Source organism: Ignavibacteria bacterium (assembly GCA_016873845.1).
GTDB lineage: Bacteria > Bacteroidota > Ignavibacteria > Ch128b > Ch128b > JAHJVF01.
In genome coordinates this window covers 1-47753 of record VGVX01000011.1, presented here as the reverse complement: position 1 = coordinate 47753, position 47753 = coordinate 1, and the positions used below count along the sequence as shown (strand labels likewise).

General features: G+C 36.0%; 43 protein-coding genes. 9 read left to right on the top strand and 34 right to left on the bottom strand.

What is annotated here, in order from left to right; all coding sequences use genetic code 11:
* On the top strand, nt 1-929 hold a 929-nt coding region (locus tag FJ213_04375), incomplete at its 5' end, for an RHS repeat-associated core domain-containing protein (protein ID MBM4175394.1).
* A 338-nt stretch (nt 930-1267) separates the two neighbouring features.
* On the top strand, nt 1268-1558 hold the full coding sequence (locus tag FJ213_04370) for a hypothetical protein (protein ID MBM4175393.1): 291 nt from the start codon (nt 1268-1270) through the stop codon (nt 1556-1558).
* A 21-nt stretch (nt 1559-1579) separates the two neighbouring features.
* Here FJ213_04370 and FJ213_04365 read toward each other — a convergent pair whose 3' ends face one another.
* From FJ213_04365 to FJ213_04355, 3 genes are all read right to left on the bottom strand, one after another.
* Nucleotides 1580-2923: a response regulator SirA gene (locus FJ213_04365; GenBank protein MBM4175392.1), complete on the bottom strand. Its 1344-nt coding sequence runs from the start codon at nt 2921-2923 to the stop codon at nt 1580-1582.
* A 149-nt stretch (nt 2924-3072) separates the two neighbouring features.
* Entirely contained in the window at nt 3073-4188 is a 1116-nt protein-coding gene (locus FJ213_04360) for a hypothetical protein (GenBank protein ID MBM4175391.1), read from the bottom strand.
* Nucleotides 4181-5587 carry a hypothetical protein gene (locus FJ213_04355; protein ID MBM4175390.1) on the bottom strand — a complete coding sequence of 469 codons (1407 nt, stop codon included), beginning with the start codon at nt 5585-5587 and terminating at the stop codon, nt 4181-4183. Before FJ213_04355 ends, FJ213_04360 begins: the two co-directional genes overlap by 8 nt.
* Before the next feature lie 181 nt (nt 5588-5768).
* Here FJ213_04355 and FJ213_04350 point away from each other — a divergent pair, with 181 nt between their 5' ends.
* The 3 genes from FJ213_04350 to FJ213_04340 are packed head-to-tail and all read left to right on the top strand — an operon-like array spanning nt 5769 to nt 8609.
* The gene (locus FJ213_04350; protein ID MBM4175389.1) at nt 5769-6794 is read left to right on the top strand and encodes a class 1 fructose-bisphosphatase; all 1026 of its coding nucleotides are present in this window, start codon (nt 5769-5771) and stop codon (nt 6792-6794) included.
* A gap of 9 nt (nt 6795-6803) precedes the next feature.
* Entirely contained in the window at nt 6804-7694 is an 891-nt protein-coding gene (locus FJ213_04345) for a class I SAM-dependent methyltransferase (GenBank protein MBM4175388.1), read from the top strand.
* Between the two features lie 12 nt (nt 7695-7706).
* Entirely contained in the window at nt 7707-8609 is a 903-nt protein-coding gene (locus FJ213_04340; protein ID MBM4175387.1) for a hypothetical protein, read from the top strand.
* A 131-nt stretch (nt 8610-8740) separates the two neighbouring features.
* On the opposite strand, the gene FJ213_04335 is transcribed toward FJ213_04340, so the two are convergent.
* Nucleotides 8741-11392 carry a carbohydrate binding family 9 domain-containing protein gene (locus FJ213_04335; GenBank protein ID MBM4175386.1) on the bottom strand — a complete coding sequence of 884 codons (2652 nt, stop codon included), beginning with the start codon at nt 11390-11392 and terminating at the stop codon, nt 8741-8743.
* A 77-nt stretch (nt 11393-11469) separates the two neighbouring features.
* Nucleotides 11470-11730 (bottom strand): hypothetical protein, encoded by a 261-nt coding sequence (locus FJ213_04330; protein ID MBM4175385.1) that lies wholly within the window; start codon nt 11728-11730, stop codon nt 11470-11472.
* A gap of 170 nt (nt 11731-11900) precedes the next feature.
* Here FJ213_04330 and waaF point away from each other — a divergent pair, with 170 nt between their 5' ends.
* The 4 genes from waaF to FJ213_04310 are packed head-to-tail and all read left to right on the top strand — an operon-like array spanning nt 11901 to nt 16041.
* Nucleotides 11901-12914 (top strand): lipopolysaccharide heptosyltransferase II, encoded by a 1014-nt coding sequence (waaF, locus tag FJ213_04325; protein ID MBM4175384.1) that lies wholly within the window; start codon nt 11901-11903, stop codon nt 12912-12914.
* Nucleotides 12907-14184 (top strand): 3-deoxy-D-manno-octulosonic acid transferase, encoded by a 1278-nt coding sequence (locus FJ213_04320; protein MBM4175383.1) that lies wholly within the window; start codon nt 12907-12909, stop codon nt 14182-14184. The genes waaF and FJ213_04320 overlap by 8 nt, the downstream gene beginning before the upstream one ends.
* Before the next feature lie 15 nt (nt 14185-14199).
* Entirely contained in the window at nt 14200-14901 is a 702-nt protein-coding gene (locus FJ213_04315) for a pirin family protein (protein ID MBM4175382.1), read from the top strand.
* Nucleotides 14902-14925: 24 nt separating this feature from the next.
* Nucleotides 14926-16041 carry a hypothetical protein gene (locus FJ213_04310; protein MBM4175381.1) on the top strand — a complete coding sequence of 372 codons (1116 nt, stop codon included), beginning with the start codon at nt 14926-14928 and terminating at the stop codon, nt 16039-16041.
* A gap of 31 nt (nt 16042-16072) precedes the next feature.
* Here FJ213_04310 and FJ213_04305 read toward each other — a convergent pair whose 3' ends face one another.
* From FJ213_04305 to FJ213_04165, 29 genes are all read right to left on the bottom strand, one after another.
* On the bottom strand, nt 16073-17818 hold the full coding sequence (locus FJ213_04305; GenBank protein MBM4175380.1) for an amidohydrolase: 1746 nt from the start codon (nt 17816-17818) through the stop codon (nt 16073-16075).
* Nucleotides 17819-17872: 54 nt separating this feature from the next.
* Nucleotides 17873-20641: an excinuclease ABC subunit UvrA gene (gene uvrA / locus FJ213_04300; protein MBM4175379.1), complete on the bottom strand. Its 2769-nt coding sequence runs from the start codon at nt 20639-20641 to the stop codon at nt 17873-17875.
* Nucleotides 20642-20762: 121 nt separating this feature from the next.
* Complete coding sequence (locus FJ213_04295; GenBank protein MBM4175378.1) at nt 20763-21803, bottom strand: MCE family protein; 1041 nt, start codon at nt 21801-21803, stop codon at nt 20763-20765.
* A gap of 3 nt (nt 21804-21806) precedes the next feature.
* Complete coding sequence (locus FJ213_04290) at nt 21807-22565, bottom strand: ABC transporter ATP-binding protein (GenBank protein MBM4175377.1); 759 nt, start codon at nt 22563-22565, stop codon at nt 21807-21809.
* On the bottom strand, nt 22562-23326 hold the full coding sequence (locus tag FJ213_04285) for an ABC transporter permease (GenBank protein MBM4175376.1): 765 nt from the start codon (nt 23324-23326) through the stop codon (nt 22562-22564). Before FJ213_04285 ends, FJ213_04290 begins: the two co-directional genes overlap by 4 nt.
* A gap of 82 nt (nt 23327-23408) precedes the next feature.
* Nucleotides 23409-23642 carry a hypothetical protein gene (locus FJ213_04280; GenBank protein ID MBM4175375.1) on the bottom strand — a complete coding sequence of 78 codons (234 nt, stop codon included), beginning with the start codon at nt 23640-23642 and terminating at the stop codon, nt 23409-23411.
* 82 nt (nt 23643-23724) lie between these two features.
* Nucleotides 23725-25485, bottom strand: a complete 1761-nt coding sequence (locus FJ213_04275) for a carbon starvation protein A (protein ID MBM4175374.1) — start codon at nt 25483-25485, stop codon at nt 23725-23727.
* A gap of 18 nt (nt 25486-25503) precedes the next feature.
* The gene (locus FJ213_04270; GenBank protein MBM4175373.1) at nt 25504-25887 is read right to left on the bottom strand and encodes a YraN family protein; all 384 of its coding nucleotides are present in this window, start codon (nt 25885-25887) and stop codon (nt 25504-25506) included.
* Nucleotides 25850-26482, bottom strand: coding sequence for a ribonuclease HII (locus tag FJ213_04265; protein ID MBM4175372.1), 633 nt, complete (start codon nt 26480-26482; stop codon nt 25850-25852). The genes FJ213_04270 and FJ213_04265 overlap by 38 nt, the downstream gene beginning before the upstream one ends.
* Complete coding sequence (locus tag FJ213_04260; GenBank protein ID MBM4175371.1) at nt 26479-27333, bottom strand: hypothetical protein; 855 nt, start codon at nt 27331-27333, stop codon at nt 26479-26481. Before FJ213_04260 ends, FJ213_04265 begins: the two co-directional genes overlap by 4 nt.
* Nucleotides 27323-29059, bottom strand: coding sequence for a hypothetical protein (locus tag FJ213_04255; GenBank protein ID MBM4175370.1), 1737 nt, complete (start codon nt 29057-29059; stop codon nt 27323-27325). Before FJ213_04255 ends, FJ213_04260 begins: the two co-directional genes overlap by 11 nt.
* 30 nt (nt 29060-29089) lie before the next feature.
* Nucleotides 29090-30031 carry a 1-phosphofructokinase family hexose kinase gene (locus tag FJ213_04250; GenBank protein MBM4175369.1) on the bottom strand — a complete coding sequence of 314 codons (942 nt, stop codon included), beginning with the start codon at nt 30029-30031 and terminating at the stop codon, nt 29090-29092.
* Nucleotides 30009-30971, bottom strand: coding sequence for a carbohydrate kinase family protein (locus FJ213_04245; protein ID MBM4175368.1), 963 nt, complete (start codon nt 30969-30971; stop codon nt 30009-30011). Before FJ213_04245 ends, FJ213_04250 begins: the two co-directional genes overlap by 23 nt.
* A gap of 20 nt (nt 30972-30991) precedes the next feature.
* A complete protein-coding gene (locus FJ213_04240) occupies nt 30992-32275 on the bottom strand; it encodes a GWxTD domain-containing protein (protein ID MBM4175367.1) in 1284 nt (427 codons plus the stop codon).
* Nucleotides 32272-33588 (bottom strand): 30S ribosomal protein S12 methylthiotransferase RimO, encoded by a 1317-nt coding sequence (gene rimO / locus FJ213_04235; protein ID MBM4175366.1) that lies wholly within the window; start codon nt 33586-33588, stop codon nt 32272-32274. Before rimO ends, FJ213_04240 begins: the two co-directional genes overlap by 4 nt.
* Nucleotides 33575-34405 carry a phosphatidate cytidylyltransferase gene (locus tag FJ213_04230; protein ID MBM4175365.1) on the bottom strand — a complete coding sequence of 277 codons (831 nt, stop codon included), beginning with the start codon at nt 34403-34405 and terminating at the stop codon, nt 33575-33577. The genes rimO and FJ213_04230 overlap by 14 nt, the downstream gene beginning before the upstream one ends.
* Nucleotides 34406-34410: 5 nt before the next feature.
* Complete coding sequence (locus FJ213_04225) at nt 34411-34773, bottom strand: hypothetical protein (GenBank protein ID MBM4175364.1); 363 nt, start codon at nt 34771-34773, stop codon at nt 34411-34413.
* Nucleotides 34757-35695 (bottom strand): CPBP family intramembrane metalloprotease, encoded by a 939-nt coding sequence (locus FJ213_04220; GenBank protein ID MBM4175363.1) that lies wholly within the window; start codon nt 35693-35695, stop codon nt 34757-34759. Before FJ213_04220 ends, FJ213_04225 begins: the two co-directional genes overlap by 17 nt.
* A gap of 83 nt (nt 35696-35778) precedes the next feature.
* Nucleotides 35779-36723, bottom strand: a complete 945-nt coding sequence (locus tag FJ213_04215) for a hypothetical protein (protein MBM4175362.1) — start codon at nt 36721-36723, stop codon at nt 35779-35781.
* A 1-nt stretch (nt 36724) separates the two neighbouring features.
* Nucleotides 36725-37498, bottom strand: a complete 774-nt coding sequence (locus FJ213_04210; protein MBM4175361.1) for a DUF3108 domain-containing protein — start codon at nt 37496-37498, stop codon at nt 36725-36727.
* 13 nt (nt 37499-37511) lie between these two features.
* On the bottom strand, nt 37512-38519 hold the full coding sequence (locus FJ213_04205) for a glycosyltransferase family 9 protein (GenBank protein ID MBM4175360.1): 1008 nt from the start codon (nt 38517-38519) through the stop codon (nt 37512-37514).
* 6 nt (nt 38520-38525) lie between these two features.
* Nucleotides 38526-39098: a DNA-3-methyladenine glycosylase gene (locus FJ213_04200; GenBank protein MBM4175359.1), complete on the bottom strand. Its 573-nt coding sequence runs from the start codon at nt 39096-39098 to the stop codon at nt 38526-38528.
* Between the two features lie 22 nt (nt 39099-39120).
* Nucleotides 39121-39831 (bottom strand): hypothetical protein, encoded by a 711-nt coding sequence (locus FJ213_04195; GenBank protein MBM4175358.1) that lies wholly within the window; start codon nt 39829-39831, stop codon nt 39121-39123.
* Nucleotides 39828-41288, bottom strand: coding sequence for a glycosyltransferase (locus FJ213_04190; GenBank protein ID MBM4175357.1), 1461 nt, complete (start codon nt 41286-41288; stop codon nt 39828-39830). The genes FJ213_04195 and FJ213_04190 overlap by 4 nt, the downstream gene beginning before the upstream one ends.
* A gap of 24 nt (nt 41289-41312) precedes the next feature.
* The gene (locus FJ213_04185; protein MBM4175356.1) at nt 41313-41825 is read right to left on the bottom strand and encodes a hypothetical protein; all 513 of its coding nucleotides are present in this window, start codon (nt 41823-41825) and stop codon (nt 41313-41315) included.
* A 4-nt stretch (nt 41826-41829) separates the two neighbouring features.
* Nucleotides 41830-42930 carry a sigma-54-dependent Fis family transcriptional regulator gene (locus FJ213_04180; GenBank protein MBM4175355.1) on the bottom strand — a complete coding sequence of 367 codons (1101 nt, stop codon included), beginning with the start codon at nt 42928-42930 and terminating at the stop codon, nt 41830-41832.
* 162 nt (nt 42931-43092) lie between these two features.
* Nucleotides 43093-43806 (bottom strand): SPOR domain-containing protein, encoded by a 714-nt coding sequence (locus FJ213_04175; GenBank protein MBM4175354.1) that lies wholly within the window; start codon nt 43804-43806, stop codon nt 43093-43095.
* Between the two features lie 43 nt (nt 43807-43849).
* On the bottom strand, nt 43850-45169 hold the full coding sequence (gene miaB / locus FJ213_04170; GenBank protein ID MBM4175353.1) for a tRNA (N6-isopentenyl adenosine(37)-C2)-methylthiotransferase MiaB: 1320 nt from the start codon (nt 45167-45169) through the stop codon (nt 43850-43852).
* Nucleotides 45170-45469: 300 nt separating this feature from the next.
* The gene (locus FJ213_04165) at nt 45470-47539 is read right to left on the bottom strand and encodes an ammonia-forming cytochrome c nitrite reductase subunit c552 (GenBank protein ID MBM4175352.1); all 2070 of its coding nucleotides are present in this window, start codon (nt 47537-47539) and stop codon (nt 45470-45472) included.
* Nucleotides 47540-47753: the final 214 nt, after the last annotated feature.

The window sequence follows — 47753 nt, the reverse complement described above, 5'->3', positions numbered from 1 at the left end:
CAGTCTACGATATGAACACAAACAAACTAAAAATGCTAAACCTGTTTGGAAACGGATTAATAGGACGAATAAACGTTTACCATGATGAGCTGCCAGAGTCTATGCAGCCGGTAGTAACTTATTCAAGTTTATACTACATAAAAGACCATTTAGGAAGTATAAGAATAACTGTAGATAAATTAGGAAATGTAAGAAACGCACAGGATTACTATCCTTACGGCGAAATAATGCAAAACTTTGAATACGGAGCTATAAACGAAAAATACAAATTCACAGAAAAGGAACGTGACACAGAAACTGGTTATGATTATTTTAAAGCACGCTACTATGACAGCGAACTTGAAAAGTGGTTACAAGTTGACCCGTTGAGTGAGAAGTATTGGGGGTGGAGTCCGTATAATTATTCATTTAATAATCCGTTAAGATATTTTGATCCAGATGGTAAATGGCCGGAGAAAATTCATAATAAAATTTTATATGAAGCATTTAAGGATATTTTAACGTCAAGAGAAATTATTATACTACAACAAGCAAGTAAATTTGTTGATGAAGACCAAAGCAGTATTGGACAATTCAAGCATGCTATGAGAGAAAAAGGAGAAACCGTTGAGGTAGCAAGAAATAGGATGTATGAATATATAAATATTAAAAGACAGGAGTTTATTGAGGGTAAAGGAGATGCTGCATTGTTTTCACTTGGCGAAGCATTACATCCTATCATGGATATTACTTCACCGTCACACGAAGGATTTCAACAATGGGATGAAAATTTCTTTTTCCCACCAAAAGAATTTAATTTTTTAACGCTTCTTAAAGCGGGTGTTCATATAATAAGAGAATTTAAAATAAACGATGAAAGATTTGATTTAACTGTTCGATTGCTCAGGGATTTCTACAAAACTTCAATTGAGCTAAAAGGCGAGAAATGATGTCTCCTCGTACATTTATCAAAGTTATGTTAGAGACCCTTGTTTTAGCTTTACCATTTTGGCTTTTAATTGTAATTGTAATTTATATTTTACCTACTTCTACAATAGAAGAAATAACGAGATTTATTTTATTACCAGGAATTATCCTAAGACTAATTTTTAATCCCACATGGGATGCTATGCATAATACTCCAGACTATGTTTATTTAATTTTAAATTTTATTTTTTATTACGTGTTTTTCTTAATTATTAAATTATATAAGAGAAGACACTGAACTAAAATTAATTATACAATCATTTTAATATCTTATGCGCGGTACTGATTTGACAGAAAACAAATGTTAAATTTACTTGGACTTGGACTTATTGGAAGGGTGAAATTCTATTGGGATGATTTACCTGAAAGACCATTCTTCACTTATTCAAGTTTATACTACATAAAAGACCATTTAGGAAGTATAAGAATAACTGTAGATAAATTAGGAAATGTAAGAAACGCACAGGATTACTATCCTTACGGCGAAATAATGCAAAACTTTGAATACGGAGCTATAAACGAAAAATACAAATTCACAGAAAAGGAACGTGATATCGAAACCAGTTATTTGCTGTCACCGACCGGTCGGTGACAGCAAATAATAAAAAAGTACTTAATGAAGATTAATTGCACTCCCGCCGATAAATTCTCTCAAAACAGAATCGCCCGGTACAGGTGAATCGTCTTCCACCGGTTCAATAGCATCCAAAAATCCACGCACTCTTGATGCACGAGTATATGCATCAATTCTTAAAGGGTCGTCCTTATACTTTTTCTCCCACTCAATAAAACTTGCAAGAAGCTTTGGACGGTAAAGCGGAATTTCATACGAAAGCGATGTGTTTAGAATATAATCCGCCGAATTGCAGTACGGGAGAATATTTCTTTTTTCAGATGAACGAACATAATGCCAATGGAGTAAAGTCTGCTCAGGTTTGTATGCACGATGCACTGAGTCGCGAAGCATTCTGCGAATTAACCGAATGTCCGTCCATTGAATATATTCTCCTTCCGGAGTTTTCATTTGAAGAAGCGGTTCGAGATAAAGCTTGAACTTTTGTGAAGCCGGTATCTCCCGGCTGAAATCCGGAAATAATCCGTGAAGACTGTCGATGAGTAGTACTTCGCCTTCGTGAAGCTGGATTTTTGTTCTGTCTGAATATCTTTTTCCTTCCTTGAAATCGTAATATGGAATTTTGATCTCTTTGCCTTCGGCTAAAAGTTTCAGATGTTCATTTATCATCTCAAGGTCTAAAGCTTGGGGCGTTTCGAAATCATAATCGCCGAATTCATCTTTTGGATGAAGCTCTAAATCGAAAAAGTAATTATCTACAATTAAAGGAACGAACTTCATTCCCAGCTTTTTCAATCTTTGCTCGAGTTTGTAAGTTGTAGTCGTTTTTCCCGATGAGGATGGACCGCTGACCATTACCATTTTTAATTCATCCGCCCTTTCACGAATTAGATCCGAAGCAGTATCGAGCTGCGTTTCGTAAAGTGTTTCGCATTCATGAACAATGTGAGGGAATTCGCCGTTTCTTATTCTTTCGTTTGTCGACTCGATTGTGTGCAGATTATGTTTAACTGCCCAATCAAGCGAGCGCCAGACTTTTGCCCATGGAATTACTTCCGATGGTTTTGAATAATGCCGTGAATCTTCCCTTCTGCAGCGTGCAGCTTCTTCCCTGTATAAAATGAATTCCTTTGCGACTTTCGCATGACCGTTTTCAATTAGTACTTTTTCAATTATATCTTGAATTTCTTCTACGTGAGGTTTGTAGTTTTCTTCAAATGATTCATTCATCAATTGCACGACTTTTTGAGCAAGTTCGGCTGCTTTGTCTTTGTCACGCCCGCCGACCGAAACTGCCGCTCTGTAAATGACATTTGCTATTCTTTCTTCATTAAAAGGAACTATTGCCCCGCTTCTCTTAATTACGAACTTAAATTTACTCAAAACTTTTCTTTCTATTATTCAAATTTGTGTGGACAAATTTAGTTTAGGGCGTTTTATAAATCAAATTATTCTGTGACTCATTAAATATTAATTACTTTTCTTAGTCTCCGTCTCAGCCTAAGCCTCAGCCTCATCTCCACATCGCACATTCAAGACATAGACTTCAACCCAACAATTTTCTTCAGCATCCAAAATATCACCGCCGCACCGATCACAAAGGTTAAGAGAAATGGGATCATTGAACTCCACTGCGTTACAACCAGTTCACGATTCAAATCGACGATTTTAGCAATTGAAAAATCCTGCACCCATTGTCGGCTCAATACGTTAAAAGTTAGCACCAAAAATTGAAAACCGCCAAGAAGCCAAGCAGTAGCTTTTGTGAAATTTTGCTTTTTGATTATCATTATAACAAGCGGTACGATTGCTGATAAGCCTGTGATAACAAAAAGTCCATGCACAATCGGATCGGTTTTAATTGCATCCAATAAATCTCGTGAAAATGTTCCAAAGATGTACCAAGCTGACGTGGTTCCTGCCCAAATCAATCCCACGAGATAGAGCTTTAGAGAAAATTTTCTAACGGTGTTTCTATAATTATCAGTTTCATTCTTCGCGAAAAACACCGAATCGATAATTAAATAAACAGCCGTTGTCATAACTGATAAGCCGATCATAAAAAGCCAGCGGGGAAGCAGCGAGGCATCTTGCAGATTCAAAGCAAAACCTGTCACGGCACCGGCGACATTTGTCTGTTCATAAATTCTAAGCCATTCATCTTTATTTACCAAAAGAGAAAAATTATTAGCAAAGAGAAATCCGATCAGAATAAAAAATACTGCACTGATCCAAACCGAAATTTTTCCAATCTTTGTGATATTATTATTCTTCACTTGAGTTGTGTAGATATAGACTCCATAATAAGCAAACATCAAAAGCACAATCACACTCAGCCAGGGCCAGGCGATCAAGATTCCGGTCGGATAGTAAAGCGAGTAGTGAAGCGTTTGAATAAACAGTAAAGGCACAATTCCGAAATTAATTCCAAGGGCTACAATGATAGGCATGTACATGACCATTCGTTCACCTATTCGTCTTGTATCCCCTTCAGCGGTGAGTGAGAGTATCGCGGCTAACGGCATGCCTGCATACCACAGATTCATCATGCAAAGATGGAGAACAAATCCGAGCACTTTGAATAACTTCAAGAACCAAATTGGTGCGGGTAATCCCATTTCATTTATCGGAGCTAAAAACTCATTCATGGTTTCCTCCCTCAGTTTTTGTTTGAGCAGAATTATTTTCTTTATCTAAAATCGGATGCGGCATTTGGATGCTTTGGATATAACTTGTGAGTAGTTCTGCTTCGATTTTATTCCCAGACCAAGGCGGCATGAAATAATGAATTCGCTCCATATCAATTATCGTTGTTTCGATGTGCTCTTTTTTCCATCCGCGCGTGATGCTTTGAATTCCCGAAAGCCCCTTTACCGCATGACAATCGTTACAGTGATACATAAACAATGTTTCGCCAAGTTTGACTTTATCATTCTTTGAAAGATCGTTTACCTTTTGATAGTCAATCATGTTGTTTTGATCCGCAAGCTGAGGATATTTTTTTAAAACGTACGGACGCGTCCAAGCTCCAAAATTCAAAAATCCGATCTGCTCTGCTTTTGCGACTTCACTTTTGTAGATCTGATGTCCATAAACATAATCATAAACAATATAAGGTTTGCGGACTGCTTCGCGGATGAACTCGCTCGATCCGACAGCAATCAATCCAAAAATAAAAAGCAGAATTGCATATCCGAGCGAGAGTAATCCCTTCCCTTTTAACGAACCTAAATAAAAGAAAAAGAAAACAACCGCTGTTGCCGCGAAAACCAATCCCATTAAAATATTTAACGATGCGGCACCCTCAAGTGCGGCTTTGCTGCTTTCAGGGAGATAAATGAACCATAGAATACCGCCGATCAATGTGAATGCGGCGCCAAATATTGCCCACTTAGCAATTCGTCTTTCGATTCTTCTCAGAAATTCTGGATCTTTTACTGTTATTGAAGCGTGAAGGAAAAAATAAAGTCCCGCAAGTAAAATTGATCCACCGGTTCGTGAGAAAATTTGTGGAATCGTCTGAGGATTAAAGAACGCTGTCCAAAATTCTTTATCTTGAATGAAGTTTCCTGGATGAAGCATAAATGAAGTTATACCAGTTATTAAAACTAAACTCATCCAGGCAGAAACTCCGTAAATCCATCCAATGATAGTATGAGTTTTCGGATCAAGTTTTCCCCAGTAATAATAAAAAATAAATGCAGCGATAATTTCGATTATAAAGAACACCCACTCCATTGCCCAGCCGAAAACAAATATGTGGATAAGTGCTTCGGTTGCTAATGGTGAGGCAAGACTTATAGTCCACCAAATTCCGACTCCTGTGATCGCACCGAAAACTACCGTAAGCCAAATAAAAAATTTCAGATGTGAACGTAAATAATCTAGAGTGTCTTCGCGAAGATTGCGATACGCTCTACCCGTCTCATAGGCGAGGATCATTCCTCCTCCGACAGCATACATTGCCACGTAAACATGGATTGTTGCGATTATCGCGATAAGCATCGGGGCGGTGATCACATCAACATACCACCATGGATAGTGCATTTTTCCTCCATTTTGAATATTTCTTTCAACAAACTTAAGCTAATTATCGCAAAAATTCTTGGTGAATTTGATTAATGAATTTCTTAAAATACGATTGAGGGATGTATAGAAATTGTTAAAAATTATTCTTACACGGGGAATTCAGATTTATAATTATTCTCAAAACAAATTGGAGGATTAAATGCCGCACAGAAGATTCATGACTCTTGAACGCCATATTATCGAAAGTGAAAGAAGACATCCACAGGCGACTGGAGAACTTTCAGCATTGCTCTCTGACCTTGCATTAGCTGCAAAAATTGTTTCTCTTGAAGTTAACAAAGCAGGTTTAGTAGATATTCTCGGATTTACTGGCGATACGAATATTCATGGCGAGCGAGTAAAGAAGCTCGACATTTTTGCACATGAAATTCTAATTCGCGCAATGGACCATGGCGGGCATCTTTGTGTAATGGCTTCGGAAGAAGAAGAACAGCTAATTCATATTCCGGCTCACAAGAGAATTGGAAAGTATGTTTTGCTGTTCGATCCACTCGATGGCTCTTCAAACATTGATGTGAATGTATCAATCGGAACAATTTTTTCTATTTATAAAAGGAAATCCTCGGGAGATGGAGCTGGCAGGCTTGAGGATTGTCTGCAAAAAGGATCCGAACAAGTTGCCGCAGGTTACATTGTTTACGGTTCGAGTACGATTTTAGTTTACACAACCGGAAATGGAGTCTATGGTTTTACGCTCGATCCATCGGTCGGTGAATTTCTTCTTTCACACGATAATATTCGAATTCCAACTAAGGGAAAAATTTATTCGACCAACGAAGGAAATTATCTCTATTGGGAAGAGGGATTGAAAAAATACATTAAGTATTTACAACAGCATGACAAAGAAACAGGGCGTCCATACACTGGAAGGTATATCGGCTCTTTCGTTGCAGATTTCCATCGAAACTTAATCTATGGCGGAATATTTATTTATCCGAAGGATAATAGAAATCCAAGCGGCAAGCTCAGATTGATGTATGAATGCAATCCTCTCGCATTTATTTGTGAGCAAGCCGGCGGTAAAGCATCTGATGGACATACACGAATGCTCGATATTCAACCTAAAGAATTGCATCAAAGAATTCCTCTTTTTATTGGAAGTCTGCACGATGTGAGAATTGCCGAAGAATTCGTTCAGGGTCAAAGAGACTTAGACACTAAGTAAAAAGGATTAATGCACATATTTGATTCTTGCCCGATTTGCTATTGCAATAAACTTTCTGACTTTAAGGAATTCGGTCGGACAAAATTGGTGAAATGCAGAAGCTGTAAAATTATTTTTCAAAATCCCCAGCCAAATACCGCAGAAATTAAAAACTTTTATGATGAACTTTATCTTCAAAGCATTTCGCGCAATGACGTATTTTTAAAATACCCACAAGTTAAAGCTGCGGCTGAATTTCATCTCCAAAGAATTGAACAACGATTTGGAAAGATCAATTCGATCCTCGAAATCGGCTGCGGTAATGGAGAGTTTTTAGCTGCTTTAAGAGATTTGGGTTATTCGGTAGATGGAATTGAAATTTCTTCTGACGGCTGCAAATACGCAAAATCACATTTCGATTTAAATCTCTTCAATGGTAAAATTGAGCAATTCAAAACCAATAAAGAATTTGATTTAATAATATTCAATCATTCACTTGAGCATTTTCCAGATCCAAAATTTGCGATACAAAAAAGTTGTGAACTGCTTAAGAAAAATGGAATTGTTTGGATCGTCCTTCCAAACATTTTAAGTACAGATAGATTTGTCCATGGCGACAGATGGGATGGCTGGCACTTGCCTTATCACCTATTTCACTTCTCGCCAAATTCGTTAAAGTTCCTGCTCAAACAAGCAAAATTTTCAAGAGTTGAGCTTGTAAAAACATTTCTGAATCCGGTTCAAATCTTCAAATTCTTTATATCGGGCGAAACAGATTACGAGAGAAAAAATATCAATCAAGTGAATACTTGCTGCACAGCCTGTCGAAATTCGGAAATCAATTTTATAAAAAGAATTATACGAAAACCAATTACATTTTTTTTCTCTGGACAAAACATGACAGGATTTGCTGTAAAATAATTATTTACTGGTATGAACAAACATTTCCCAAATCTTTTCGCTGTTCTCCAAGCTCTTCTTGTAACTTTTTTATGGTCCACCTCATTCATAATAATCAAATGGGGATTGGCGGAAATTCCGCCGGTTACATTTGCGGGCTACAGATACTTTCTCGCGTTTATAATTTTCGCACCGTTTGTTTTTAAACAAAACTATAGAACTGAGTTGTTCAAACTAAACAGAACACAAATTAAAAAGTTAGTCCTGCTTGGAATAGTTTTTTATTTTTTCACTCAAGGAACACTATTTCTGGGTTTATCTTTGCTGCCAGCCGTAACGGTTAGCTTAATGTTAAACTTTACGCCGTTAGTCGTTGCTACTTTAGGAATTTTCTTTTTAAAAGAGATACCCTCCAAACTCCAGTGGATTGGTGCGGTACTTTTTGTGTTTGGTATCTTAGTTTACTTTTATCCAATTGGATTTTCAGGAAGTGAATGGATTGGAATATTAGTAATGATTATTGGAGTTATGGCAAATTCTGGATCTGCTATATTGGGAAGAGATATTAACCGCAATAGAGATATTAGTCCATTGGTTGTAACATTTGTAAGTATGGGGATCGGTGCAATACTATTGTTGATCGTCGGTTTATCGATTGAGGGATTTTCATCTCTCAGCCTGCAAAACTTTCTTTTCCTGCTCTGGTTAGCTGCCATCAATACTGCTTTCGCATTTACACTTTGGAATTTAACTCTTCGGACGCTCACAGCGATGGAATCGAGCATTATAAATGGAACTATGCTTATTCAAATTGCAATTCTTGCCTGGTTTTTTATCGATGAGAAAATCACTATGCAGGAAGGAATTGGGATGGTAATTGCTGCGATTGGAGCTGTTCTGGTACAACTAAGAAGGAATAAAAATACTAAGCACTAACAGTTATCATGAATTAAAATGCCACTAAGGCACAAAGACACTAAGAAGTAACTGAATAAGTTCTGTGCGAGACTTTGAAGCTTGGCACCTTTGCGTAAATCAGAATTTGATTCGATTAATTAAAATTCCAATTAGACATCCAGCCAATAAGTAAATTTTATCATTAGAATATTGTTTGCTTCCGCATTCCAAAGATTCTTAAAATCTCTTCCGGCTGAAAAGCGTCCCGGATCATCGAAGTTGGTTTTATCATGAGTCCATACAAAATAAAATGCAGAACCCGGCGAGAATTCCCATCTCAAAACTAAATTTGCTCGGAGGGATTTGTAATTAAAATCTGGATTCTGAAAACTAAAACTCACAGCCGGCCCAATGCCATCCGGATCGACAGTATATTCTTCTGAATTGGAATCGTATTTAATGGTTGAGCCGTTTTCTCCGAAGTAATTAAAATCATATGTGCGCGGTTTTGCGAGCTCCTTAAAGTTTTCATAATTACCGACGGAAATAAGGGGCTGCAAATATAATTGAAGACTAAGCTTTGGTGTAAACGTCCAATTCAATCTGATATTTGATGAAATTGTTGTTTGTTTCATCTCACCGAAAACATAACGATTACCATAAGTCTCGTCAGCATATTTGTCCTCGAATCTTCCGGCCCATTGAGCAGTTTCAAAATTCTTATTTAGCGATGGCCCAAATGAAATAATTAATTTTGATGACGGTTTCCAATTAAAATCAAGATTAATTCCGAATCCATTATCGCCTGCATTATTTTCAAAATACTCACCACCGAAGAAAGCAGTTAATTTTTTCCGTCCGTCAGTATATCCATGAAGATTGAGGAAGAGTGAATTCGGTCGTTTTGTAATCGGACCGCCTCTTGTCAAATCGGTTGAATATGCCGAAAAATTATATCCAACATTGTATCCTAATCCCCAATAATTCAGAAATTGAATATTTCCAAAATTGAATATTCCCTGTCCAATTACATCACCATCAAAATTATAATTTCTAAAGTAAGCAAGGACAGCTGACTTACTTCTTGAAAAATCGTCTGGCTCATACCAACGATATCCACCTACGACATGAGCATTTATTACATCCGCTCGTGATTGAAAGCCGAGATCGTTCGATTCAAATCCTGGTGAGAGAATTCCAACAGCTGAGTTAAAAATTATATTTCCTTTCTGTTTATTCACTGCAACTCTACCGACATATCCGGATAATGAAGTCAAATTGCTATCTATTTTTAAAAATGCTGCATCCGGCCTTTGTAAATATCTCCTTGAAGATCGTTGTAATCTGACAAGATAATTTTCTGAGCCGTGTGAATACGATCCAGCTAAATAACTTGTTACCACATAAGTTTGACTTGAATCGAGTGAAGTCCATCCATCAATTCCAAGAGTAAATGCTTTATCACTTAATCTATCTTTGAGCGGTAGATACTCTAAATCTCGAATCACTGCGGTGCCAATCATACCGATAGATTGACTTCCAGAGTTAAACTCTTTTTGAGCCCTGAATACTCCGTAGTAAGTTAATGGTTCGACCTCTTCTTCAGATTTGAAGTTCGATGAATCAATTGTAGCAAATGTTCGTTCAGTTACAGCATTGATAATTCCGAGTGACAAGTTATCTCCAATTTTGCCGGAAAGTTTTGCTGCACCGAGAATTCTAGTTTCAGTTGGATAATCCACGAATCCATCACGTTCGACTGAACCTTGTGGAGCCCTGCCGATTCTTCGGGAATAAAATAATCTTGGGTCCCCCCAATTCATTCCCCAATTACTGTTCGCTCCCCCAGAACCAAATCTGAATATGTTTCCTCCTTCTATAAAGAAAGGTCTTTTTTCCTGATAAAAAGTTTCAAATGCAGAAAGATTAACAACTGCTGGATCGACTTCAACTTGCCCGAAATCGGGATTAAATGTTGCATCCAAAGTAAGATTGCTGCCAAGACCAAGTTTCAAATCTGCACCAGCATTCAACCGATATTGTTTTCCTTTGTAGAATGGATCATTAGCATCATGAATTAAATACTGTGCTTTCGAAACAAAGTAAGGAAGCAATTCAAGTCTTTGCTTGGATTTGATCCCGCGAAGTCCAATTAAAGTAGCAAAGTGCGATACGTAACCGCTTTCTTTTTTTGGAACTTGAACGAAATGAGCTTCTTCATTTTTTCTATGGATCCGTCTGTAAAAATTTATTCCCCACTTCATTTCATCTTCATCTTTGAATCTAAGCTGTGTAAATGGTATGCGCATTTCGACATACCAGCCCTTACTATTTTTATGAATTCCATAATCCCATATTCCATCCCAAGACCATTCGTTCCAGCTATCGTTATAAAATGTACCATCGAGCATTGAGCCTGCAGGATTCAATGCAAAAACGAATGCTGTTCTTCTATCGAAATATGAATCAACTGCAAAAGCGAATATATCAGATTCGGGCATATCATCCCGTCTTGCATATAAACCTACGATCGAATCCGGTTGAGAATCGTAAAGCTTTGCTGCAACATAAAGTGCATCATCATCATACGCCACCCAAACTTCTGTCAGCTCAGTTGCTTTTTCTCCTTCTTTGGGATCACTTTGTGTAAATTCGCTTATTGGTTTATTTGTCCAAACAGTTTCTGATAAGAGACCATCCAGCAATATTTTTTCATTTAATCTATGGGCGGTGACAGTTTTTGAGTTACCAGGGCGGTCAATGGAAAGCAATAGGGAAAATTGAGAAAGGAATAATAATAGTGTAAATAAATATCGTCTCATCCGAATTATTTTACCGCTTTAGACGGAATTTCTCGGGATAAGGTTTCACAAAGAGATAATTTTTTTATAGCACGAGCTTAAATATTAGAGAGTTTTTCCTCGATAAGTTTGATCAAATCTTTTCTACTGATGCTCTGAATTTGGAATTTATTTGTGCGAAATATTGTGGTTACATCGTCTCCCTCGCCCTTAAATTTTTTAAATAAGTTAAATCCAAGGCGGTTGCGATCACTTTCTAGCGGCATGTATTCTTTCAATTCTTCAGCAATCGTATAAACTTTTTTTTCAAGCGTATCAATACCAAATTTTTGTATATGTGCAGGAGGTAAAGTTGACATTTCAGATTCCTAATTTTTCTAACTTTTGATTCAAATATAGTTAAGTAGTGTTAATTGAGCAAAATCGAATCAAAGAAAAACCTTTCGTGCATGGTTTTTTGCCATGAGCCGCAACATGAAAAGAATTTGTATGCTTAATAAAAATGGATTAATTTTAATCACAAAGCTGATTGTATAAATTGAGTTCATACAAAAAAATATTGGTCATTCGTTTAAGCTCCCTCGGTGATATTTTACTGACATCTCCGCTCTTGAAATCTTTAAGTGCAGCTTATGAAAATTGTCTAATCGATTTTCTTCTTAAGCCCCAGTTTGCCCAAGCGGTTGAAAGCAGCCCCCATATAAATGAAGTTATATATTATCAAAAAAATGAACTTCGTACTATTCGAAAGAAGATTGAAAATTCATCTTATGATTATGTAATTGACCTCCAAAATAATTTCCGTACTCGACGGTTATTAAGAAGGTCGAGCATAAAAGTTTTTAGATTTCAAAAGCCAACTGTTAAAAAATTTTTATTAGTAAACTTAAAGGTTAACTTACTAAAAGACAAAACTTCAATTGCTCAACGATATATTGACTCATTCCCACTCGTGAAAGGAGAAAAATTAGAACTAGAGTTTCATTATCCCGAAGGCAAAGATGAAGAAGCTAACTTATTGTCAACCGGAATATTTGTTGACAGATTAATTATCGGAATTTGCCCTGGCTCAAAACATTTTACAAAAAGGTATCCGGCAGAATACTTTTCAAAATTGATCAACGAGCTTTCTCAATTGAGTTATTCTATTTTTCTCTTCGGTGGAAAAGAGGACAGCAAGGTTTGTTCTAAACTCGCGGGTCAAAATCCAAGAGTTAATAATTTTCAAAATGAAAACGATTTGTACCTTACTGCAGCCTTGATGAAGAAATGTTCAGCTGTAATTTCGAATGATTCCGCCTTGATGCATCTTGCCTGTTCATTGGACATCCCAACTCTTGCGATATTTGGTTCAACTGTGGCTGAGTTTGGATTTTTTCCGCTCGGCAATAAGAGTGTATTAATTGAAAACATTAATTTAAATTGCAGGCCATGTACCCACATTGGAAGAAACGAGTGCCCGAAGGGACATTTCAAATGTATGAAAGATATTTCACCGCAAATGATCATCTCAAAGCTTCAGAGTCTTTTAAAAAATGAATAAGTTCTGGTATATTTTTTATAATTATTTTCTCATTCACAAATTTCGCTTCGCACTTGGATTGCTCTCTTTATTTAATCTAAAAATTAGAACTGCATTAAAGGAGAGGAAGGATTTATTCAAGAACTTATCAGATATAATCTCGCAATTGGATATAACCAAAAAAAATATTTGGCTTCACTCATCTTCCGTTGGTGAATTTGAGCAGGCAAAACCAATAATTGAAAAATTAAAGGGAACAGATAAATACAACATAGTTGTCTCTTTTTTATCACCATCGGGATTGCACAGCGCAAAAAGATATGAATCGGCAGACGCAATTACATACTTACCATTTGATTCAAAACGGAATGTAAATCGATTTCTTGAACTCGTGAATCCGATCGCCTTCATTATTATGCGATATGATTTTTGGCCGAATACAATTTGGCAATCCTACAAAAGGAACATCCCAATATTTTTAGTCGATGCTACAATGAAGGGCAATTCGAAAAGAATACTTCCCTTGGTGAAAAATTTCCATGTACAATTATTCAGCTGCTTCACAAAAATTTTAACAATTTCCGACATTGATCGAGATAGGTTTCTGAAATTCAAGTTAGAGAATGATAAGGTATCAACTGTAGGTGATACCCGCTATGACAGAGTCTTCTCAAAGAGTCAAAATGCTTTAACAAAAAAAATCCTAGACGAGAAAATCATAAAGGGGAAAAAAGTTTTAGTTGCCGGAAGCACTTGGCGTGAAGATGAAGAGGAATTTTTACCGGCAGTTCTGAAACTCAATCAACACATCGATAATTTACTTACCATTATTGTTCCTCATGAACCGACAGTTCAAACGATTGAGCAAATAGAGTATGACTTGAAAGGAAAAGTTGCAGTAATTCGCTTTTCACTATTAAATCAATACAAAGACGAAAAGGTAATCATCATTGATTCAATTGGAATTCTTTTAACTCTCTATGCGAATGCCGACTTTGCTTTTGTTGGCGGTGGTTTCAAATCGAATATTCACAATGTGCTTGAACCCGCTGTTTACGGGATACCGGTGATGTTTGGACCGAAGCACTCAAATAGTCAAGAAGCAGAGAGTCTTATCCAAATCGGTGGCGGATTTGAAGTTCAAAATAAAAAACAGCTGTATAAAATTATGCGGAGAATCACACTTGACGATTCCTTCCGAAAAGAATCGGGCTTTGCAGCAAAGAAATTCGTCGAGACTAATCTCGGTGCTACTGAAAAAATCTTAGACGCTCTAAGAAGCTATATATAAATTGCTAGGTACAATATGATTAAACTGATCAAGGCAAATGAACGACATTTCTTCAAGACCGATTGGCTTCAAACCTATTGGCATTTTTCTTTCGACCACTATTATGATCCAAATAATATGAATTGGGGAAACATTAGAGTTTTTAATGACGATATAATTAAACCAAAATCTGGCTTCGATTTTCATCCTCATCGTGATATGGAGATTATAACTTTTATCATCAGCGGAGAATTAACCCACCGTGATAATTTAGGAAATGAAGGCGTAATCAAATCCGGAGATATTCAGAGAATGACAGCCGGCAGAGGAATAATTCATTCTGAAAGAAATGAACACTCCGATGAGCCTGTTCACTTATTGCAAATGTGGGTGCTTCCTGATCAATCTGGACTCGATCCTTCATATGATGAAAAACATTTTGATATCACTGAAAGACTGAACAAACTTCTTACGGTTGTGAGTAACAGTAAACACCCATACTCGCTCCACATAAACCAAGATGTAACATTTTATGTTTCGAAATTGGAAGAATCAATTGAGATAGCTCATCTTACCGACAAAGAAAGGTATCTTTATTTGTATACAATTGATGGCGAATTGCAAGTCAACGATGTTGAGTTATCAAAAGCTGACTCACTCAAAATTCACGGAGAGGAAATTATTAATTTTAAAACAAAGTCTAAAGCTGACTTTCTCTTAATAGACTGTAATGGATAAGTAAATACCTGAACTAAAATCCGCATGAAGAACATTTCCAAACTTCAACAGCACTCAATAATTTTTGTTTATTTATTAATCAATTCGATCTTCATTCTAAAATATTCGGTCAGATATTCTCTTCCACCAGTTCCTTTGATAATCGGATACGTAGTAGTTGTAATTGCAATTATTTCTACTCTGGTTTTTAAAAGAGATTTAATATTAAAATTTAGCATAACTATTTATTTATGGTTTTGTTTGTTAGTGGCAATGTTATTTTTTATTTCATTAACTCAGTTTGACATCTCAGATATCAGGGTCAGTAGATATGCTGCAATACAAGAATGGCTCTTTAACTTTTTGAATGGAATATTTCCTTATGGAAGTCCAACAAATCCATCAGGATTCCCAATATTGTTTCTTGCTTTTACCCCATTCGCATTAGTCGGCGAGTTAGGTTTAATGCAAGTCTTAACATACATTTTAATTTCTTTATATCTGTTCAAGAAATTTAAGAATCGCCAGGAGGTTAAGTGGTCAGTTCAGATTCTGTTGTTAATTTCACCGATTTATCATTATGAAATAATCACAAGAAGTGAATTGTTTTCAAATATGGTATTTGTTCTTCTCTTTGTTGATTTTGTTTCGAAGCAAAATGTTAAGAGAATTAATTTTAATAAATTGTTATTCATCTCAATTCTTGGCGGATTGCTTCTTTCCACGAGAATGATACTGTTACCAATATATTTTATTTTATTGATCTATTATTTTCGACAAGACTTAAAAAGACTATTTATTTTATTTTTAGGAATTGGATTTATTTTCTTATTAACCCTTGTACCCTTTTTTTTCTGGAATCCTTCAAGTTTTATCGAGAAAGGACCGTTTGCAGTTCAATCGCTCTATCTGCCAATAGAAGTAGTTGCAATTTTCCTCGCTGGGGCGGTTTACCTCGGATTCAAAATTAAAGATGAAAAAAGTTTATACTTTTCCACTGCAATTATTTTATTTTTATTTGTTGCAGCTTCCTTCTTATTTCATCTTCAAGAGCATACTCTCTTTGAGTTGATTTACAAAGATAGATTTGATGTCGCCTACTTTATTTTTCCGCTGGTATTTATCTTAATGCAAATCGATAATTCTATCACAAAAAATTAATTACCACTTAAGAAGAAATTAATCTCTATCCTCATTTCTTCTCATAAACTATCTTGCCATCAACTACAGTCATGACAACACTTGTCTTAAGAATCTCCTTCGGCTCTATTGATGTGATATCTTGATCGAGAATAGTAAAGTCTGCCCACTTACCAATTTCAATTGTTCCTTTTTTCTTCTCTTCAAAACCGGCATAAGCTGCCCATTTAGTAAATTCATTCAGCACTTCTTGAATTGTCAATTTCTCTTCAGGATACCAACCTCCATCAAATACGGTTGTGTCTGGGATTCCTTCCTCCGAGATGATCCACATCTTGTTATCAACAAGCCACATAACGTCCATCCAATTACGCGGATAACCATTTTTATCCTGTCGTGTAATACCTGCGTAGATTCCTTCAAGAACACTCGGATTCTCCACCGGAAAATCTGAACCGCCTGCAATAATCGGACTCCCTTTTAATACGAGTTTAGGAGCGTAAGACCATTTCACTCGTTCAGTTCCGAGCCGTGCTTCTGCCCAGGGCATATCCGATGTTGCATGGACGGGCTGCATACTTGGGATGATTCCATTTTTTGAAAATCGTTCAACGTCAACTGGATCAATAACTTGCACATGTTCAATTCGCAAGCGATAATCTTTATTAGAATTTTCATTTAATGCTTTTTCATATGCATTAAAAATCAACTTAATACCTTCATCGCCAATTCCATGAGTTGCAACTTGAAATCCTTTTTTGAGTGCATTACTTGTAACTTTATAAATTTCGTCTTCACTCATTAACATGAGACCGAAATTTTTCGCGTCATCATTATATGGCTCAGACATTAGTGCACCGCGAGAGCCCATTGCACCATCGACAAATAATTTAATTCCTCTGACTGTTACAAAATTATTTCCATAGCCGATCATTGGCCCTTTTTCAAGATATTCATTCCAAGTTTTTCCAGGACCATCGATGTACGCATGTATGCGAATGGGTAATTTGCCTTCATCAGCAAGTAATTTCATAACATTTATCGTGCGTGAACTAGCACCCATATCGTGCGCTGAAGTTATTCCGTGAGTTACAAGATCTTGAACCGAAGCCAGGATTGTTTTTTGTATCATCTCTTCTGTAACGGCAGGCAGAACTTTATAGATTAAATTCATTGCATTATCGATCAACACTCCAGTCGGATTTCCATTTGCATCACGCTTTATATCGCCTCCATCAGAATCTTTTGTTTCTTTGGTGATGCCCGCAAGTTCAAGTGCTTTTTTGTTTACCCATAAAGCGTGTCCGTCAATCCTCGTAAGATAAACGGGATGATTAGGAGCTGCTTGATCCAAAATTTTATGATTAGGCCAGCTCTTGTCTTTCCAATCGTTTTGATCCCAACCATGCCCAGCAATCCATTCATCAGGAATTAGTTGGGCTGACTTTTCCTTAACAAGCTTTGCAATTTCTTCTTGAGAATCAGTACCGACTAAATTTATCTCAAGCAGATTATCACCATAACCACTTATATGGCCATGAGCATCTATAAATCCCGGGAACAAAAATTTACCTCCAAGATCTATGCGTTCAGCTTCAGTGTATTTTTGTTTTAACTCATCTGAAGTTCCGAGATCGAAGATTAGCCCATCTTTAACTGCTACAGCTTCATAAATTGAATTATCCTCATCCATTGTGTAAACTTTACAATTGATGAAAACTTTATCTGGCATTTCTTTGCTGCAAGAAGTAAGAAGGGTAAAACCGATGACCAAAATAATAATTAGTAGTGTTTTCATGTTACTTTTTCCAAGTTTTAAATTAAATCAACTTCAATTAAATATAAATTAAATTTATTTCAGATACTTTTTCAAAAATTCGCCCGTATAAGATGCTTTCGACTTTGCGATTTCCTCAGGGGTACCTTCTACTACGATCTCACCCCCGTACTCCCCAGCTTCGGGACCGAGATCAATTATATAATCTGCACATTTGACGACGTCCATGTTGTGTTCGATAATAATAATTGAATTCCCTTTCTCGATCAAAGCATCAAAACAATTAAGCAGTTTGTCAATATCATCAAAGTGAAGACCTGTTGTCGGTTCATCGAAAATGTAAAGTATATTTTTATTTTCTTCTTTTGGTATGAGCTTCTCGGCAAGCTTTACCCTCTGTGCTTCTCCACCCGACAATGTAGTCGAGGGCTGCCCAAGCTTCAAATAACCCAATCCAACATCAACTAGGGGCTGCAAACGATTTATAATTTTTTTCTGACCCTTAAAAAAATCGATTGCTTCCATAGTAGTCATGTCAAGTACATCTACAATGCTTTTATTTTGATACTTGACTTCGTGGACTTCTTTTTTGTATCGGCTTCCTTTACAATCTTCACAAAGTAAGTAGAGATCTGCTAAAAACTGCATTTCAATCTTAACATACCCTTCACCCTGACAGGTTTCGCATCTTCCGCCGGGAACATTAAACGAAAAATATCCCGGTTTATACCCGCGCGTTTTTGATTGAGGTCTTTGTGAATAAAATTCGCGGATCAAATCAAATGCTTTAACATATGTTGCAGGATTTGATCTTGAGCTTTTACCAATAGGAGACTGATCCACAATTTCAACACCGGAGACGTATCCAGCTCCCTCTATTGATTTGAATTTTCCGACATCCAAATTTTCCGCCGATTTAATTTTTTGAATTGCTGGATACAAAATATCATTTACAAGAGTGCTTTTACCGGAGCCGCTCACTCCAGTAATACAGACAAATATGCCAAGCGGAATTTCTATATCGATATTTTTCAAATTGTTTTCTCTAGCTCCAAGAATTTTTATAGAACGCTTCCCCTTCATTCTTCGGATTTTAGGAATGTTGATTTTTTTCTCTCCGTTCAAATATTTTCCCGTGAGTGTATTTTTATCTTTTAGCAAATTATCATAATCCCCGAAATAAACAATCTCGCCGCCCTGCACTCCCGCTGCCGGTCCCATATCGACAATGTAATCCGCTTCCTTCATCATTTCGGGATCGTGCTCGACAACGAGAACTGTGTTACCAAGATTTTTCAATTCGTGCAAGACCTGAATTAATCTATAATTATCTCGTGGATGCAGTCCGATTGATGGTTCATCCAAAACGTATAACGACCCAACGAGCGAAGAGCCGAGTATAGATGCAAGATTTATTCTTTGAGTTTCCCCACCTGAAAGCGTACTCGAAAGTCGATCGAGAGTAAGATAACCAATTCCAACATCGACTAAAAATTTTAATCTCTTTCGGATCTCGTTAAGAATTCTCCCTCCGATTTCTAAATCATGTTGTGAAAGATCTAATCGTTCAAACCATTCGTGAAGTGTTGCCAGCGGCATTTGAATCAAGTCTGCAATTCTTTTCTCACTGATTCGGATGTTGAGGGCTTCTTTCCTCACCCGTGAGCCGCCGCAGTCATAGCATGAAGTATAGCCGCGATATCTGCTGAGTAGAACTCTATAATGTAACTTATAAGTTTTACTCTCGAGCATTTTGAAAAATCCATTTATCCCAATAAATCCGCGAGTTCCATCAAAAACAATTTTTTCTTCTGCAGAAGTTAAGGCGTCAAAAGAGACATTTATTCTCAATCCGGAACTGGCTGAAATGCGGATAAGATCTCGCCAATATTTGCTGAATTTTTTTGTAGTGAATGGGACTATTGCTCCATCACGAATTGTTTTCTTCCTATCGGGTATGACTAAGTCATAATCAATTCCAACTGTTCGCCCAAATCCTTGACACGTTGGACAAGCTCCAAATGGATTATTAAATGAAAATAATCTTGGCTCTGGTTCTTGGTAGATAATTTCATGACACTCGAAGAATTTTGAAAATTGAAACTCTTCCTTCGATTCAAAATCAATCAACACAAGACGTCCATCTCCTTCTAGAAAAGCTGTTTCTATCGAATCTGAATAAAGGGAGTCCACATTAGCTTTATCCAGCGAAATACGTTCTACGATGACTTTAATTTCTTCTTTCTTTAATCTGGGATTTTTCCATTCATTGATATCGTGAATTTTTCCTTTAGAATAGATCCTGAAAAAGCCCTTACTGAGCAGATTTTTAAATTCATCTTTCAAAGATTTTTTTCCATGAACATGAAGCGGAAAGGCAATTAATAGTTTGTGCTCATTGGGAAACACTTTAAGTTTATCAATGACTGAATTAGTTGAATCTTTTTTTACAATATTGCTGCAAACTGTACAGTATGTTTTCCCCACTCGCGCAAATAGCAATCTTAGATAGTCGTAGATTTCGGTATTTGTTCCCACTGTTGAGCGTGGATTTTTTGCCGGCGGTCTTTGTTCAATGGCGACTGCAGGGGATATACCTTGAATGAAATCAACATCTGGTCGATTCATTCGCTCTAAGAACTGACGTGCATATGCGGACAAGCTTTCAACATATCGTCTCTGCCCTTCTGCATAAATCGTATCAAAGACAAGACTCGATTTGCCCGAACCGCTTACCCCAGTAAACACAACCAGCTTGTTTCTCGGAATTTCAAGATTGACATTCTTAAGATTGTGCTGGCGAGCACCCCGAACTATTAATTTTTTTTCGAGATTATTTGTCATATTGCGAGTGTGAATTAATAATAAAGTTACTGATTTTTATGATAAATTATTGATAGGTTATGTAAGAACAAGATTTTCCAACTATTCTTTCAAAAAGTAACTTTGAGCGACTTAGCACTCATTACTTCTTCACCTCATCAACTCTTTTCTCTAACTCTCTCAATTCGTTAATTCGTTTCTCAAGTTCTTTTTGTTGTGTTTTGATTTCTTCAAGTTTTTGACCGAGCTCTCGTTCATACTCAGCACGTTCCCAATAACCGCGTTTTTCAAAATATCCCTTGAACAACCAATTGTGCTTTAACGCCTCCATGTTTTCAGCGAAACGTTCTGCACCAAGTCTTGCTTCGTTGGATGTGGTAATCAAATTATTAATGATTGCTTTGACTGAGTCATATCCGCTTTTATCGCTAATCAATGCACCAAGCACACCTTCACCTTTATCAACTCTAATGACTAAGTTATCAATTTTTTTTACGACTGAATCAACTCCCGACATTACAACCACAACAGATTTTCCGAGCTCGGTAACAACACCAGTCACATCCTCAAGACTGCCGGTTAATCCGAGCATTGTGTTATTAGCAGTTTGCGTAGCTTGGTCTATACTCCGATAAAGTTTTTTATCATTAATAAGCTGACCTACAGTCCCCTCACCTTCATTTACTTTTTTCAAAATCGTTGCGAACTCACGAGTAATATCTTTTATATAACTTAATATTCCTTGCGTTTCTTCAATTATTTCAGCGTAACTGAGCGGCATCTTAACTGAAAGGAAATCTCCATTCTCTACATTCGGAACTTCAGCAGAACCTCCGCTGATTATAAGAACTTTATTTCCAACTAATCCTTCGGTTTCAATGCTTGCCTTTGAATCTTTCTTAATAAATTGCTGTACATCTGAATTGATTCTCATCGTAACTAAAATTTTATTTACAGTATCTGCAATGAATTCAATCGACTTCACAGCACCCACATCAATTCCAGTCAATCGCACAGGAGCGCCAATTCGTAAACCCTCGACTGTTGGAAAGTACGCTTTAAGATCGAAGGCTTCTCTAAAAAGAAGATTCTTATTACCAATTACAAAAATTCCAATAATTAATAAAATTGTTCCTAAAAAAGTAAAAATTCCAAGTCGTGCACCTTTAAATGATCTTAACATTTCTCATCTCCTTTCCGAAGCATCCTTCGGATTATCTTCTAATTTCGTGGATAAAAAGTTTTGCAGAAACATATTTTTTGATTTCACCAAATCGTCGGTCGAGCCATTAAATATAAACTTTCCACTTTCGAGCACTAGAATTTGATCGGCAACGCTCATAGCACAAATCATGTCATGCGTAACAACAATGCTTGTCATCTTAAATCTGTCCTGCATTTCAAGAATTAAACGAGTAATTTCTTTTGAAGTAACGGGATCTAATCCAGTAGTCGGTTCGTCATACAGCATAATCTTTGGAAAAAGAATTAGCGATCTTGCGAGCCCAATTCTTTTTTTCATTCCACCTGATAATTCAGATGGCATTTTTTTCAATGCTTCTTTCAGGCCAACCATATCGAGCATTTCTATGATTCTTTCCCGCATTTCACTTTCGCTCAACTCCGTATGTTTTTTTAATGGGAAAGCGAGATTCTCTTCTACACTCATCGAATCATAAAGTGCAGCGCTCTGAAATAGAAATCCGATTTCTTTTCTGAGTTCGTTCAGCTCTCTTGTTTTCAAATTCAAAACTGCCTTACCGTCAATCTCAATAAATCCGGAATCGGGTTGAATTAATTTCACGAGACACTTCAGTAAAACGCTTTTCCCAATCCCGCTTCTTCCAAGTACAACAACTGTTGAACCATTCGGAACCTCGAAGTCAATATCATCAAGAATAATATTATCACCAAAGCTGATATTTAGTTTTGAAACTTTTATCATTCCGGAAAAAGAAATAATGTGATTCGTACCATAATTACATCAACCAAAAGTATCAGTAGTGAAGAAATAACCACAGCGGTTGTACTTGCTTTACCGACTCCTTCAGTCCCCTTTTTTGCATAATAACCGAGATATGATCCAACAATCCCAACTATAAATCCGAAAGCGAAAGTTTTCGTTATTCCCGGGAGTATATCTGAGAATTTTAATGTTCGAATCACGAGATCAGCATAGAGTGCAAATGTTAAATTCTGTGTGATGATCACTGAAATGTATCCGCCAAGTATTGCAATAAAATCTACATACACAGTCAGAAGCGGAAGCATCAAAGTGCAGGCAAGAACACGAGTTACAACTAAATACTTAAATGGATCGATTGCAGAAACTTCCATTGCATCGATTTGTTCTGTAACACGCATTGAGCCAAGCTCAGCACCTATTCCGGAGCCAACTCTTCCAGCAAAAATTAGTGCTGTGATCACTGGACCTAATTCGCGAACAACTGAAAGAGCAATCATTCCTGGAAGGAACATCTCCGCACCAAATCTTGCCATAACCGGCTGTGACTGCATACCTAAAACTAATCCAATGATCAATCCAGTGACGCTGACTAATGCAAGGGTTTTCACTCCGAGCTCATCCATGTGTTTACGAACTTCAGTAATTTCATACGGAGGACGGAAGACGCTTGCAAAAAACTTGACTGAAAAAGTAGTTACTCCGCCAATGATCTCAAAAAACTCAAAGACTTGAGAGGTCAGCTTGTTTATTATTTTATCCAAAAAGTTCTGTTTCAATTTGCTTTATAAATTATAAAAATTTTGTCTTTATTGAAATTCAAAATCATTCAATCCCAAGAATGAACGAGATGTTTTTGTTTTCCTCCGATTCTTCAAAAGTTATCGGAACGTCTCTAAAATGCCTTTCAATAAAATGCTGAACTTCTTTAAGCTCTCGAAGAGTGTACTTTAAAGGGTTATAGACAATCTTAACTGTTTTAACATTATATGCATCCTGCTTAACGAGATCATCCAGCTTATGAAGCTCGTCGGCAACTTGAAGTTCTATAAAGTCCATGTACTAAGTTTCAATTAAAAACGAAATCTTCAATTACAAGTTACGTTAAAAAAGCAATTTGTTTCAATCAATATAGAAAGAACTAATTTTTATTTGCTTCGGTGCTCAGCTTCACACGCATATTATAAAAATACTTGAATGAAAGAATGACTACACCAATTGCGAGTATCAAAAGCAAAGTATCAGCGATAGTCAACGTCCAATTTGAAGCGGAGATATATCTCTCTAACAAGATAACGAGAGAAAACAAAGTTGTTATCACCATGAATCCAGCAGGAATGGCAGTGAACCAATAATTTTTCGCTTTCTGCACAAGCCAGGCAGTTACAGCTATAAGAGTCAACGCAGCGAGTAATTGATTGGCCGAACCAAAAACCGGCCAGATTGATGCATATGCATTTGTGAAAGCCAAAAGCACCATGAAAGAGACTACGATCAGACTATTAAAAGCTTTGCTCATTAATATTTTTGGAGGATTTGTAAAAAACGTACTCCACAATTCTTCAAACAAATAGCGAGTGAGCCGAACTAGTGCATCAATTGTTGTGATTAGAAATCCTTCGAGTAAAAGTATTCCCCAAATTGTTCCATAGACAGTTGGAAGCCCGATTCCATAGTTCAAAATATTCCCAAGTCCAAGTGCAAAAGCGAGCGGTGGATTTCCTCTTAAAGGATTTTCAGCCGGGTAAACAAGCGATTTATATTTTTCAAAATCTAATCCGCCGGCGATAATAAGTGTTACACAAACAGCGAGTAATCCTTCGAGCAGCATTCCGCCGTAGCCGATCATTTTTGCATGCTTCTCGCTTGAGATTTGCTTGCATGAAGTTCCTCCGCAGATCAAACCATGCGCACCCGAAGCTGCACCGCACGCAATCGTAACAAAAAGGAATGGCCATATCAATCCAAGATTCGGCATCTCCATTGCGCCGGAAATATTTGATACCGGAACGTTTATTACTGCACCGTTAAATCCTGCAGCAATTATTCCAATCACCATCGATGCCAAACCGAGATATAAGATTTGTGCGTTCACAAAATCTCTCGGCTGAAGAATGAGCCAAACCGGAATCCACGATGCAAAAAATACATAAACGGAAATAATGATCATCCAAACTTTTGGATCGAGAGTCACCGGATAATAAAATCCAATTACTACAGATGCGAAAGCAACCGTGAATGCAATGATGCTGACAATTACTACATTGATTTGTTTTTTGTAAATCATCCATCCGATTAATGGAGCAACAACTGTCATAATAATTACAGATGCAGACGCAACGCCGCCAATCTGAATATTTAAAATTCCACTAATTTCAATTGTATGCAGTACAGATTCACCAGCAGTTAAATTCACATCATCGGGAGGAAGACTTGAAGTAAGAGCGACTGCAGTAAGCTGTAGAAATGCAGCAATCACCAAAAGACAAAGTATGATTGCAAAAGAAACATAAAATAGAAATCCTTGTTTGCCAAGTGTTCGCTTCGCAACTTCCGCAATGGATTTTCCCCCTTCGCGCATCGCTACAAACAAAGAAGTGAAATCATGAACAGCACCGATAAAAATTACACCGACAATTATCCACAACCAAGCCGGAAGATAACCGAAAAGAATTGCGAGAGTCGGACCGACAATTGGACCGGCTGCGGCAATCGCAGCAAAATGATGGCCGAATAGTATTAGCGGTTTTGTTGGTACATAGTCGATTCCATCATTTTTTGTGACGGCGGGTGTGGGGACGTCCGGATCAACACCGATTTTTTTCGCAACGAATCTTCCATAAGTTCTATAGCCGACTATCAATACGATTAACGAGCCAATCATTACAATCGCAATGTTCATTTGATCTCTCCGTTACAATTAGTAAAAAGCGTTCTTGATATGATTAATTTTAGGATTGTTTTTCAAGTCACCGAGAATTGTTATTACATCGAATCTGCACTCTTGACTTTCGATTTTGTTTATATAGTAATAAGCTTCAGCGATTCTTTTTAGCTGTTTAATTTTCGATTGAGTGATTGAATATTCAGGTTCACCGTACTCAAGTGTTCGGCGTGACTTTACTTCAACAAAGACTAAACAGTCCCCGTCCATTGCAACAATATCGATTTCACCGTGTCCGAATCTGAAATTTCTTTTAATAATTTTATAACCAGCTTCAATTAAAATATTCTCTGCTAAATCTTCACCGGTTTTTCCAACTGATTTAGAATTTGAATGAGTCTTGTTCGATTCGTCGTTCATAAATTTTAGTTAAAAATTTCTTTCGGTGAATTTCGCATGGACCATATTTCAGAATTGCTTCAATGTGAAACTTTGTCGGATAACCTTTGTTCTTTTCAAAATTGTAGATTGGAAATTTATCGGCATATTCCAACATTAATCTATCGCGGTGATTTTTGGCGAGAATAGATGCTGCAGCAATTGAAAAGCATTTATTATCTCCATCAATAATTGCTTCGGCCTTTACTTGCGAATCGAATAGTTTTGTTCCGTCAACCAAAATTATATCCGGATTAACACCAAGAGACTCGATAGCTTTTTTCATTGCCAATAGAGAAGCGTTTAAAATATTTATCTCGTTTATAGTTGAATGATTAACTGACTGAACAGAGTATGCTAATGCTTTTGATTTTATTTTTGATTCAAGATCCAGCCGCTCCGATAAGCTCAGCTTTTTTGAATCGTTGATTCCATCGATCCATACTTTCCTTGGAAAAACTACGGCAGCGGCAACGACAGGGCCTGCAAGCGGACCTCTGCCTGCTTCATCGGTTCCGGCAATTAATTTGTATCCGGCTTTGAAATATTTTTTTTCAATTCGCTGATAGGTTCTCATTTAATGCCTAAATAAATCGCTAGCAAACCAATTGCCATATCGTATTTAATCAAATTTCCAATTCTTCTTAAATTGCTTTTTGAAGAATCGGACTGAAGAGAAAGTATTGAATAAATTATAACTGCATTCACTCCAAAAACAATAATAAGAAAGTATGTTAAGCTATAAATCTTGAAAATATATGGTAACAAAGTAAAAAACATTAAAAGGATTAAAATTGAGAATGCAAGTTTCAGCGCGATCTTATCGCCGAACACGATTGGAAATGTGCGCAAATGAAATTGTTTATCCCCCTCTAAGTCTTCAGTAGCTTTTATAATTTCCCTGGCAAGGTTAATTAAGAAAGCAAATACAGCAGGAATTATCAGGTTCTGAATATTTCCTCCAACAGCACCGCCAAAAATAAATGCGATCCCAGTCATCAACGCAACACACAAATTTCCAACAAGCGGAAGTCTTTTTAATTTGAAACTGTAGAAAAAAATCAGAACCATCGAACACAATGCAATCACATAGACGATCACGCCGGTTTTATAAAGCATTATGAAAGCAATGGCATTAAGGATGATATAATATTTCAGAGCATTATTTTTTGAAATCAATCCAGCAGGAATTGGACGCTCGGGCCGGTTCAATTTATCGATTTCGAAATCGAAGTAATCATTAATAACCATCCCGGCGCCGCCTATGACTGCACCAGAAAGTGCGGCGAAAAAAGTATTTAATTGAAAAGCTAAATCCTCATTCGCAATCAGTACGGCAAAATATATGCTCGCGAATGCAATAACAAAGTTTGTCAGACGTAGAATTTTCAGATATACTGCAAAGCGAAGAATGAAATTAGAAGGCATTAATTATTCCGAAGTGAATTTTTCCTTTTGAGATTGAATCTCCCTCGCCGAGAGCATAATTTACTTTTAAGATCCCAAGAGGTGAATCGACCGCTACACCGAGTCCATACCCAAATTTAACTTTTGAAAGATTATCGTTCATGATATTTCTGTAATAATAACCAACGTCAAGAAAAACAAAAACAAAATTTTTTTCTGCAAGCAACACTCTGTATTCATTGTTCATCCAAAGCAGCCGCGAACCGCTGAACTGATTTTCTTCATACCCGCGCAGTGTGTTTGTTCCACCGAGCCGAAATAAATCGCTAATGTCGTAATCATTTCCGCGTAATTCTCTTCCATGCACACTTACAGCGAAAATTTGATTAGTGAAAGTAGGCTGGTAATAATCAAAATCCGCCACGATCTTTCTTAAATCAATTCGTGCGGATGAAGATTTTATTTGTTTTGTAATTTCTTTTCGGATCAAAAAATAGTCTGTTCGAAAAACTAATCCTTCAGTTGGAAAAAATACATCATCCCTTGTATCAAATTTGACTCCACCGCCCACCGATAGGGAAGTACTTCTGCTAAGCAAGGAAATCGTTCTTTCCGCGGAAGGAATAACTTTTTCCGAATGGACTGACAAACTAAACGATAGAAACTCGGATGCGAGCACCTCGGTTTTTAATCCTATATTTCTTTGAACATATGTTGAATCCTGCTTCCGCTGAAAGAAACTTGGGTATAAATTTATCGGCAGACCAAACAGCCACGGTTCAAAATAATTAATTTCTAAATCTTGCGAGCTTCGGCTTACCTGCTGCCATTTAAGCGAAAATGCTCTCATCGTTCCAAACAGATTCCGAAAAGACATATTAACCAGACCCGAGAAATATCCTTTCTCCTTTCCGCTAGTTCCGGGGATATATCCGATGATCCCATCAAAAGAATTAGTATTCCCTTCTGCAAGAGATATTTTCAGAGTCCCTTTATCATTTTGATCGATAAAATATTCTGGAGTTCCAACTCTAGAAAATATGTTCAGTCGTTTCAATCTTCTCACAATTTTTTCAGAAAGAGATTGATTGAACACACTTCGTTCAGTTAATCGAATCTCCCGTACAATAACATCTGCATCTGTGGCATCATTTCCTTCTGTAAGAACTTTGTCAATTACAGATTTCCTTTCAGGAACAATAATAAAATTAAGTTTTACTTGAACTTCATCTTCGTCCTCTTCTAATTTTTCAAAGCCGTTTAATTTAACTCTGGCAAAGAGGAAACCTTCATTTAAATAGTGTTCCAATATTTTATCACTGACGGCAATTACAGCAGCGTCATTCAGAGGAGTTCCTGTTAATATGTTCAGTTCTCTGATTAGATGCGAATCATCCTCTAAAGAGCTGCTTTCGACGATGATCTCATCAACAATATATTTTTTACCCTCGATTACCTTCACACGAATTGTTTTCTCCTTTTCCGATTGAGAAGTATCGGTTAGAGTAATTTCAAGTGAATGATCAATAAATCCCAAAGAGGTTAAAACTGAAGAGGTTTTTTCTTTTATGATTGTAACTGCTGAGTCACCAATAGCCGTAAAGTTTGATTGTGTGATCCCCTCATAATCTTGCGGTGAAGTCTGGTCCAATCCCTCAAGTTCAATTATATAATTTGAAGTTTGCGCCACAGAAAATCTGCACAGAAAAAGGATAAATATTATGAAATAAATAAAATTAATTTTCATAATAGAATAAAAAAATCTTGTTAAAAACACTCAATTCAATTTTTGTATCTGAACCTGATTAAGTTCTCTCATTATCTCATCCAGAGGTACTCGACAAACTTCCATCATAGACGCATTAAGCGAGCCGCAGACGGTCGCGAATCTCAATATATCTTCAAACGGTTGATTGTGATGAAGCCCAAAAATTAATCCAGCCATAAACGCATCACCAGATCCGGTTGAATTAAGAGTATTGACTTCCAATGGTTCAATTCGATAAATATATTTTTGATTAACAGCAAAAAATGGCTGCTCACCATTGGTTAAGAAATAAATTTTAATTCCGCCGATCACATCAGATTTCAGAAAGTTGATCATGTCATCTTCATTTGAAATGGATATTCCTAAAGAAGTCTCCACTTCCTTAATATTTGCATGAGCTACCAATGGAGGATTTGAATAGATCTGATTTAACTTTTTTCCATAAGTATCTACAATCGTAAATTTATCGAGTTCATTTCCAAATGCAATTAATTCCGCAAAAATTCTTGAGCAATCTTCACCGTTCGGATTTTCTGGAGCACTTCCAGAAATAATTATCATCTCGGAGTTAAGTATTGACTTTTTTGTCTTTCCGATAAACTCATCAACTTCGATTTTAGAAATAAAGGGATCAGGTTCAAAGAAAGATGTATGTACATTATTGCTGTCAACTATTACAATCCCCTCCCTCGTCTCTGATTTTATCCGATGGAATGAATTTTTAATGTTTTCTTTATGAAGAATACTTTTTATTCTTTTCCCATTCTCTCCGCCAAGAAAACCAGTTGCCAAATTATCAACTCTAAGGTGATTCAACTGACGCGAGACATTAATTCCTTTTCCCCCCGCACTCAACAAAATTGAAGATGCCCTGTTTACATCGTTGTAATTAACTTTATCATAAAAAAAAGTTTTTTCGAGAAGAGGATTAAGCGAGACCGTTAAAATCATAATTCTGCTTTGCAAAATTCAAAACTTTAGAAAAAATTACTCCTGTTGAAAGCGAACCATATTTTTGAACAGCTAATGCACCAAGCGTGTTGCCAAGCTTAACGCTGTCAATTAAATTTCCACCTTTAAGAATTGAGAATAAAAATCCGGCGGCAAAACTATCACCGGCAGCCGTCGAATCAATTGCCTTAACATTAATTGCTGGGACATGAACTTTTAAAAGATCTTTTGAAACGAAAGCACCTTTTTTCCCAAGCTTGATGACAATTACTTTTGGCCCAAGAGTATGTAGAAAATTCACTGCGGTTTCTAAATTTCTTTTTTTGGTTAAAGCTTTTAGCTCAGCATCATTCAGCATTAGAATATCGATGGATGGAAGAGAAGAATTCAATTTTTTCATCCATTTATTAGATGTATCCCATCCGAGATCAACAGAAGTTAGAGTTTTATTCTTCTTCGCCCATTTAAGAGTATTGGACATTAATTTACCGTCAAAACCGGGAATAAGCAAAGCACCGCCGATATGAAAAATTTTTGCAGATGAAATTCCAGCTAGTACATCGTCATTAATTATAATTTTTTTATTAGCACCCGAACTATGCAAATAACTTCGTTCCCCCTTTTTATCGATGAACAAAATTGACGTTGAGGTTGGAAATTTTTCATCAACATTCAGCATGGATGAATCGACATTACACTTACTTAATTCCTCTAAAATATATTTACCGAAAATATCTTTTCCGGAACTCCCAATAAGTGAAACTTTTGCTCCAAGCTGTGAGAGAACAATTGCGGAATTAACTCCGCACCCACCAATGCTTGTCGGAAAATCACTCATAGCAACCGCACTTCCTTTTTTGGGAAAAGCGCTTACTTCAGGTACAAAAATGTCGAATACAATTGTCCCTAATACAATTATATCTGATCTATATGCGGACATCCTCTTCAAGAAAAGAATTTCTATCTGTATTTAAACCATTCTGAATAATCGCGATTCAACAAGCGATAATCACCAAAACCGCTGTAATCAACAAAAACAAATTTTCTGTTTAGATTATAATATTCCCAAACTTCATGTGCTGGGGTATCATAATTGAATGGATAACGGTCAACATTATTCGGCGGGCCCAGAATAACGAACACCATTCCCATGTCAGTTTTCCATCCTTCCATATAATTAGAAAAATTTTTTGTTGAATAATCAATTCTTCCATAGTACTCATCCATCAATTCATTATCAGCAGTAGAAGGAGTAGGATCTTTTGATTTCCAAAAATCCATGAATATGTTAAATCTTTCTGGCTCCTCTTTAATACTCAACATATTTTCAATATTCTCCCGTGAAGTGATGTATATCATCTGTTCGATTGCTTTGTTTAAGTCGACTACGCTTTTGGGAACGCCAATCCATCTCGAAAATATTTTTTTGGAAACATTATAAGGACCTTCATTCGAATTATTCGAAATTGCCGAGACGGTTACAACATATTCGCCGAGTTTGAAATCTTGTTTTTGAATTTTTAAAAACACCGGATTTTTATTTGTCAGAAATTTGTATGGAGTATCAAAATCCAGTATCACCTGTCCATCCTGATTCTTGATTTTACAATTTACATTATATAGCGAATCCTCTGATTGTTTATAAAATTCCCAGAAAATATAAAAGCCGCTATCGCTGAAGACAATATTGTTAGTAATATTTGGAATAATTCTTCTTGTGCCCGCAATTTCTGAATAATCTTTAACCAGTAGAATATCGCTTACTGAGAAACTGTAAGTCCTAAAATCTCTAACATTTAATTCTGCATTTGCGGTTGCATTTCGCTTTGATTCACGATCTTCCATGTAAATCTTGATTTTGTAAGTACCGGGCTGCAGTCGGAATGATCTCAAGCTGATATTACTCCCGCCGCGTGAAATTGACTCGGAATAAGACGCGAGTGTTATCCTCTCACTCCAAATTTTTTCTGTAATGATCTTGTCGTTTTGATCGTAAATGCCAGCACTTATTTCGTAAATTGATTGGAATGAATTACCATCTTTTATAAATGTTAATTGTGTATACGGAACTTGGATATACAGATCAATACGTGTTAACGAAGAATCTTCATCAATAAAATTTAATGCGTTATAATAGAAAAATGGATTAACGGTTCGAACTGCAAGTCTCGAAACATTTTCCACTTGTGACAAAGAAATTGCAGGTACGATAAAAAATAATAAATACACTAACACTTTTTTCATTTTACTATTTCACCATATAATTCATATTCGGTTGAATCGGTGACTTCAACACTGTAAAACTCACCGATATCTATATTATTATCACTGCTCGTAATAATTACTTCATTATCAATTTCCGGAGCATCTTTTTCAGTTCTCGCGATAATATCTGAATTGATTTTTTCATCCACAATGACATTCACAATACTATTTTCCAATAGACGATTTTTTGACAGTGAAATATCTCTTTGAAGCTCCATAATAAGATCTCTTCTTTCTCTCTTGGTTGAATCTGGTATCGGATCTCCAAGTTCAAATGCTGTAGTATCTTCTTCCCTTGAATAGGTGAATACCCCGAGTCTATCAAATCTAATTTGATTAATAAATTCGACCAACTCATTAAAACATTTTTCAGATTCAGTCGGATAACCCGTAATTAATGTTGTTCTTAGTGCAAGATTAGGAATTTTATTTTTAATTGTTTCAAGCAGCTCGTAAGTTTTTCGTTTTGAAATACCTCTTCTCATCGATTTTAAAATCTCATCGGAAATATGCTGAACCGGCAAATCGATATATTTACAAATTTTTTCTTCGTTGGCAATTATATCTAAAACATCCAATGGAAATTGGGTCGGATAAGCATACATCAGTCTTATCCAATCAATGCCATTTATCATACAAAGAGATTGCAAAAGCTTCGCAATCTCTCTTTTTCCCGAAATATCGAGTCCATATGAAGTTGTATCCTGACCAATTAAGATTAGTTCCTTAACACCTTGATTGGCTAAATGTTCAGCCTCAGAAATTATTTTGGCTTGTGGTTTTGATTTATGCACACCCCTCATTAAAGGAATTGCACAGAAGGAGCAGGGATTATCGCACCCTTCAGAAATTTTGAGATAAGCAAAATGCGATGGTGTAGTAAGTTTTCTTTCACCAATTAAATCATACTTAAAATTAACTCCTATCTCCTTTAAGACAGAATTATAATCAGTCACACCGAAAAAGCCATCAACTTCAGGAATCTCTTTTTTTAATTCCTCCGAATATCTTTGCGAAAGACATCCCATAACTAACAGTTTTTGAAGCTGCCCCGATTCTTTGAGCTTTGCGGCTTCAAGAATTGTCTGCAGCGATTCATCTTTCGCATCTTGAATAAAACCACACGTATTTATCACAATAATTTCTGATTCGGCAGGTTCATCGACTATTTTCAGATTATTTGCTTCGAACTGCCGAAGTAAAACTTCGGAATCAACTAAATTTTTACTGCATCCAAGAGAAATTAAATTAACTTTAGCCCTATTTCTGATTTTCTTTTTAACCGTAGACATATACTAAGTAAAAATATATGAACGGAGAAACAAAAAGCAAACTATCAAATCTATCATACACTCCGCCATGACCAGGAATTAGATTTGAAGAATCTTTAACACCGGCATTACGTTTGATCATAGATTCAACTAAATCCCCCATTTGCCCGATTGTTCCAACAATTAGACCGATAAATAGAACATCTGACCAATTGAAAAAATCCAAAATTAAAAACTTAGCAGCGATTACTGTAAGAATTGCAAATACAAATCCAAAAATTGCTCCTTCCCAACTTTTTTTAGGACTGATTCTCTCCAACAATCTCCGTTTTCCGATCGCAGTTCCGCCAAAATATGCAGCCGAATCGCAAATCCAGATTGCCGCTAATATTGTAATTACTACCAATCCCCCTCGTGAATAATACATCGAACCATAATTAGAAAAAAGTTCACGTATCCCGATTAACGTTGAAAAGAAAAAACTTATAAAAATTGCTCCGAAAATTGTAACACTCAAATTTGAAATGGAATTGTTTTCCTTTTTAAATAATTCAAAAAAGGAAGATAGAACGATGAAAATAAAAATTAATGAAATAAACTGGTCACTGCGTTGGTAAAAAAAAAGCAACAATGTGCAGATCGAAAAAGTTATACCCAAAAAATAATTTGGTAAAGCAGTTTTTTTTTCGGTTAGCTTATAAAATTCGTAAAGTGAAAGAATTGTTATTGCAGCAACTAGAGAAAAGAAAAACCATCCGCCTAAATAACTAATTCCGAGAAGGAATGGAATAGTTATTAGAGCAACTGTAACTCTGGCTACAACATTTCCAAAACTCATGCGGATTAGCGCCCAAGTTCTTCTTCAATATCGTCGTCATCATCATACGAATCTGAATTTTCTATAAGAACGAGAGCTTCGCTAACTTTATCCATTGGCACCATGATTTTAACAATTCCAAGATCGCCGCTTACTTGGAAACTTCTATCCTTTTGGTTGAGAATAACACATTCGATTCCAGCACTTAACAGATTAGATTTGATCATCTCTGCTTCATAATTCGTATCGGCCGTATAAACAACTTCCCAATTTTTGTAACGTTTTTCTTTTTCTTCTTTTTGTTTTTTAGTAATAAGTTGAACGTCACAATCCGGACATCTTGTAACTGAATCTTTGTATTCATATCCGCATTCAGGACAAATGTGCATTATCTAACTCCCGCTGTTTTAGAATTTTAATCTTTATCATCTTATTCAATATTACTATAGTTAATATAAATAAAAAAATCATAGAGAAAAAACTTGCGAGCAGAAGAGTATTTGATAAATCAACTTCCGCTTGAGTCTTTAAGATTTCATCTGATTGTGTAAAGTAATAAACTGTGACGGTAATAAAATTATTTAGAAAGTGAAGGAACACAGGAATAAAAATACTTTGTGTTATATAGACCAAGTAAGAAAAGTATGCACCTAATGCAATCAAAGGTAGAAGTGCGTAAGGATTAAAATGAAAAATTCCAAACAGAACACCGGTTAAAATGATTGCCCAAATCGGTTTCATTTTTTGTTCGAAGCTCGATTGAACAAATCCTCTGAACAGAAATTCTTCGCAGAATGCAGGTACGAGAGCGATGCTAAGTACTATCGAAGCATAATCGAATCCATTGTTAGACTTTATGATTTTTATATACGACTCTTCAACTACTGAGTTGAAATTATTTAGTGCATCAAAAAAAGATTTTAAAGATTCGTTCTGTGTCGATAAATATTTTATAAAATTCGTCTGTAAAAATAAGTATGACTGGCTTGCTGATATGATTAATATTAAACCGATGAATGAAATTACTAGTTCTTTCCAATCAGGTTTGGAAATTTTGAATACCGAATTAAAATCATCGTAAATCAACCTTGCAAATAAAATACTCACTACAAGAAGGAATAAGATTTGACTGATGGAAGTAAGAAGTCTGATCATGCCGGCATTCTCAGTCGTAACTTCACTTCCAGCGAAAAGTAAAGTTAAAGCTCCGCCAATAACTTGATAGAGAAAAAATGCGACTATCAAAACTAAAAATCCAGCTGCAATAGGTGAGATCGTATACTTATCTAATTTTCTTTCAAATTGAATCATTGCCAATCATCTTTACTTCAAAAATACAAATATCGAGAAGAAAATGAAGGTGCGAAATAAAAAAACTTCGATTAAATAAAAATCTAATTCGATTTTATAATAGCACAAAGAAGCGGGATCATAATTTCATGATGACCCGTAAATTGAAAACCTCTTCCGCCATCTTGAGTGGGCCGTTGAACAACATTCACTCGCGGTCTATAGTGTTGTATAAAATCGAAGTTAGCTGCAGAAAAATTAAAAACTTTATTACCAAGATTTCTTGCTACAGTTAATGCTTTTAAAAATACTTCAGGCATTATAACATTTGAACCGATGTTTGCAACTACTCCGCCGTTACCAATTTTTGAAATAACATCGCACAATATTTTAAAATCAAAATAACTTAACACACCGATTGCACCGCCATCAACATTTGGCTGCTGATGAGTTATGTCGGTTCCGATTGCAGCGTGCACTGTAATCGGTAAATTCAAGTTGTAAGCATTATAAATTATACTGTGTTTCAAATACTTTGCCTTTTTAGCTGCCAACTCAATTGCTAATGCTTCACCATATCCGATGTTTGCAAATTTATATTTCTCAAGAGTTAGGTTAATGAATTCACCTGTTTCTTTTGCCATACCAAAAGAACCGTCTGTGATTCCCGCATCGACATCTTCGGATGTTTTACCGAATAAAGAAAGTTCTACATCATGAATAGCTGCAGCACTATTCATTGCAATAGCTGTCACAAATTTTTGTTTCATTAAATCAATTATAAGCGGATTAAGTCCAACTTTGATAACATGTGCACCAAGCATGAATACTACTGGTTTATTTTTCTTTTTTGCTTTAACTATTGCATTTGCGAAATCATTCAGTTCACTTACTACGAGATAATTGGGAAGACTTAACAGAAAACTTTTAAATTCTTCCGACTTCGGATTAAATACCTTCGAGAGAGATGCGATATCTACTTTACTCCTTCGTTTCTTAATTGAGTATGTTTTTACTTTCGAAAGGTCGGCGGTTTTATATTTTGACATATTATTGCTTTGATTTTAGTGGTGCTTTTATGTTTTCGTAATTTGTCAATTCACTCTCAACATAACCAATAATAATTTTTGTTCTAACTTTAACAGGAACTTTTGCTTCATCGTTGGTTAACCAAATTAAAATATTTCCTTCATGTTTAAATAAACCTCCTTCTTTTACCAACGGTTCAACAATTAGACAATCAAATTTTCCTGCCGGGACTTCAACAGTTTCTCTTCCGTGATAAATGACATCGAGTTCATGAGTTTTGTTTCGGTAAAAATTCTTAAGATTAAATCTCTCCCCTTTTTTCATTTTGCTTAAATCCATTGTGCGGACATAGTAAAATGCTGATACTATATCATGAACATATTTTGGAATATCGTATTCACCTTCAGTTGTTTTCGCTTTGTTTTTTCGTTGATCAAAGAAAGCACTGAAGTCACGGGAAAATTTTCCTTCTCTAATATGCTGCTCAAATCTCCACGGAAAAATTCCTTCCACGTCTAAGTACGATTCATATAAATCTCTGACTTTAAAAAAGAGATCGAAACTTGGAACCGTGTTCACTTCAAACTTTATTCTGTAACATTTTCTTTTACTGAAAGTTTTAATTTCAGGAATTGAGAATGAAGCAATTCCAACTGTTGCAAAACTATAATTCACATTAAATGTTAATTTTTCCCCCACTCCAAAAGCTTTGTTTTCCACTTTTCTGAATTCATCTGCTGATGTAAAAGCTACAAGAAACATCGCAGCAAAAAGTATAAATATTTTAATTTTCATATCGTTCTCACAATTATACTAAAAATGTTTTAACCTTTTCAAAAACTTCTTGAGCAGTGATAGACTCCATACAGTTTAATTCTTTACACTTATTTTCATCACAATCGTTGCAGTCGATGCTCGGTTCAAGGATAGTCCTTTTTTTTGTTACCGGACCCCATCTTAAAGCAGAGCATGATGGGATTTTAGGATAGAATGCGATCACGTTCGTTCCAGCAGCCGCTGCCAGATGTGTTGGGCCGGTTGAATTTCCAATAAATACAACTGCCATAGTTAGCAGATTGAACAGTTGCTCCAAGTTTAATGTTCCAGCAAGATTAAATACTTTATTTTTCAATTTAACAAATTGATCCTGAAGCATTTCAAATTCTTCGCTTGAGCCAGTAAGAATTATATTGCAATTATATTTTTCTAAAATCATGATAGCTAATTCAAGAAAATTTTTCTTACTCCAATCAATTGCCGAGCCACCGCTTCCTAAGTGTAATATTACACTCTTTTTCGATAAATCTATGCCTTGAGCCGAGAGCTTATTGATTGTTGATCGTTTACTATTCTCATCAGTTCGTATACCGAAATCTACATCATATAAATTAATAGAATCATTCAAATTGATTCCAGCGAGAAGATCAAAATTATACTCCATTTCATGTTTAACATTAAATTTTCTATGCAGCGGAACTCTTTGATTAAATAAGAATGAATACGCTCGAAACTTCGTCCCAACGATTTTCTTTACTCCAGCCAGCCAAACAATTATTGCGGTTTTAAGTCTCGGATTGACATGAATAGCAATATCAATTTTTTCTTTGGCTAAAAGACTAATCGTGTCAATAAAGTTTTGCTTATCGATTGTGATTATCTTATCAATCGAACCGCACAGCTTAACAACACCTTTAGTGTAATTTCTGCAAAGAAAAATAATTTCAGAATTTTCGAATTTATTTTTTAAATAAACTGCCATCGGCAATGTGAGCACTGTATCTCCAATTCGGTCAGTTCTAATAATTAGAAATTTCAAATTGCCTCATCTAGCTTTTGATACAAATTTATTCCCTTTAATATAAAAGCGTAATAATTTTTCTGCAGATTTCTTAATTCCAATTCTCGCAGTTTTGACAATTTCAAATTCCGGACAATCACCATTGGAAATATATAATATTTTTGATACCCTTAAGTCGAGACCATTGACAGTTTTATCAATAGAAAATGCTTCACACAGTTTTGCCGGTCCATTTGTAAGATTACTTAAATTTTTGATTCTTCGATTTTTCATCATGTAATCAATTCCATGCAAGGGCTCGAGCGCACGAATTAGTACGGCTGATCCTTTTCCTTTTAACCCAGAAACAACATTGAAGCAGTAATGCATACCATAAGTGAAATAGACATAAGCTCTCCCAGCTTCTTCAAACATAACTTCATTTCGCTTTGTCTTGCCAACAGCTGAGTGAGAAGCGAGATCATTATTATCAAGATATGCTTCTGTTTCAACTATTTTTCCGATTAATATATTTCTATCAATTTTACATACTAAATATTTACCCAACAACTCAATTGCAAGATTTTTAGTTGAATGTTTGAAAAATGAATTATCGATAGGTTTATAATTAGTCAAAATACTAAGAAATGGATTTTGAAATTTCTAATTTTTCTTTCAGTGCTTGAATTTTTGCCGTGTATTCTCCTTTTTTCGATGGATCCTTCTCTTGAAGTCTTTCTAAAACAGAGACTGCTTCTTTGTAAAGACCTTGACTTAAATAAACTGCACAAAGCGTCTCGGTTGCAATAACTTCTTTGTGAGGCGGAGGTTCGTATATCATATTGAAAGTAGGATCTGCTTTAATAACAAGCGAATTTGATTTCTCAAATTTTTCTAAGATTCTTTCTAATTCATCTTTAATTTTAATTTTATTTTGAATATCAATTTTTTCAATTACATGAGGCGTTGAATTCAGAAATTTTTTTTGATTCAAGTTTTTATCAACTGAGTCTAGCTCACTTGGAAGATTACTTTTTTCATCAAGTTTTTCCTTCCATTCAATGAGACATTCAATCGCGGCAGGACAATTTGGAGCAATTGTTAAAGCATTCTTAAGAGCAACGAATGCAGATTTGTAATCTTTCTTTTCAAAAAACAGTTTTGCAAGGATTATATACCCAGAAATGTAAAACCTATACTTTTGTAATCCGGTTTCACAAATCTTTATCGCTTCATTAATTTTTCCCTTATCTGCGAGTGAGAATGCCTGGCGGGCGAATAGAGGAGAATTTGGACTGATGTAAACCAGTTCTTCAATACGATTGAGATCAAGTTCACTTGAAACTTTCATCCTGCAGACTTGCTGGCTAATGCGTGTCTAATTGAAAGCAAAGAAATTATTGTGTAACCCATACAGTACATTGCCATAAAAGGAATAGCAGCAATTTCAACGTAATATGCTGCCAGACCAATCCCGAACAACATCCACAGAGCGAATAGTACTTCAAAAACAACGGCTAAATGTATTTTTTTAGTAGCATATTTCTTTCTTGTCCAAGTGTCTTTTTTGTCGACCACTTGATATTTGGGAGTTCTCACAAATTCACTTTTTTTGTTTACTAAACCTTCCAAAACTGCACGTGTGTTATTAAGAGCAAAACCCATACTTCCTGCCATGAAAACTGGGAATAAATAAATTTTCCTTTTCCAATCCGGATAAACGATTTTCTGTGAGTACATGTAAAATAAAAACGAACTTACAAATGCAAGAACAAATATAGACATGAAAGCAAAATACTCATCGTAGTTACCAGAATTTTTTAAATATACAAGAGGAACGTTTAGTATTCCTGCAATCACAATGAATGGAAAAACAAAATTGTTTGTGAGGTGAAAAGTTGATTGAAGTTTTATTCGAAGAGGAATTTTTGACCTCCAAACAACAGGAAGAATTTTTTTGCAAGTTTCAATTGCTCCCTTCGTCCACCGGAATTGTTGATTCTTCAAGGCATTTATTTCACTTGGGAGTTCTGCCGGAGAGGTGAAATCATTTAAGAAAATAAATTGCCAGCCTCTTAATTGTGCACGATAACTCAAATCCAAATCTTCGGTTAAAGTATCTGCTTCCCAATTCCCTGCATCAATGATACAAGACTTTCTCCATACTCCACCAGTTCCATTGAAATTTATAAAGAAGCCCGATTTATTCCTTACATTTTGTTCAATTACAAAATGCCCGTCCAATGCGAGAGCCTGAGCACGCGTTAAAAGTGAAAACTCGGCATTCAAATGTTCCCAACGAGTCTGTACCATGCCAACTTTAGAATCGGTAAAATAAGGAATTGTTTTATTTAGGAAATCCTTTTTCGGAACAAAATCTGCGTCAAATATTGCTATAAATTCTGAATCGGTTTTTTCAAGTCCTTCTTTTAATGCACCAGCTTTGAATCCTTGTCGATTTGTACGATGGTAGTACGTTACGTTAAATCCTAAATTCTTTTTTTCTTCGATTAATTCTTTCAAATATTCTGATGTATCGTCAGTTGAATCATCTAAGATTTGTATTTCGAGCTTATCTTTTGGATACTCGATTTCACAAACGCTGTCCATCAATCTTTGCACGACATAAATTTCGTTGAACAGAGGAAGCTGAATTGTTACAGTTGGCAGTTCCTCATAATCTCCTTTTGGAGTGAACAAAACCTTTCCATACTTGTCGTTATAATAAACCATAATAAATCCGTGCATGCTATAAATAAAAAGCAACGACAACGAAAACAAATAAATAGTTAAGATAATATCTTCGATAAACACAAATTGTCCTTTAAATTTTTACCAATCTGAAACTGTGGCAATTAAAATATCTTCTGTAAGTTTTTCAATTGCTGTTTGAAATCCTATTTGACGGCTTACAATGCCCCCTGATGTAGCATCATAATCACCCCACTGAGAAAAATTCTTTTCCCAGATTTTTTTTCTTGCTTTTAAATCCGTAAAACTTGCTTTAACAGATACCGTTACTCTTCGCGTACTGACACGCTCAGTGCCGGTAATCACTGATGGTTCGTCGCGAACGCTTAATATGGCACCATCCAAAATTGTGTCCGCAATTTTTCTATCACTAATTTTTAGTGTATTATCATCAGTGAATTTTCGTCTGAGTTCCTCCGTAATTTTTTCACGCAGACCAGCTTCTCCGAAGCCGCTTAAATCTTCGAATATTGGTATTGCAATTGTTTTCATCTCAGGCGGTAGTGATGCGCCGGTAAATGAATATGGGCAACCAGCACAACCAGTAATTATCACAGAAAAAAGTATTGGAAAAAATATTTTTAATAATTTCATTCTGTTAATCTTCTCTCAAACTTAATCCATATTCTTTAATTTTGCGATACAAAGTTCTCAAACTGATATTCAGCATAGAAGCAGCTTTTTTCTTGTTGTAGTGAGTTTTGATCAATGCATTCTTAATCGCTTCTTTCTGAACTTCTTTAATAGAAACCGGATTATTTTGCGACTGTACTTCATTTCCGTCATTAATAATTGCATTTTTCAGATCGACAAGATCTTTTTTTATTTCTATTAGTGCACTTAAGATCAATCCACGTTCTGCTTCATCGGCAGATTTGTTTAAATGGATAGGAAGATTTCGATGAGGCATTTCGTTTAACGATACAACAAAGTTTTTTCCAAAATCTTCGGATTTCAAAATTCCGGTTTTATTAAGAGCAGAAGCAGACTCAATTGCATTTTTTAGCTCTCGAACGTTTCCAGGCCAATGATACTCTATTAAGAAATCGTATGCTTGATCATCAATTCGAATCTGTTCAATTTTATTTCGCATGCAAAAATCAGCAAGAAATTTGTTTGCAAGAAGAGGTATATCTTCTTTTCTTTTTCTGAGTGGAGGAATTTCGATCATTACACTTCGTAGCCTGTAAAATAAATCCTCACGAAATTTTTTCTTCGAAACTTCAAAATTCAAATCTTTATTTGTTGCAGTTATGAATCTGACATCGACCTTCGAGACTGTTTCTGCACCGATACGCAAAATTTCTTTTGTCTCTAACACACGAAGAAATTTAACTTGCACCGAAGTTGGCAATTCACCAATTTCATCTAAAAATAAGCTTCCCTCGTCTGCAAGTTCGAAATATCCTTTTCTTGATTCGATAGCACCAGTGAAAGCTCCTTTTTGATGTCCAAACAATTCACTTTCTATGATGCCTTCTGGAATCGCTCCACAGTTTACACTCAATAATTTATTGGATGATCTTTTACTTAGTCCGTGAATCGCCTTTGCCACTAACTCTTTGCCCGTTCCACTCTCCCCTTGAATGAGCACTGTTATGTCAGTCGCAGATACTTGCTGGATGACTTCAACGACTTCACGCATCAACTGCGAGCGATAGAATAATCCAAATTTATCTTGAAACTCTTGATGATTCATTAATATTCTAACTATATAAAATACTAAAGTAAATTTGACAATTAATGTGTCAAACTACACAACTTTATTTAAAATCCTTAATCACACAAGGATGCACACAAAATTAATTAATTTTAGTTAAAGTTTCTGAAATTTTGTTCTGAGGGTAAAATACCGATCGAGCTACTGCAATCTTAACACAACTCCGTTCAAGCTTAGTTCCGATTTAATTCTTTCTAATAAAATATTTGCTTGAACTTCGTCAGTAAATTTTCCCAGGAGAACTGTATGGAAAATTTTCCCCTTAACCTCACGCTGGTTAATCCAAGATTCCCCGTATTTCATTACTTGCATTCGTAAGCTCTCCGCATTGTTTCTATCGAGGAACGCACCGACTTGAAGAGTAAAATTTCCAGATAATACCGGTTGAGTAAGTTCGATAGATTGAGTTCTCGTTTCACTCTGTTGAGTGGCAGGTATTTGCCGATTAACTGTTTCTGTTCTCTTCAGTCTTACTACATAGGAAGATGACGGATAGGAGTCTAAGATCATTCGTGCATATTTATCCGATTCGTTGAATTCTCCAAGTGCATAATGAAACTGATACAATTTGAAGATTGCATCATCTTTATATTCTGAACTCGACTTTGAATGAACAATTTCCCTATATAACGATGCTGCTTGACGTCCATCTTGTGTTAAAACAGCTTGAAGATATTTCAAGAAAGTCGATTGCGGATTGTTTTTCATTAACGATGGCAAAATTCTTCTTACCGCTTCAGATTCTCCACTCGCGACTTGATCGAGATATTTTGTGATATCAACTTCTCTTTGACCGTAAGAGTGGGTCAATAAAAGAAAAAACAAAAAAAGAGTTGTGATGTATTTAAAATTCATAATTCTTCAAATAAATAATTTCAAAATTATTTCAATTACTAATTCACTTTTCGATTTTAATCCCATCAGAAGTAAATAAGGTTGCTGAGTTTGCTCTTTCAATTTTTACGAGACAGTAATCTCCGATTCGTAAATCCCCTTTTGGCACGATAACAATTTTGTTTGTGTCAGTTCTGCCCATGTAGAAATCTTCCGACTTCTTACTTAAATCTTCGATTAGAATTTCAAAAGTTTTTCCAATCAGAGTTTGATTTATCTCATACGAAATCTTTTGCTGCTGTTCGATTATTTCTCTCAATCTTATACTTTTTATTTCTTCGGCAACATCATCGCCTAAATTCCATGCCTTTGTGTTTTCTCTTGCTGAATATTTGAACATGAAAGCTCCATCGAATTGGACTTCTTTCATCAAATCCATTGTCATCTGATGATCATCATCGGTCTCTGTTGGAAATCCAGTTATGATATCAGTTGAAAAGCTTACGCTTGGAATTTCAATTCTTGCTTTCTCCACAAGTTTGAGAAAATGCTTAACTGTGTAGGTTCTGTTCATCAATTGTAAAATTCGATTCGAACCGGACTGAACGGGAAGATGAATGTAATTGCAGATGTTTTCATTCTCAGCAATCGTCCGAACAAGTTTATCCGAAAAATCCTGCGGATGTGACGTAGTAAACCTAACACGCATTTGTTTATCGACTTTACTTACAGCGTAAAGTAGATCTGCAAAATCAAAACTATCATCTTGATATGAATTTACATTTTGGCCAAGAAGATTAATTTCTTTAAAACCTCTTTCACTTAGCAGGCGGACTTCTTCAACAATACTTTCAAGTGAGCGGCTTCTTTCTCTGCCGCGAGTGAATGGCACAACACAGAATGTGCAAAACTTATCACAGCCGCGCATTACCGAAATCCATGCAGAAATTCCTTCTTCACGGTAAGGGATGATGTCGTCGTAAGTTTCTGTCTTACTTAACCTAACTGCAATTCCTTTTTCACCTACGAAAGCATTTTCAATGAGCTCTGGAACTCGCCGATATTCATCCGGACCAACGATCAGGTCAACAACCTTTTCTTCCTCTATTAATTGTTTACGCAGACGTTCTGCCATGCAGCCAAGAACTCCAACAATTAAATTCGGGTTTTCCTTTTTTTGATGCCTGAATTCGCCAAGTCTGCCGTAAATTCTTTCTTCAGCATGCTCACGGATTGCGCAAGTATTCACAAGCACAACATCAGCTTGCGAAATATCATTCGTGAACTTGTATCCTGTTGAATTCAGCACACCTTGAACGATTTCGGTATCTGCCAAATTCATCTGGCAGCCATAGGTTTCTATATAAATGTTTTGTTTATCCAATAAAATCTCAATGATTATAGTAAAATTTCGAGTTCAATATAATTCATTAGAACAATGAACTCAATGCAGTATTGAAAGCAGATGCGAATAAAGCTTCCATCTTTCAGCAAGTTGCTTATGACTCAAAAAGATGGAAACTTTGAAATCGGGTTTTTGTAGTGACAACCTTGAAGCTCTCATCATGCAAAAGAAATAATCAGTCTTCATGATTCAATTTAAACTTACCAAAAAAAAAGTCCCGCTTTTGGCGGGACTTACTAAATGCTGCCACGAGAGGCAGAATAAAATCTGGAATGGAGTTTATTTCAATAGCACCATTTTCTTTGTTGCTTCGAAGGAGGAGGATTCAAATCGATAGAAGTAGATTCCGCTCACAACTTTAGATCCGTTTGAATTTTCTCCATTCCAGGTCACTTTATAATTACCAGGAGAGAGCATATCATTAACTAACACTTTTACTAATCTGCCAACCGCATCATATACTGAGACTTTTATATTCTCTGATTTTGCAACTGAGAATTTAATCTCAGTCGATGGATTGAATGGATTAGGATAATTTTGACTAAGATCAAATTTAGCTGGAATATTATTGTCTTCAAATTCGACGCCGGTCAGTATCGCGACTGATTTTCTCAAGACATCAATTGAGAATTTAGCATTGTGCATACCATAACTATTATCATCAACCATTATTTTATAGTTATAATAGGCTTTTCTCATATTAAGTGAATCAGCCCCTTTGTAATCTCTTACTTTAGTCCAATCAACTTCTTCACTGCCAACGGGTGGTAAAGCTTTTTTCAACTTCTTCAGTAAACCTTTTACTTCAGATTGAACATCTTCAATTAAACCATTACCATCAAAATCAGCTGCTGCAATAAAGTCTTTGAAACTAGAAATGTTTGAGCCGTGGCACTCTTTACAAGATTCAACGTGTTCATATCCAGTTGCTTCATTCAATAATCTAAATGAATGCTGACCGACTTTGTCTCTATTTACATTACCTGTATCAACAGTAGCAACCATATGACATTGGACGCATCCGTCTCTTACAGCATTTTTATGATTTCCACTTATGAACGGAGTCCCAAATTCTGCAGCATTTTGACCTAATAATACATCTGACTCAACAGAGTAGTGTGGTCCCCAATGCGAAGAACTTACTGAACTTACTGCATAGGATTTTGCTTCTCTACGAGCTTTGTGACAATTCATACAGAGCATTCCTTTACCGCCAACAGTATATTTAAAACCGTTTGCCAAAGTATCTGCTACTGTTGGTGCTTCGCGCAAATGACCACTGTGCGGATCGTGACAAGTAGGACACCCTAATTTAGTATGACGGGCTTCGGTCCATCCGGTAGTATTCGTTGTTTTACCCTTTGTGAAATTAACGAATCCTTGACCATCATGGCATCTGATGCAGTTTCCTAAATTATTATTTTGTGATGATGCACCTTGAGCAAATGAGCCTGACCATACTGCATGAGAATGAAGAGAGTTTTCCCATTGAGCGTATCTGTTATGTCTCCATGGTTCATCATGACATTGACCGCACGAACCTGAATTTAAGGAAATAGCAATTTTTTTAACATCACCGCTTGATGCATGCTCACTCCCTGGTCCGTGACAATTTTCACAACCTATACTTGCAAAAGCAACTAATTTAGGATATGATGTTTTTAGTGTATCCCACTTTTTTGCATTAGGCGGACTGACCCAAGTCCAACCTTCTGTTTTTGCCACATCATCAAAACCATTATTTGATGATGCTACATCGTGATCATAACCAACAGTGTGACACTTAAAGCAGCCAGAACCATAATATGAACCTTTGAGGCCTGAAATGCCTTCCTTGAACATAGTCGCATGACCAGATTCTTTCCACTTATCAAAGATAGCAGTGAATTTGGGCGATGCACCGTGACAAGACATACAGTTTGGATATGATGCAGGAACATCGTCAAATTTCCCTGTACCAACATAGTTGGCCGAATAAATTGTAACAGTTGTATCGTCAGATTTTCCGCCAGAAACAACAGTTAATTTAATCACATAAGCCCCGCGAACCGACGGCATAAAATAAGCCGCATTTGCGCTTGGATACGTAAAAGTTACCGATGCGCCAGTTGGGGCGGATTGAACTTCCCAAATAGGAAGGAATGGTTCGGTACTTCCTAAATTTTCAGCATTTAGATATACATAAGTACCGTTTGGTACAACATTTAATCCGGATGAAACCGATTTTGTTGTATAACCATAGTGGTGCAATTTCTCTGGTGTCATTGCTTCGATTTCAATATTCGCAGTTTGAGCGAAAGAAAAACCGACAAATAATACCAGTAGAATTGAAGTAGTTAGAAACTTCATGAATCCTCTCCAAGGTTTGTTAATAAATATTATTAAACTTACGGCGTGTAAAGAGCAAAAATTGTTCCTATACAAGTAACTAAAAATGTGTTATTAAATCATTTTTTTTGAATAAAATTTTGAAATTTTCTCAAAATTGAGAGATTCTATCTCAGATGGTAGAAATTTTTCTCAAAACCGCGAAAATCAATTATTTGTAAATCGAACTATTCAC

What these genes read in the sequence shown, in the direction of transcription:
- FJ213_04370 (MBM4175393.1), top strand. Translation starts at nt 1,268, where the DNA reads ATGTTAAATTTACTTGGACTTGGACTTATTGGAAGGGTGAAATTCTAT.
- FJ213_04360 (MBM4175391.1), bottom strand. Translation starts at nt 4,188, where the DNA reads ATGAATGAGTTTTTAGCTCCGATAAATGAAATGGGATTACCCGCACCA.
- FJ213_04355 (MBM4175390.1), bottom strand. Translation starts at nt 5,587, where the DNA reads ATGCACTATCCATGGTGGTATGTTGATGTGATCACCGCCCCGATGCTT.
- FJ213_04350 (MBM4175389.1), top strand. Translation starts at nt 5,769, where the DNA reads ATGCCGCACAGAAGATTCATGACTCTTGAACGCCATATTATCGAAAGT.
- FJ213_04345 (MBM4175388.1), top strand. Translation starts at nt 6,804, where the DNA reads ATGCACATATTTGATTCTTGCCCGATTTGCTATTGCAATAAACTTTCT.
- FJ213_04340 (MBM4175387.1), top strand. Translation starts at nt 7,707, where the DNA reads ATGAACAAACATTTCCCAAATCTTTTCGCTGTTCTCCAAGCTCTTCTT.
- FJ213_04335 (MBM4175386.1), bottom strand. Translation starts at nt 11,392, where the DNA reads ATGAGACGATATTTATTTACACTATTATTATTCCTTTCTCAATTTTCC.
- FJ213_04330 (MBM4175385.1), bottom strand. Translation starts at nt 11,730, where the DNA reads ATGTCAACTTTACCTCCTGCACATATACAAAAATTTGGTATTGATACG.
- FJ213_04320 (MBM4175383.1), top strand. Translation starts at nt 12,907, where the DNA reads ATGAATAAGTTCTGGTATATTTTTTATAATTATTTTCTCATTCACAAA.
- FJ213_04315 (MBM4175382.1), top strand. Translation starts at nt 14,200, where the DNA reads ATGATTAAACTGATCAAGGCAAATGAACGACATTTCTTCAAGACCGAT.
- FJ213_04310 (MBM4175381.1), top strand. Translation starts at nt 14,926, where the DNA reads ATGAAGAACATTTCCAAACTTCAACAGCACTCAATAATTTTTGTTTAT.
- FJ213_04305 (MBM4175380.1), bottom strand. Translation starts at nt 17,818, where the DNA reads ATGAAAACACTACTAATTATTATTTTGGTCATCGGTTTTACCCTTCTT.
- uvrA (MBM4175379.1), bottom strand. Translation starts at nt 20,641, where the DNA reads ATGACAAATAATCTCGAAAAAAAATTAATAGTTCGGGGTGCTCGCCAG.
- FJ213_04295 (MBM4175378.1), bottom strand. Translation starts at nt 21,803, where the DNA reads ATGTTAAGATCATTTAAAGGTGCACGACTTGGAATTTTTACTTTTTTA.
- FJ213_04290 (MBM4175377.1), bottom strand. Translation starts at nt 22,565, where the DNA reads ATGATAAAAGTTTCAAAACTAAATATCAGCTTTGGTGATAATATTATT.
- FJ213_04280 (MBM4175375.1), bottom strand. Translation starts at nt 23,642, where the DNA reads ATGGACTTTATAGAACTTCAAGTTGCCGACGAGCTTCATAAGCTGGAT.
- FJ213_04275 (MBM4175374.1), bottom strand. Translation starts at nt 25,485, where the DNA reads ATGAACATTGCGATTGTAATGATTGGCTCGTTAATCGTATTGATAGTC.
- FJ213_04270 (MBM4175373.1), bottom strand. Translation starts at nt 25,887, where the DNA reads ATGAACGACGAATCGAACAAGACTCATTCAAATTCTAAATCAGTTGGA.
- FJ213_04265 (MBM4175372.1), bottom strand. Translation starts at nt 26,482, where the DNA reads ATGAGAACCTATCAGCGAATTGAAAAAAAATATTTCAAAGCCGGATAC.
- FJ213_04260 (MBM4175371.1), bottom strand. Translation starts at nt 27,333, where the DNA reads ATGCCTTCTAATTTCATTCTTCGCTTTGCAGTATATCTGAAAATTCTA.
- FJ213_04255 (MBM4175370.1), bottom strand. Translation starts at nt 29,059, where the DNA reads ATGAAAATTAATTTTATTTATTTCATAATATTTATCCTTTTTCTGTGC.
- FJ213_04250 (MBM4175369.1), bottom strand. Translation starts at nt 30,031, where the DNA reads ATGATTTTAACGGTCTCGCTTAATCCTCTTCTCGAAAAAACTTTTTTT.
- FJ213_04245 (MBM4175368.1), bottom strand. Translation starts at nt 30,971, where the DNA reads ATGTCCGCATATAGATCAGATATAATTGTATTAGGGACAATTGTATTC.
- FJ213_04240 (MBM4175367.1), bottom strand. Translation starts at nt 32,275, where the DNA reads ATGAAAAAAGTGTTAGTGTATTTATTATTTTTTATCGTACCTGCAATT.
- rimO (MBM4175366.1), bottom strand. Translation starts at nt 33,588, where the DNA reads ATGTCTACGGTTAAAAAGAAAATCAGAAATAGGGCTAAAGTTAATTTA.
- FJ213_04230 (MBM4175365.1), bottom strand. Translation starts at nt 34,405, where the DNA reads ATGAGTTTTGGAAATGTTGTAGCCAGAGTTACAGTTGCTCTAATAACT.
- FJ213_04225 (MBM4175364.1), bottom strand. Translation starts at nt 34,773, where the DNA reads ATGCACATTTGTCCTGAATGCGGATATGAATACAAAGATTCAGTTACA.
- FJ213_04220 (MBM4175363.1), bottom strand. Translation starts at nt 35,695, where the DNA reads ATGATTCAATTTGAAAGAAAATTAGATAAGTATACGATCTCACCTATT.
- FJ213_04215 (MBM4175362.1), bottom strand. Translation starts at nt 36,723, where the DNA reads ATGTCAAAATATAAAACCGCCGACCTTTCGAAAGTAAAAACATACTCA.
- FJ213_04210 (MBM4175361.1), bottom strand. Translation starts at nt 37,498, where the DNA reads ATGAAAATTAAAATATTTATACTTTTTGCTGCGATGTTTCTTGTAGCT.
- FJ213_04195 (MBM4175358.1), bottom strand. Translation starts at nt 39,831, where the DNA reads ATGAAAGTTTCAAGTGAACTTGATCTCAATCGTATTGAAGAACTGGTT.
- FJ213_04185 (MBM4175356.1), bottom strand. Translation starts at nt 41,825, where the DNA reads ATGAAATTATTAAAAATATTTTTTCCAATACTTTTTTCTGTGATAATT.
- FJ213_04180 (MBM4175355.1), bottom strand. Translation starts at nt 42,930, where the DNA reads ATGAATCATCAAGAGTTTCAAGATAAATTTGGATTATTCTATCGCTCG.
- FJ213_04175 (MBM4175354.1), bottom strand. Translation starts at nt 43,806, where the DNA reads ATGAATTTTAAATACATCACAACTCTTTTTTTGTTTTTTCTTTTATTG.
- FJ213_04165 (MBM4175352.1), bottom strand. Translation starts at nt 47,539, where the DNA reads ATGAAGTTTCTAACTACTTCAATTCTACTGGTATTATTTGTCGGTTTT.